Below are 57,671 nucleotides of genomic sequence, written 5' to 3' on the forward strand. Positions count from 1 at the left end.
ATTGTTGTTGATATTAAATTTAAGCAAGTGCTGCAACAACTCAAGAAACAACTACCAAAAATAGATAGTAATCCAGAGCAGTTTAGGGACTGGTGGAAATCTAAAAGCAAAATTTGGGGTGAAAAATTAAGAGATATGCTAATTAAGCATCGCCATATTGGTTATGATTGGCAGTTTACTGAAGAGCAAAAAGAATTGCTCCAAAAATATTATAATGGTAATAAATTACTAGTTGATTGCATCAATATTGCGGCTGATGTAACTCCAATAGTGCGGCAAGAGATTGAAGAAACATTATTATTAGCGATCGCAGATATTGAAAAGCTACGTAATTCCTCTAATATTCGCTGAATACTTTTAATTTTTAGACGATTTTGGATAGGATATAGCGGTTATCAGTTGAGTGCAATACAGACCTAACCCACCACCCCCTTCTCTATAAGGGAAGGGGAGTAAGATTCAAAGCCTCTCTCCTTTTAGGAGAGAGGTTTGGAGAGAGGTCAAACTGTATTGCTTCCATTCGAGAACCTCTGTATTTAATAAAATAGAATAAAGTCTATTATTTAAAATTTATTGTAAATAAGTAAATATCCAAAATATAAATTTTAAACATTTTATTAAAATTACTATAAATAAAAATCTCTTTTAATAGTTCAATTTGACTATATTTGCAATGGGTTAAATGGTAGAAAATATTTTAATTAGCTACTCTATCTCAAGAGAGATTTTGAATAGATTCAGCCTAGAGAAAGAGTAATTAAATATATTGACTCCGTTAAATTGCTATTAATATCGTCAGCAAGGAATACCTATGGTTAACAATTTAGTAGGCGGCATCATTCCCCCACAACCACCAATACAAGGACAATCTGATGCTCATGTCCTAAAGTCTCGTTTAGAATGGGGCGAACCAGCTTTTACAATACTGGATGTGCGCGATCGCAACACCTTCAATCAAGGTCACATTATGGGAGCAATGCCCATGCCCATAAATGAATTGGTAGAGCGTGCAGTACCTTCTTTGGATAAGAGTCGTGATATTTACGTTTACGGTGCTAATGAAGAAGAAACTGCCCAAGCCGCGCAACAACTGCGTTCTAATGGATTTGAGCATGTCTCTCAACTGATAGGTGGTCTTGCTGGATGGAAGGCTATTGGTGGCCCAACAGAAGGGATTGTTGAATCAAAAACTCCCGCAGGTGCAGACGACTACAATATCGTAGATCGGCTAAAGAATCACGAACAAAATCAGCCAAAGGGAGGTACTAGCGCGACGGAAGCCATCAAGAAAGGCGCTAGTAACCTCAAAGACAGCATTCAAGAAGGAGCTAGCAATCTCAAAGAAGGTATTCAAGAGGGAGCTAGCAATATTAAAGAAGGCATTAGTGAATCTAAAGACAGAGATGATTCCAATGTCGGCTCTTAGGCAAAAATAACTGAGAAAATTAGCGATAGACCTCTTGCAGAAATCAAGAATAAAACCCCACTATACCTTTGAGTTACATCAAAGTCTCCCCTGTCTGGTTGCAGGGAGAGGTTACTGGTGGGGTGTTAGAGAATTTTCCAAGAGGTCTAATCTTGATTTTCTATGAGCAGAGAAGTCACAATTCACAAATCGAAAGACAGAATATTTTGACTTTTAATGCTGAAGGACAGGATCAACAAATGTTGTAAAAGACTCCATGAATTACACTGTACAAGAAAAGATGAAAATCTCTCTTGCAATACCCAATACACTATTTTGAAATAGATTTAGTGTTGACTCTAATGTTCAAATAAATCTTTAAATTGCAATAAATCTAAAGAAACTATCGTTGGCAAAAATTCAAAACATTCTTGAGCAATTTCCCAGCGTTCTTCTCGTTTGAGCATTTCTGTTAACTTTTGCTGCACACTAAGTAAGTAACGCACATCATTGGCAGCATAACTAAGTTGAGCTTCAGATAAGCTAATGGCATTACCCCAATCAGAACTTTGAGAGCTTTTATCTAGTTCTACTTTTTCTAACTCTTGCACCACATCTTTGAGTCCGTGGCGATTTGTGTAAGTACGGGCTAACTTACTAGCAATTTTGGTGCAAAAAACAGGGCTAACCTGAATCCCCAGATTGGCCCGCAAAGTGGCAATGTCAAAGCGAGCAAAGTGAAACACCTTTACAACATTGGCCGCTTCGAAGAGTTTTTTTAAATTTGGGGCCTCAATTTGTCCTTTGGCTATGCGAATTACAGTGACTTTCCCTTCTAGGTTGCACAGCTGGACAAGACACAAGCGATCGCGCTGTGGCAATAATCCCATCGTTTCTGTGTCAACTGCGATCGCTGTCGATTCTAAATACTGTCCAAGAGCTGCGTCACTGAGATCGCGATCGCTTACCTGAAAATCTTGTAATGTCATGAATTGTTCAAAAATAATAGCAGTGTCCAACAGATACAAGTCTTGTCAGACACTACATTATTATTGTGCAAAAAATCATAAATTAAATCTACCTAGTGCGAAAAAAGATTTGTGTCAGGTAGACTTCGCCTTGATTATTAGTAGCAACGCCAATTCCAGTCAGGTTGTAATTTCCTTTCAGATTCTTTAGATGTCCGGGACTGTTAATCCAACCAGTAACAGCTTCCTCTACAGGGTTGCTATATCCCCGGTTAAAAGCAACATTTTCCGCCGCACTGTTGTAGCGAATAGGGATAGCTTTGACTCGCCCTTCAAATCCTTGATGGCTAAATGGGGTTTTACCCTTAGCCATATTCTGACTATGAATTCTTGCCTGTCGAGTAATATTTGCATTCAGGGTCAACTTTGGCAGTCCTTTAGCAGCTCGATATCGATTAATTTGCTCAAAAACTGATTTTTCTAGCTCAGTAGTTTTAAAAGTAGGAGTCGATATTGCAACCTGACTGGAAAAAAGCGACAACAGCTTATTACGGGTGGATGTATTCGTAGAAGGATGATTTGGTATCGGAACAGTCGTTAATCCACTAGCAAGGACAAGCGCACTTAAAGCGATGCCAAAAGCAGTTTGTCGGAACATGGAGAATTGCGTGATGTGTAGAGATATAAGACTTCTACTCTACCTTATTGTTCCAATGATATATACCACGATACTATTAAGGATTGATGAATTTCGGCAATCTGGCTACATCCTTTATAAGAAATAGAAAAAATCATTTCCAATTGTCAATATTTCAATAGTTCATCTTTATCAAATAACGGTTATTTTTGCTGAGAATTTAAGATTTTCATGAATTACTAAAAAATAATGTAGTTTCAATTACATTTGTCTATTAAATACTACATAATTCAACATTTAATTTATAGCGGTTCTTAGTTGAGTGCAATATAGACCTAACCCCCAACCCCTTCCCTATAAGGAAAGGGGAGTAAGACTCAAAGCCTCTCTCCTAAAAGTAGAGAGGTTAAACTGTATTGCATTCAAACGATAACTGCTATATAAGACTTACAGATTAGGTATGAAATGTCGGGGCATTCATATAGATACAAAGCGGTTTCCCACAAAGTATTGCCCCTAGGTAAATCAAGGCTTTCACTGCCTTTTTGCGTAATACCATTTCTTTGTGAGGCTGCGCCAAACCCTTTTAACTTCTTTCTTTCTTTGTGTCCTTCTCTGACGAGACGCTGCGCGAATGCGTCCTTTGCGGTAGCCTGCGGCAAGCCGCTGACGCTCTTTCTCTGCGAGACGCTACGCGAACGTCGCTACCACTTTGCTAATGCGTCTACGTTTCTCTTTCTTCTGTCTTGTACTTAAATATGGTTTAGCGTATCTTCATACAAAATTGGTATAAGTCCTAATTTAGAACAAGCTTGTTCCCCAGACTTCAGTCTGGGGAATTTGAGAAAACTTTTATGAGAGAGGTTTTGAATCTTACTCCCCAACGCTAGTAGGTAAGGGGTTGCTCTTGTTAAGTCTGTATTCTATGCAATTGAGAACCGCTATATCAGCGAAGGAAAATTTGTGTGAAGTAGACTTTGCCTGCACTATTGCTGGCGACACCAATCCCCGTCTTATTAAAATTGCCTCTGATGTTGGCTAGATGCCCTGGACTTTTGAGCCAGCCTTGAACGGCTGTCGTCGCAGGGTCAGTAGATCCCTGGTTGTAAGCAACATTTTCACCAGCAGATGTGTAAGAAATACCGATTGCTTGAATACGCTGTGAAAATCCTGTATGTCCAAAGGGAACTTTCCCACTAGCCATATTCTGACTATGAATCCTAGCTTGATTATCAATGGCAGAATTACGAGTTAGTGCTGGTAGCCTTTGGGAAGTTCTGTAGCTATTAATTTGGTTGAAAACCGATTGCTCTACAACAGTAGTGTTGATACTAAATGCTGCAATTTTGAAAGCATCACTTGATATAGATGAAGACACTGGTGTAAAAGTTGAATTTGTTATAGGAGTAGCGATCGCTCCGCTACTGAGGACAATAGTGCCTAAAGCAACGCCGTAGATTGTTCTTTTAATCATGTGCTGAAAGTAAAGTTCCAGACAATCTAATCAAACTAATCTAAATGTGACAAATTGCTTATAGGTCTATATATTTCTGTTTATGCTCTTTTTTGTTCAAACGCTACTACAAAACTTTAAAATTCACAATCTTACGAAAAAAGTGCTGTTTATGAAAAAATTCCCTCTACCATTAGGATTATTTTCGCTATTTAAATAGCATAATTTTATCCACTAAAGCCTCTGTGCGACTAGCTTTGGTTGAGGGTTTATAACTCTTCTTGCACCACACGTAACACTCGTGCAATATATTCTGCACGCCACTGTTCTCGCTCTTTTGTTACTTTTGCATCTGGTTCGTAAGCTTCGATCTCAGTAGCCGATAAAATACCTTTAACCTCTAGTAACCTTTCAATGGTATCCAGACGCTCATGCAGCACAGACACCTCGCCAGTCAAAGCCATGACGATCGCTAACAATTTATCGATTTGTGGATTGTCTAAGTAAACAGGTCGTTTGCCCTTAGCTATTTTTGTCATCCTAATACCAATTCTCTCAAAGTAAGACTACATACACAAAACAAAGAAATCCAGATAAAATCTGGCTTTCTCAATTACGAATTACGAATTGGTATTTACTTTGTTGCAGCAACAACAAACCAAGTGTTTAGGCTGCCTGAGTTACCATTTTGAAAAAGGCCATTAGTTACTTTTGCTTTCCATGCCCCATTAGGGACAAACTTCTCGAATGTCTTATCTGCTGCAAAACCAGCCTCAGTAGCTAACGTCACCAAATCCAGATCGCGTACTGCACTCCAGAAGGGTTCGTTGTTGTTAGCGGTTTCCCAATCAAAAATGAACTGTGTATAAACATCTAGATGATGATACAAGGGTGCTTCCAGATGGAGCATGATTCCACCGGGAGCCAGTAGACGATAAGACTCTTGCATGACTTTACGGACGGCTGGCGGGGGAATTTCATGCAGCAAAATATGAGAAACCACTAAGTCAAATGATTCATCTGGAAAGTTAGTATGTTCGGCATTTTGCTGCCAGAAGTGTACCCGTTTGCCTAATGCTTCGGCTCTTGCATGAGCGTAACGCAACATGGGTGCGCCGACATCGATGGCATGGACTTCTGCATCTGGGTAAGCATCTACGTAGGGTAATGTGCTATTACCAATAGAACATCCCATATCAAGAATTTTTCTGGGTCGAAAGTCTGGATACTCTGGCAGAAGGTAGTTTTGGACTATAGATAGCCCCATATCATTATTCAGCGGCCCCAACCAACCAAGACCATAAAGGTAAGCGCCGCGATCATAGGTTGCGCCAGCAGCTACATCATCAGTAGTGAATTCGCTGTGATATCCTCCAGGCATACAGTGAATGTCTACAGCTTTTTGATAATTAGGTATTTGAAAATTTGGGTCGAGGGTTAAAGTACCCAGTTCACTACCACGATCTTTGGCACGCTCAATCAATTCTGGCAGTTGTCTTTCAACACTGGTATTTACAGCATTCCATAATATTTCCTGGTTGATGCGCTTGAGGGCACTAGTCCATCGGTAGTAGGGTTCATGCTGCATTACTTCCCGAATTTCATGGCGATTTTGGGGAGGACGCTGATGTTCTTGTTCAAACTTCGGCTTGGCTAGTTTTTCATAAACTACTTTATTGCCAGGAGAAATATTCCTGAAAATATGCTTTTTCAGACTTTGCACAAAGTTTTGACGTGCCAACTCATCATGAGTGGGTTGTGGTAGCATAGCGTGTTGGAATTGTTGATCCATCATTAGCTTCTTCCCAAATATTTTAAGTAGATTTACCCTGGATCTAATAACTTAGCTACCGTTTGTACATCTTTATCACCGCGTCCAGAACAGTTAATTACAATCCGAGGACTGCCGCTTAGTTGGGGACATAAGGTTTCAAGATATGCGATCGCATGGGCTGTTTCTAATGCTGGGATAATCCCTTCCAATTTCGATAATTGCTGGAATGCAGCCATTGCCTCTGCATCTGTCACACTATAATATTCAGCGCGACCAGTGTCTTTCAAATAGCTATGTTCTGGCCCCACACCGGGATAATCTAACCCTGCACTAATTGAGTGCGCCTCAATGATTTGCCCATCCTCATCTTGTAATAGATAGCTCATTGCTCCGTGCAACACACCAACTCGTCCTTTTGTCAAGGTTGCTGCGTGTTTTTCAGTATTAACACCTTCTCCGGCTGCCTCAACCCCAATGAACCGTATAGAAGGCTCATTAATAAACTCATAGAATAGTCCCATTGCATTGGAACCACCACCCACACAAGCCAAGAGAATATCAGGCAATGTGCCCCACTTTTCCATTGCTTGGGCGCGAGTTTCTTGGCCGATTACTGCATGGAAATCACGTACCATCATCGGGTAAGGATGGGGCCCTGCTACTGAACCCAAGATGTAGTGAGTTGTTTCCACATTTGTTACCCAATCGCGGATTGCTTCCGAAGTGGCATCTTTCAGGGTTCCAGTTCCCGCTTCCACCGGACGCACTTCTGCCCCCATCAACCGCATTCTGAAAACATTTAAAGATTGGCGTTCCATATCATGAACGCCCATGTAAATTACGCATTCCAGCCCAAAACGAGCGCAAACTGTGGCTGTAGCAACTCCATGTTGTCCAGCACCAGTTTCGGCAATAATCCGTTGCTTACCCATGCGTTTCGCTAACAAAACCTGACCAAGGGCATTATTGATTTTGTGAGCGCCTGTATGATTTAAATCTTCGCGCTTTAGATAAATTTGTGGACCAGTGCGATCGGGTCGCGCATAATGAGCAGTCAGGCGTTCCGCGAAATACAATGGTGTGGCGCGTCCCACATAGTCTCGTAACAACTGCTGTAATTCTGCTTGAAAACCAGGGTCATTGCGGTATTGCTGATAAGCTGTTTCTAATTCAGCAAGGGCAGGCATCAGCGTTTCAGGTACATACTTACCGCCGAAGCGTCCAAAGCGACCTAACGCATCGGGAACCTGAGCAGTTGAACTTGGAGATAGGGGAGTGGTAGTCACAGGCTGTTTTCGATGACGAAAATGACTTAATTATTATAGAAAAGTCTGGGACATATCTGGGTATATCTAGGGAAAGGGGAATGGGGAATGGGGAATGGGGAAGGAGGAAGAAGCAAGGGGGCAGAGGGGAAAGAGGAAATGTTATTCTCCCCAATGCCCAATGCCCAATTCCTGGCAATGGATTTGTAATGTTAGCCTAGAAATTGATATCCCAGCAGAATGGTTGCGTAGAAGTTTCCACTGCCTTTGAAATTTTTCTTAAACATTTATTTTATGTCTTCTTCCAATTCTAAATCTTCTGACAAAAGCTTCGTCTACCGCGAATTTGGTAACGACAACTCCGCCGCCACAGAAAGACCAATTCCAGAACTGCCCCCACAACAACAAAATCTAAAAGTACAAGCTTCTCGCAAAGGACGCAAAGGCAAAACTGTTACAGTGATTAGCGGTTTTCAAGCTAAACCAGAAACCTTGGCAGACTTAGTAAAGCAGTTGAAGACCCAGTGTGGGACAGGTGGGACACTTAAAGATAACGAAATTGAAATTCAGGGCGAACACAAACAGAAAATTGTCGAGATTTTGACCAAGCTAGGTTATAAAGCCAAAATTAGCGGTGGCTAATTTTGAGTGCGGTTTACCGCATCTTAACCGCGACCTCAAGTGAAAAAGGGAATGTTATCTTTGAGAGGTACAAATATGCTTGAACAGTAGTGAATCACTTCACTAACAAGCTATTTTTAGTAAGAGGAATTAGGAGGTTTACATGGATTTAGTTCGGCTTCTGTGTGCCATTTTTGTACCGCCTTTGGGAGTTTTTTTACAAGTAGGTTTTGGTATAGATTTTTGGATTAATATAGTTCTGACGCTTTTCGGTTACATTCCTGGAATTATTCATGCAGTATGGATAATTGCTAAGAAATAATTCTTTGTACGAGTAGATTGGGTGTAAATATATCTACAGAGGCAATTAATCAATTGCCTCTACAAAAAGATTTTTGAGTTGGATGTCTGCACGGATATATGACAATACCATGTTTCTTTTACTTAAAAAACTCTAAAGACATGATTTATCATGTCGATAAAGTATTAATCTCTGTGGTAGGCAATCCCGAATTAGCTCTCATTTTTTAACATCGCATAGAGTCTAAACTCTAGAAGCAAAGGGCAGATGTGTAACTGCCATTGCACAGTTGAGACATTCAAATCTTTGATTAAGCCAGTGCGTATATCTAGTACCCAACCATGAACCATAGGCGCTTTTCGCTCATAAAGTGCCTGACGCATGATAGAAGTTTGGTAAAGATTTTTCACTTGCGCCACTACATTTATTTCTGCCAAACGATTCAGACGTTCTTCTCTGGTTGGTAAGGCATCAATTTCTTCTTGTTTGTGTAAATACAGTTCCCGAATAGGATTTACCCAATTATCAAGAATGCCGATGGTTCTTCCTTCTAAAGCCGCTTTAATTCCTCCGCAGTCGTAGTGACCACAAACGATAATATGTTCCACCTTTAGATGTAAAATTGCGTATTCTAAAACGGCTAAAAAGTTAATATCCGTTAGAGAAACTTGATTAGCAATATTACGATGAACAAATAATTCTCCTGGTTCTGTACGAGTAAGGTTTGTTAAGGGTAAACGACTATCAGAACACCCAATGTATAGAAAAGGTGGTGTTTGTCCCTTAGATAATTCTTGAAAGTAAGTTGGATCTATAGCTAATTTCTCCGCAACCCAAGCCTGATTATTTCTGAAGAGTTCATCAATGCTGTTATATTTCATCTTTCGTCAAATTCGGGAGATAATCTCATAAATATTTTAGCTGAATTACAGTTTCCGCTAAATCAGTATGAACTTGTTGCAATCTAAAATTTGAGAAAGATGACAGTCTTTTTCTACATAAGTAAGTGAGCGTAAATAATTGTCGTTGGCATAAGGCAATAGGTATAAGGGTTTTAGCCTAGTTCATTAATATTACATAGTTTTGATTTATTGTGCAAAATTACTTACAGCATTAATATAATTATTGGATAAATTGTAAACAAGCGATTTAGAATTTAGAGAGAAAATAACTATGTATAACTTTAGGTAAATAGCTAAATAAAGTAAAATTTATATCACCAAAAATCTGATTATTAAGACTGTCAATTTCTAACCTTCATCTAACATCTGTAGATACTTTTACAAAGTAAAAAAAAATCTCTAAACAAAATCATTTTAAATCACACCCCAAACCGTGCATTTGAGTCAAGGAAGTGCGGCGTAACTTTTTAATGCTATCTCTTTAAATACACAGAGATATTTTTTCCTGATAACAGTAAACTATCTTAATAAAGATGCCAAATTTGAGGTTGAGATATTCAGTTATCAGCTTCAATCGGGGGTAACAACTTTGCTATCGTTATGATGGTTGATTGACCAACGGTGATCGACAGTTACAGAGGAAAACTCGCAAATTTCTTCTAGTCGTTTTTGTTGTACCGCAGCTTTACGGAGAGTAATAATTAGTTGATTTACCTGATGGCGTAAATCTGGATTATCATTTACTGCTAACATAGTTTGTCTTTCTAAAAGTTGAAGTATAAGTTCGTAGTGAATAGGTGAAGGTAGAGGAATTTGCTCCATGAAGTTTAATTTTGATTTCATATTTGGAATTTTGTCTTAGTCAAATTTCATCTCTCGTATATAAATTGTTACATAAGAAATAACTAGTTGCTTATGGCTTTGATTTGATTAGCGATGAAGATTTGGCAAAGATATTGATAATAGTTGACAGCAAAGTGCTGCGTGTCTACGCATAGTATGCCCCATTAGTTGCCCTGCACTAAGAGGTACAGGGGAAGTTTTTATTTCAGAAATTTTTCGGTAATATACTGGCGATCGCAGCGCCGGGATCTGGTTGTTTTACCAAAGACTCTCCAATCAGTACAGCAGATGCACCTGCTGTAAGCACTAAACTCAAATCATCTGGGTTGTGTAGTCCTGACTCGCTGACAACAAGGATGTTTTTCTCCTGCAATTGGCTACCCCTTGCAGCTAAAAGTTGGCAAGTAGTTTGCAAGTCAACGGAGAAATCTTCCAAGTTGCGATTATTGATTCCTACTAAAGAGACCCCATCCAAGGCTAACACACGGTCAAGTTCTGCCAAGCTATGGACTTCAATCAGGGCTGCCATTTTCAAGTTGTTAGCAATTTTGAGGAAGTATTTCAAATCTTGATCGCCCAGGATAGCCGCAATCAACAAAATAGCATCTGCACCGTGAATCCGTGCCAAGTATATTTGGTAAGCATAAATGATAAACTCTTTGCATAATAGGGGCAAATCTACGGCAGCCCGAATCTTGGCTAAGTTTTCAAAACTACCTTGAAAGAACTTGACATCGGTTAGCACCGAAAGACAACTAGCACCACCTTGCTGATAAGATTGGGCGATCGCTACTGGGTCAAAATCTTCTCGGAAAACGCCTTTACTTGGTGAAGCTTTTTTAACTTCGGTAATCAATGCTGGCTTCGTCTTACCTTGGCGCAAAGCCGCAACAAAATCACGGGTTGGCGGCGCAGTCAGTACCTGCTTTCGCAATTCTTGCAAAGGAACCTTTTCCCGCATCAGGTCATATTCTACTTCTTTCTGCCAGACAATTTCTTCCAAGATATTGTTTGGCGCTGAATCAGGTACGGCAGCCTGGTAACGTAACATGGATACAGCAATAGCTGGATTAGGGGAACGACGACGGATTTGCATAATTGGGGAATGGGAAATGGGAAATGGGGAATGGGGAATGGAGAATGGGGATTGGGGACTGGGGAAGAATTCTTCTCAATTCCCAGTACCTAATCCCTAATCCCTAAATTGCGATCGCTCGTTTATAAGCTTCGTCCAGCACTTCCGAAAGTGTCGGGTGGGCGTGAACTAGATGTGCGAGACTTTGGACGGATTGACGGTTTGCGATCGCGGCTGACGCTTCATGAATTAAGTCTGAGGCGTGCAGTCCGAAAATGTGAACGCCTAAGACTTCTCCTGTGTCTTTGCGATATATCACTTTGGCAATACCGTCGGCTTCATTTTCTGCCAACGCTTTGGAATTCCCTTTGAAGTAACTCCGACTTGTGGCGATTTCAAACCCTTCGGTTTGTCCCAATTCCTTCGCTGCGGTTTCTGTTAAACCTACATAGCTAACTTCTGGGTGGGTAAAAGCTGCTGCGGGGATGCTGCGATAGTCTACTATTCTTTCCCTCCCAACTATATTTTCTACTGCGATGATGCCCTGAGCAGAAGCCGCATGTGCTAACATCATCTTCCCATTAGCATCGCCAATTGCCCAGACATTTGGTACTACTTCACCGCCTGATAGTACTGCCATGCGATCATCAACTGGGATAAAATTCCGCCGATCGAGTTCTATACCCACAGACTCCAAACCAAGATTTTTGGTCGCCGGGATGCGTCCTGTAGCCACCAAGCAAGCATCTACTTCGATGACATCTACATCTTCTTTGGTTTTGAAATCTGCTAACTCAATTACCACTGGTGAACCAGGGGTGACTTTTTTGGCGTATATCCCCACTTTGGTTTCAATATCGCGGGGAGTAATCAGCACGCGTTCGGCAAGTTTGGCAATATCGCGGTCAAATCCTGGCATTAACTGATCTAGGGCTTCAATCAAGGTGATTTCACAACCCAAAGCTGAGTAAATATCAGAAAATTCTAAGCCGATGTAACCACTACCAATAATCGCCACCCAGTCTGGTAGAGACTCTAACTTCACACCTTGGTCGCTAGTAAAGACAGTTTTGCCATCTACTTCAATCCCTGGAGGTACAAAAGGAATTGAACCAGGGGAAAGGATGATGTCTTTGGCTGTGATGATTTTTTCACCACCGTCTCCGGTGATAGAAACTTTTTGTGCCCCAGCGATTTTTCCCCAACCCCTGAGAATATCGACTCCTAGACGTTTGAGACTGTTGGTTAAGTCCCCTTGAATTTTTGAGACGAGATTATTAGCATGATTAGCGATCGCTTGACGATCGAATTCCACGCTACCAATTTGAATTCCCAGCGATTTGAGGTGGTGGGCATTGCGTAACTCCCGCACACGTCCAGATGCCGCCAGCAGCGCTTTAGAAGGAATACAACCCCGATTAACACAGGTTCCTCCCATATCACCAGCTTCAATAATCGCTGTTTTTAAACCACAACTTACGGCGTGTAAGGCTGCACCATGCCCGCCTACACCAGCGCCGATAATAACTAAATCGTAATCAAATCCTTGACTCACGTTAGGTTCCCCGTCTGCTTCGCCTATTTATTCTCAACTTGACCGACAATCAGCGCAACCCCTTTAACAGTTATCAGTTATCAGTTGTCAGTTTTGTTGCTGGGTTTAAGCCCCCAGCACACAGTTATTCAGTGAACACTGGAAACTGCTAACTGATTTAAATCCCCTACCATCCGCCTGATAACTATTTACTGATTTAACGTTCAGGTGTTGCTAACTTCAGTTATGATTCACTGACTTCGGGCGAAAAGATGGATGTTTTCAGTAATTATAGTCAAATCTAGATACTTATTTTAAAGGGAATGGGGAATGGGGGGACAAGGGGTGAGAACTTGAGACAAGTCTTTCCCATTGTCCCCAATTCTCCTTGTCCCCTTGTCCTCTTCCCAATTCCCAATAACTTTACAGCGCCATCGTCTAACACCTAAGCTGGATTTAGGATTCATCCAGAGGATTTACACAGGCGATCGCTCGATGTCTATTCCCCAAATTACTGAATTTACTATCCGCCGTCATGCCAACACCAAATCTTTCCAACGCGGCGAGGCGTACTATGAGGCTGGTGCTGTTCATACTGTTACCCAACGTGGTCATCTGCTTCAAGCGGAAGTTGCAGGTACTGAAGCAAGACCTTATCATGTCAATTTGAGTTTCGATAGCAGTGGGTTAACCTCAGCAAACTGCACCTGTGCCTACAACTTTGACGGGTGGTGCAAACACATTATCGCCACGATGCTTGTCTGTGTGCGTGATTCAGAAAGTATTGAACAGCGCCCCACCCTAGAACAACTACTCAATCGCCTGGATAATATCCAAACTCAAAGGCTGCTGCAAGAGTTGGTAAATGAATACCCACCACTAATTGATGCGATTGACCGTCATGTAGGTTGGATGACGAATCCTATTGTTGAGCAAACAAGCATAAGACCTGTCCGCCGTCTGACTATTGATCCGGCTCCCTTTCGGCGGCAAGTCCGGCAAATTATTCGGGATGCTGTGCGCTTCTTTGAGGAAGGGTGTGAAGAAGATCCAATTGCCGAAGAATTGGTGAGTGTGGTACAAACTGCGGTAGCTTTTAGCGAACGGGGAGAGGGTGAAAATGCGATCGCTATTTTAGAAGCGATTACCTTTACTTGTGTGGAAAATTGGGACGATATTGCAGATTACGGTGCCGAAAATGATGAAATTGTTGGGGAATTAAATGAGGCTTGGTGTGAAGCAATTCTGACTGCTGAACTTACCCCAGAAGAAAAAGTTGATATTCAAATAAATTTGGAAGCTTGGCAAGATGAGTGGAATGCTGATTTTGGCCTAGTGATGGAAGCTTTGCGCCAAGGTTGGGATTATCCGCCCCTAGTGCAAGTTCTTCAAGGTAATATTACCGAAAGGGGAGCTTGGGAAGAAGACGTGCCAGACTATGCAGATGATTTGGCACTAATTCGGCTAAAAATTCTCGAACGTCAAGAACGTTACCAAGAATATCTCTATTTAGCAGAAGCAGAAGGACAAACCCAGCAGTATCTCACAATGTTAGGGCATTTGGGCAGAGTAGAAGAAGCAGTTGATGCTGCTCAAACCCAGATGAACTCAATGGAAGAGGCGTTTGCCTTAGCGAAAGCCCTAAGCGAACAGGGGGCGTTACAGCAATCACTAGATATAGCCCAGAGTGGGTTAAATTTACCAGGGAATTGTCAGTACGAATTAGGAATTTGGACAAGTGATTTAGCTGTTGAATTGGGTAATAGCGAAGCTGCTTTATTAGCAATAAAAGCGGCTTTTCAAGTCAAGCCCTCCTTTGTTGACTACGAAAAGATGGCAGAATTAGCTGGGGAAAACTGGGAACCTGTCAAAACAGACTTGCTGAGAATTATTCGTACTTATAGTGGTTGGGGAACAGAATCAGCCAAGGTAGATATATTCTTGCATGAGGGGCTAATTGATGATGCAATTGCGATCGCTAGTGAACTCAGTTCTTATTATTCAGAATTGATTCATCGCGTCATGAATGCCGCTATCCCTCACAATCCTGCTTGGGTGATTGCTAATGCGCGTCGCCGTGCCGAAAAGATTATGGATGGAGGTAAGGCAGAATATTACTACTATGCGGTTGAATGGTTAAAAAAAGTCCGTGCCGCCTACTTGGAATCTGGGAAGAAAGCTGACTGGTTAAGTTATCGGGAAAACTTGATACAAACCCACGCTCGTAAACGTAAATTGATGGGAATGTTGCAGCAAAGGGATATGGAGTAAAAAATATTATTTTTAAGCTTTTATTTAATAGACATCTCCAGAAATTAAATATGCGTTAACCAGAACCCTTGTAGAGACGTAGCACTGCTACGTCTCTACATTCTTTTTCGGAGATGTCTAATGGGTTGTAGAGACGCAAATTTTTACGTCTCTAGAAAGTTTTAATGAAAAACCACTGATCAAATTGAATGGCATTTTTAAATTGAGATTTGCCCAAGATATTAACCTTAACGGCAAAAGATGAAGTAAGATTCACATCTGAGACAGTTTCCGTATAATTCCATAGTTACGGACAAAAAATAGTGCAGTGCGATGATTAATAAATATCCTCAGAATCTTATTGCGTCCCATTTACCACTGAGTATGCTTGTATTACTCAGCAGCATATCTTCTAATCCACTGAAAGCTCAGGCTGTTGATACTACACAATTACCAACTAGTACTTTCATCCTTTCACAACAACAACTCCCACCACCACAAGATTTACAACCACCCGTACCTTCGCCAGTTCCTTCACCTAAATTGCCTCAGCCACTTCCCCCACCAGCAAAACTATTTCCCTCCTCTGTTCCAACTCCCACACCTGATGAACCACTACCTGGTAAGTTTCCTCAAACTATTGTTGTTGAACGGTTTGAAGTTATTGGTAGCACAGTTTTCAGTCCCGAAGAGTTAGCCCTCGCCACTGCTGAATTTACCAAACGACCGATCTCGCTGACTGAAGTGTATCAAGCACGTTCTAAAATTACCGAGCTATACGTCAGAAATGGTTATATTACCTCTGGTGCATACATCCCACCCCAAACAATCCAATCCGGTGTTGTAAAAATTCAGGTCGTTGAAGGTAAATTAGAAGATATTCAAGTAACTGGAACTCGGCGGTTGAATCCGAATTATGTCCGCAGCCGCCTAGCGATCGCTACATCACCGCCTCTAAATCGGCAGCGTCTACTAGAAGCACTACAACTCTTGCAACTGAATCCTTTGATTCAAAACGTTTCTGCTGAACTCTCCGCAGGATCGCGGACTGGTTCGAGTCTTTTAGAAGTCAAGGTTAGTGAGGCAAAAACCTTTAGTAGCCAGATAGTTCTTGATAATGGGCGATCGCCTAGTGTTGGCAGTTTTCGCCGCCGCTTACAATTGAATGAAGCTAACTTATTGGGATTGGGAGACGCTCTAGGTGTCGCTTACACTAATACCGATGGTAGCAACTCCCTTGACGCGAACTATACATTACCACTCAATCCCCGCAATGGCACACTGACTTTCAACTATGGCATCACATCAAGCAATGTCATTGAACCTCCTTTCGACGTTTTAGATATCCACTCAGATTCTCGCTATTACGAACTGACATTCCGCCAGCCAATAGTTCAAACTCCGACACAAGAATTCGCCCTTGGGTTGACAGCTTCCCGACGCGAAAGTGATATTTCGTCTTTGCTACAGAGAGTAGGCCTTCCCGGCTCTGAACTTTCGCCTGGAGCTGATGAACAAGGACGCACCAGGGTATCTGCATTCCGATTTTTTCAAGAATGGACGAGTCGTAACAGCCGTGAAGTCATCGCCCTCCGCTCTCAATTTAGTTTGGGTATAGATATCTTGAGTCCGACGATTAATCAAAATGCTCCCGATAGCCGTTTTTTTGCTTGGCAAGGGCAAGCGCAATGGGTACGCCTCTTAGCTCCTGAAACCTTAATGTTATTTCGTTTAAATACGCAACTTGCATCTAGAACACTTCTGCCTTTAGAGCAATTTGGCTTAGGTGGACAAGATAGTATTCGGGGCTATCGTCAAGATTACCTGCTGACGGATAATGGCACTTTTGTCTCTGCGGAAGTTCAAGTACCAATTCTGCGCTTACCCAAGATAGATAGCACGTTACAGGTTGTTCCCTTTGTAGATTTTGGTGTTGGCTGGAATAGTTCAGATAGAGAGAATCCCAACCCTAATACTTTAGCCTCTGTTGGTCTGGGGTTGCGTTGGTCACAGGGCGATCGCTTCACTGTTCGTCTTGATTGGGGCGTTCCTTTAATATCAGTTGAATCAAATGAGAGAACATTACAAGAAAACGGTCTGTACTTTAGTTTACTGTATAATCCTTTTTAAAATTTAGGTGTTAGAAACAGTTTATTCTTGTACCTCATCTACAATAGATTTCTCTAACGAGACGCTACTTCGACCTAGGAGTACATTAACGAGGGTTTCTTGCCATTCAAAACTAAAAATCAGACGGTTATTTATATAATTACGAGTTTCTGCACTACTCAGAATAAAAATCCGTAAATATACTATATATTCTATTCAGTGTTTGATTTTATTCTGGGTATCCTAAGAAAGACAAGATTGGGCTGAATAGACGAAGGGACAAAGCTGATAACTTATCTCTGGGACTTCCAGTTAAAAAATTTTCCAACCAAAGAGCGTGTGTGTTATTGCGACAAGGTAACGCAACTGTTATCTGTAGGTGGTACGTTACTGGCTATAACATACCTACTGGATAATTTATTTTTTTGAAGTCCAAATGAGTCTAGAGAAAAGCTAGAACTTCTACCGCAAAACTGATTGAACAATTAGCCATATTATTCAAGATGTTAATCATAAATGAAATGGTTGGTTTGCAACTCACACCAATTTTGTGATCGTAGGTGGTGACAAATTTTATGAAGCAGGTTTTGCTAGAAGTTAAGACTTTCAGACCGCACTTCTGGGAGTTTTATTTTTCAGACTAAGACAAAAATATATGAGAATTTGAGGAACAGCCATGCTAGGAAATGAGCGGGAAAAAATACGCCATCTGTTGGTCATCAAAGACCTGCAAGGGCGGAGAACTGTCCCCCTACGAGAGACTACTTATTCTCTGGGGCGGCATCCTGCAAACACCATTGTCTTGGTTTCTCGGTCAGTATCAATGCAACACGCAATTTTGTTGCGAGTAACTGTTCCAGAGACTGACCAATATGGCTTCCAGATTATTGATGGTAACTTCAAGGGGAAAGGAAGTACTAATGGCTTATTTATAAATGGTACTAAATCCATTTCTCATAATCTTAGAAATGGAGATAATATTGCCTTTGGCAGTAATCAAGCTCAGGCTAAGTATTATGCTATTTCCAACATTTCAGAAGAAGCATTTTCTGAATCTTTTGATGTTGAAGACTTATCTGGTTTTCTATCAGAGCAAGCCAGTCCTGCCAATCCTTTTCAAACCTTAGCTATCGATCCCAGCTTGGAAGCAGCAAGTGAGTCTGCCTTAGCTCGCCTAGCATCTTTCCCTGAACTCATCCCCAATCCAATTGTTGAAATGGATTTCGAGGGAATAGTGACTTACATCAATCCTGCTGCTACTCTCAAGTTTCCCAAACTCAGGGAAGTTGGGACAGAACACCCAATATTAGCAGGACTCCTGAGTACAGTTAAGAATTTAGAAAAAAATTCTTTTGTGCGGGAGGTGGAAGTAGATACAGAAGTTTTTGAACAATCCGTTCTTTACCTTCCTCAAAGTGATTTAATTAGAACTTTTATTATTAGGGATATTACAGAGCAAAAACAAGCTACAGCCGAATTGCGTCAGCGCGATCGCTTGCTCCAAGCAGTTGCAGAAGCCGCTAATTATTTGCTGGGGGAAATGAATTACGAAACTGGTATTGAGCGGGCTTTGGCTATACTGGGCGAAGCTGCCAAAGCAGATCGTGCTTATCTTTTTCAGAACCATCCCCATCCTGCTACAGGGGAAAGAGCAGTCAGTTTGCGGTTTGAATGGACGCAATCTTTAATTGAATCTACCCACCACCATTGGCAGAATCAGGTTTATCAAGGTTCTGGATTAGGCCGTTGGTATACTGTTCTTTGTAGCGGCCAGTCAATTAGCGGACTCACCCAAAAATTTCCGATCGCAGAACAAGAATTCCTCATTAGAGATGGCATTCAATCCCTTCTTTTGGTGCCTCTTCGCTTGGAAAATGAGTGCTGGGGCTATCTTGGCTTGGCAGACTGTACTTTTGAACGTCATTGGTCAAAGCACGAAGAATCTACACTTTTGACAATGGCTGCTAGTATTATTGGTGCTAGGCAACGTCAGCAAGTAGAAGAAAAGATCCGCTATCAAGCCCTCCATGACATGCTGACAGGGTTGCCCAATCGCCTACTATTTAACGAACTGCTGAGTAAAACTCTGCCCAATGCCACTCGGAATGACGAAAGTTTAGCTGTGATCTTCCTCGACCTGGATCGCTTCAAGGTAATTAATGACACTCTGGGGCATACTTTGGGAGACCAATTGTTAAAAAACGTCGCTCAAAGATTACAAAATTTACTCAGAGGGGGAGACACTATAGCCCGTTGGGGAGGCGATGAGTTTACTATCTTACTCCCACGAGTCACTGATATTGAAGAAGTAACGCAAGTGGCGTACAGAATTTTACAAACCTTAGAAGATCCTTTTTATCTCCAAGGGCATGAACTTTATGTGACTGCCAGCCTCGGTATTGCGTTGCTTGATAACAACAGTCCTGATGCCGAAACACTAATCCAGCACGCAGATGCCGCTTTATACTACGCCAAAGACAAAGGACGGAATAACTATCAATATTATAGTGTTTCTCTGAGCGCCAAGAATCCTGAACTTCTGACTTTAGAAAAGAGTTTGCGCTATGCCCTAGAACGTGAAGAATTTACGGTGTTCTATCAACCTCGTGTGAACATCGGCACAGGAGAAATTACTGGTATGGAGGCTCTGTTGCGTTGGCAGCACCCAGAAATGGGATTGGTTGCACCCAGTGTCTTTATTCCCCTCGCCGAAGAAAGCGGATTAATTATCGCCATCGGCGAATGGGTGCTACGGACAGCCTGTATGCAAAATAAAATCTGGCAAGATTCAGGATTGCCACCTATAACTATGGCTGTCAATCTTTCTCTGAAGCAATTCCGCCAACCCAAATTGGTGGAGATTATAACCAGAGTTTTAGAGCAAACGGGTCTAGATGCCCACTTTTTAGAATTAGAAATTATGGAAACCACAGCTATTGAGGACTTGGGTTTTACCAGAACGGTGTTAGAGGAGCTAAAGCAGATGGGTGTTAACATCTCTATTGATGACTTTGGTACGGGTCACTCCTCACTCTCGCGCCTACAGCTTTTGCCACTCCACAATCTCAAAATAGATCAGTCTTTCATGAGAGATTTGCAGCCGGATTCAAAAGTATCTCATATTATCCAGGCCATAGTTACCTTGGGACACAGCTTGGGATTGAAGTTGACAGCCGAAGGGGTGGAAACAGCAGAACAATTGGAGTTCTTGAAATCTATCAACTGTGAGGAGGTACAGGGCTATTTCTTCTACCGCCCACTTCCTGAACAGAAAGCAACAGAAATCCTCGAAAGTAAACGACTAATCATCTAGTACAAGAAAAAACTGTTTGTACCAGTAACGATACAATAGCACTCATCATAATTCGTAATTTCTAATTGAATAGGGGTTGATATTCCCGTTCCCATAAACAAGTTGTTTTGTGTTGGGGGTAAAATTCAGTCATAAAACATAATTACGAATTACGAATTGTTTATTGTCCTACTGCCGACTTTTTTCGTCCTATGCTACCAGTCATCTATTCCGACGAATTTTTAGATCACAAGACTGGAAAATACCATCCCGAAAAACCAGAACGTTTAACTGCGATCGCTAATGCCCTAAAAGCAGCTACATTCGCAGATAAAATTGACTGGCGATCGCCCACACCAGTATCAGAACAGCCATCACTGATGTCTATGTTGGTTAAAGCTCATAGCCCAGCCTACATCAAAAAACTTTGGCAAATCGCTTCTAGTGGCGGCGGCCCTTTGGATGGAGATACACCAGTTTCCCCACGCAGTTATGATGTGGCATTGTTGGCAGTCAGTGCATGGCTAGATGGTGTTGAAGCTGTGTTAAAGTCGGCTAATCCAGCTTTTGTATTAGCACGTCCCCCAGGACATCATGCAGAAAGCGATGCTGGGATGGGCTTTTGCCTATTTTCTAATGCTGCGATCGCCGCTTTCTTTGCCCTTGAACAACCCGGAATTAACCGCGTCGCCATTCTCGATTGGGATGTACATCACGGTAATGGTACTCAGGCGATCGTCGAAACTGAAGCACGTATCGCCTACTGTTCCCTACATCAATATCCATGTTATCCCGGTACTGGGAGAGCCACAGAAAGCGGCTTTCATAATAATGTATTAAATTTACCAGTACCTCCTGGTAGTGATATTGCAGTGTATCAGCCACTATTTGAAAGGCAAGTCATACCGTTTTTAGAGAATTTTCAAGCGGATTTACTGATTGTGAGTGCTGGTTATGATGGCAATGCCGCCGATCCTCTAGCAAGTATCAATTTACAGCCAGAAGACTATGCTTTATTTACTAATTATTGTCTAGGGCTAACTCGTAAAATTCTGTTTGGTTTAGAAGGTGGTTACGATTTTGATACTCTTTCTCAATCAGTTGTAGCGACAATTGAACCCTGTTTACTTTAACTTTCCTTGTTCCCCTCATTACCGAACAAAAGTTCGCAAAAGTCAAGCAGGCAAAGGTTGCTTGAACTGAAGAGTTGAAGACAAGTCTCTCCCCCTTTTCTTCCTTTCAAGGATAGGTTTTTTAGTATGTCGAAAATAATTGAGAAAATTCTCAACTATTTAACGTAGTTTGGTCGTTTCAAAATTTAAACATCGGTTGAAATAGTTAAAAAATGACCAAATACAAAATACTTACCCTTTTAAGCCCTTTTCTTCCTTGTTTCTTCTTCATGCCCCATACTTAATGCACTTTTTTGTCAAGTTCATCAAATCTTCAGAAATAAAAATTTTGAATGGGGTTCTGAAAGAGCTAAAGTTTTGTTAAGATGCAATTGCTAGCAGTTTCTCAGCGAAATTCACCTATCAGGGTGTGGAGAAATAAAAAGTACTAGCAGCACAAATTTTAAAAGGTGAAGCAATGACCACCTACATTTTTTTCGGTGAAGCCCTACGGATGTTGACTAATGCCTATTTGATATCAGCAGTACTGTTAATAGCAGCTTCTGGTATAGGTTTAGCGGTAATTGAAACAATAGAAAAGGCAGGAGAACGCTAATTTACAGATGGCAATTGTAGTTCTTGCCAAAAACCATTGGGTGCAAGTGTTCGCCGTGGATAAATCTTGGGAATACTAAAGCATGAAAGTCTTACAGCGCTACAGTCTTACCTGTAAATCTACCAAACATACAGGTAACTGTGGCGCTATTGAGACTCTAGCCAAGGAGTTACTACAGATGAGTCTATTCAACGCTGTGTTGGGTACAGAAAACCAAACCCAAGCAGCACTCAATTCAGCGGAAGCTTTTGCTGTTATTGTCTTGGCGGCAACAGCTTCAGACGGTTACCTTTCTGTTGAGCAAGCAAATTCTATCACTTTTGTGCTGTCTCGGATGAAACTTTTTACAGGTTATCCTCATGAGATGATGAATAGGCTGTTTGACCAAATATTAGGCATTCTCAAGGGGGATGGTTTTAACGCTTTATTTGATGCAGCAAAGGATTCTCTATCTCAAGACTTGCGGGAAGTAGCCTTTGCAGTAGCCACTGATTTAGTCTTAGCTGAAGGTGTTGTAGCTGAAGAAGAAAAAAGCTTCTTAAACGATCTATATCAAGCTTTAGGCGTTTCTCGTGAGATAGCCCTACAAATCATGCAAGTAATCTTAATTAAAAACCGGGGATAGAAAAATAAAGCATCTGCTTAATTAAACTATATAAATAGCTTCTAAAAAAGGCGCGCCAAAGGACTTAAGGTTCTTTGGCACTATTTTTGGTGTTATTGTAAATAGACTTAAATTTGGGACTTTTTCGAGAAGTCGTAAATCTTGTTGTTCAATGTAGTATTGTGTCATAATTCGATTTTATAATTTTGAACTTTAAATTGTAAATTACTTATGCGTTGTTCTGCCACCCTATCCCAACTGGTTGAAGTTCTTTTGGCCAGTCCGATAAACTTATCTGAAACTGCTTTAACACAAGTAAGTTGCGGTATACAAACAGATAGCCGTACCCTAAAGCTGGGTGAAGTATTTGTCGCTTTGCGAGGCGATAAATTTGATGGACATAAATTTGTGCCAACTGCGATCACAAAGGGTGCAATAGCTGCAATTGTAGATTTTGAATATGAAAATCCCGGTTTTCCTGTGTTACGGGTAAAAGATACCTTAAAGGCATATCAACAAATTGGCAGATGGTGGCGCGATCGCTTTAATATTCCTGTAATTGGCGTAACAGGTTCTGTGGGTAAAACAACAACCAAAGAATTGATCGCCGCAGTTTTAGGAACAAAGGGGCGAGTTCACAAAACTTATGGAAATTACAACAACGAAATTGGTGTCCCAAAAACTCTCCTAGAACTTGGCGCAGAAAATGACTACGCTGTGATTGAAATGGCGATGCGGGGTAGGGGACAAATTGCCGAACTCACACAAATAGCGCGTCCAACAATTGGAGTAATTACCAATGTGGGGACGGCACATATTGAATTACTGGGTTCCGAAGAAGCGATCGCTGAGGCAAAATGTGAGTTATTAGCTGAAATGGCTGCTGATAGTGTGGCAATTCTCAACCACGACAATCCTTTATTAATGGCTACTGCGGCGAAAATTTGGCAAGGAGAAGTTTTGACTTACGGCTTCTCTGGTGGGGATATCCAAGGGCAGTTAATTGATAACGAAACTGTGGAAGTTGCAGGAATCCAACTACCTCTACCGCTACCTGGTCGTCACAATGCGACTAATTTCTTAGCAGCTTTAGCGGTAGCAAAAGTGTTGGGGATTGATTGGGCAAGCCTTAAAGCAGGTATAGAAGTGGATATGCCCACGGGACGATCGCAGCGATTTACCTTGCCCAATGATGTGATAATCTTAGATGAAACTTATAATGCTGCACCAGAAGCCATGATTGCAGCGTTGCAATTATTGGCAGACACACCCGGAAAGCGGAAGATTGCTGTATTGGGTGCGATGAAAGAATTAGGAGAGCGATCGCAGCAGTTGCACCAGCGAGTGGGAGAAACAGTACGGAAGTTGAATTTAGATGGCTTGTTGGTTTTGGTAGATGGAGAAGATGCCGAAGCGATGGCTCTTAGTGCCGAAGGTATCCCATCGGAATGCTTTGCAACTCATGCCGAGTTAGTGACTAGGTTGAAGACATTTGTGCAAACAGGCGATCGTTTATTGTTCAAAGCCGCCCATTCCGTGGGATTAGATCGGGTTGTCAATCAGTTACGTGCAGAATTTACCCAATGAATCTACCGCTAGCAACCCAACGTCTCAAACTACGAGACTTTGTAGAATCAGATTGGCTAGCGGTTCATCAATACGCTAGCGATCATGAAGTTGTGCGTTATTTGACTTTTGGCCCTAATAGCGAAGAAGATACCAAAAACTTTTTGCAAACAGAGATTTCATTACAAGGAGAAGAACCCCGTCAACATTTTGCCTTGGCAGTGACTTTAAAAACCCAACAGCAATTAATTGGTATCTGTCGCATATCCATTAAGGATATTGATAATAAAACAGGCTCTATTGGATACTGTTTTACTAAGGAATTTTGGGGACAAGGATATGCAACAGAAGCTGTAAAAGCCGTTTTGTCATTTGGTTTTCAGGAGTTAGGCTTACATCGCATATTTGCGACTTATCATCCAGAAAACATTGCTTCAGCACGAGTTATGCAAAAAATTGGAATGCAGCAAGAAGGATATTTGCGAGAACACCATTGGATTAAGGGAGAATGGCGAGACTCTTGGCTATATGCCATCCTTGAGCATGAATGGAGAAGTCTAGATTTCAGACGTTGTTGGAAAGGCTAGGGCTATTACTGTAACGTCTTTGATAAAGAATTGCTCCCAAATTAGTCACCAAACACGTGATTGCTAGCCACAACAAGATATAAGTAGGAGCCATCACCACGCCAATCATGAACCAAGTATATACGTGCAGGATCATTACAGAAGCGAAAAAGCTAGCAATTGCAGCAGATTGCCATACTTGATGTGATGGGCGACGTAAGGCTACCAGACCCATTGTTAAAATTGTGACAAGCAAGTTCGCTGGAACGAGAAACGCACAAATACTTATGCAGTTACCACGAGAGAACTCTACTAAGGTGTTAAAATCGAGCATTAATGTTGTTGGGATAGATGTTAGCTTTTTAAGAACTTAATTTATTTTAAAATAACTAAATTTACATTAACAGGTGAGTGAGTAATCACATTGCAAACATAACATAAATTAAAATATTGAGTTGCGTTTTGATACTACTCAATAGTTAGTTAATTATAAAGATTTTGGATAAGTAGGGTGGAAAACACCCACCCTAGCTGAATTAACCCGGTAAAATCACGGTATCGATAACGTGTACTACACCATTATCAGCTTCGATATCTGCTGCTAAAACTGTGGCATTTTTAACTTCAAAACCATCTAAAGAATGAATTTTAATAGGTGAACCTTCCACAGAATTAACCGTGCCGAGTTCTGCCAAATCAGCCTTTAGCAGCTTTCCTGGAACGACATGATACTTTAAAATTCGCGTTAGCTGGGGAATATTCTGTAACAGAGTTTGGATAGTTCCCGGCGGTAATTTGGCAAAAGCATCGTCATTTGGTGCAAAGACAGTGAACGGGCCAGGACTTTTTAATGTTTCTACTAAACCAGCAGCTTGTACAGCCGCCACTAGGGTTTTGAAAGACTCAGCCGTAACAGCAATATCAACAATATCAGCCATATACCTACCTAAATTTTTGCAAAAGATTTTAAAGGATAATAAACCTATTTGAAGTTTTATTAAATAGGGGTGGGGGAGAAGAAGTAAGGGAGCAGGGGAGCAGGGAGCAGAGGGGACAGGGAGGATAAGGGGAGAATTATTCAAGTTTCTCCCTTGTCTCCCCCCTCTTCCTTGTCTCCTATGTCTCTTCTCAATGCCCAATTCCCAATTCCCAATTCCCAATGCCCAATCCCTATTAATTCTGATTAGCTTTCCAGGTTGCTAGATCGGTTAAAGAGCGATCGCGGTAACGTCCGTAACGCTCTTGTTTACTTTTGATTTTCGCACCCAATTCGGGAAAAATCCCAAAGTTGGGCGGCATTGGTTGAAAATGCTTCGGCGAAGCGGAACTAATAAATTCCAATAACGCACCCATCATTGTTGTTGGGGGCAAAACTAAGGCTTCTTTACCCAAAGCTAGCCGTGCTGCATTAATTCCCGCCAAACAGCCACCCGCAGCCGCAGCAGTGTAGCCTTCAGTACCAATCAACTGTCCAGCAGCTAACAACGTTGGACGTTGTTTAAATTGCAGAGTTGGATGCATTAGCTGAGGAGCATTAATAAAAGTGTTGCGGTGCATCACTCCCAACCGCACAAACTCCGCCTTTTCTAAACTGGGAATTAGCTGAAATATCCGCTTTTGCTCACCCCAACGCAGATTAGTTTGGAATCCTACCATATTCCACAGTTGACCGGCTTTGTCTTCTTGTCGCAACTGCACCACAGCATAAGGACGTTCCCCGGTGCGAGTATCTGACAATCCTACTGGCTTTAACGGGCCGTAGCGCATGGTATCTTCCCCACGCTGTGCTAGTTCTTCAATGGGTAAACACGCTTCAAAAAATTTTGCCGTTTCCCGTTCAAAACCTTTGAGTTCTGTTTGTTCAGCTTTACAAAGTTCTTCTCGAAAGTGCAAATACTGCTCTTTATTCATTGGGCAGTTGAGATAAGCAGCTTCACCTTTGTCATAACGTGATGCCATAAAAGCAACGTCACGGTTAATCGATTCTCCCACAATTATCGGACTAGCCGCATCGAAAAAGCTGAGGTATTCCATCCCCGTAAAGCGCTGCAAATCCTCGGCTAATTCGGGACTGGTTAAAGGCCCAGTTGCCAAAACCACAATTCCTTCAGGAATCGCAGATACTTCACCCCGGCGAAATTCAATTAAAGGATGGCTGGCTAAAGTTTGAGTCAAGTCTTGGCCAAATTGTCCCCTGTCTACCGCTAGCGCCCCTCCCGCAGGTACGGCGTGTTCATCAGCTTTCGAGATGACAATAGAACCAAGTTGACGTAATTCTTCGTGCAATAATCCCGCTGCGCGATCGCTTGCCATTGCCCCAAAGGAATTACTACAGACTAATTCTGCCAAATGTTCTGTATGATGAGCAGGACTAAAGCGTTTTGGACGCATTTCATGGAGAATTACCGGCACTCCAGCTTGGGCTATTTGCCACGCTGCTTCAGTTCCAGCTAGTCCACCTCCAATTACTTGTATCGGTTGTTGTTCCATAGTTAAATTTTTAGTTCCTATATCATAAGTATCCATCAGCATCACAGAAGTAAAATTAAATAAAAACAGGCTAACTTATCACTACTTCTGTAAATAGAACAACAGCAATTACGCTAACCGTAAGATGCGTAGACAAAAAGCGGATTCTTGCCAGACATCGCTTGTCTGAACTTATTCATTGAGAGGCTTTTGCTGTACTGCTTGCTGGACTTGTGCAACATCCAAATCTAACGCCTGTGATATTTGTTCCACACTTAAACCTAGTGCTAGCAGTTTAGGTACAGCTTCTAATTTTGCCTCAAAACGACCTTTTTGTTTACCTTCTTCTTCAGCTTCTTGATAAACCCGTGTTTGCTTCAACTCACTTAACCCAAACATCGCTTCTATCTCCTCTCGACTTATGTTAGGCAATTTATAAACCAGGATTGTCTCTATTAATTCTAGTAATTCTTTTTGTGGCAGTTGCAAATTTACCGCTTGTTTAGTACGGTTAATTAGTTCTCTGGCGGTAGTAATAGTTGTATCTTCATTTTCAATTACTAACTTGATGGTAGCAATACCTATTGGTAGCGATGCAGTTTCACCTAGTTCATCCAAGTAAATTATACTAATACGATCGCTATTGAAGAATTCGTGGCAATCTTGTTGTTCACCAGTATCTATATTCCTCCTGGGATAAATCACCACTCCTCGCCAAGAATTTTGAGATTTCTTTTGCCGCAAATAGAGAAATACTTCTGAAACTAGGCGCAAATAAATATCTGAGTCTGGTTGAAATTGAACTTCAACGAAATAAATTGGATTTTCTTTGTCTTGTGTGGGAAGAAAAACACCATCTATCCTAAAGGCAGTTTGTTTGATTTCAACTGAAGAAAATTGATAGGTATTCGCAGTCTCAGGAGGATTGCCAATCAATTCAAAGAAGATACTGGGAAATTCTTGAAATAAGCGATAAAATATGCTGTCAGTTTTCACTCTGGATGTTGTAGCACAATTTTTAACTTCAGTAATTTTATAATGTGCTGCTCTCTGATTGCATAAATTATTCTAGGTGGAAAACTAACTATTCGGCGATACGCTTGGGTTAAAAGTTGTTGGTGTAGATAATTGATCTTTGAAGACGCGATAAATCGCGTCTCTACATGAGGGTTTTGTTGCTCTATCTGAACTGTATTGAATTATTCGGTAGCTTCTTGTATTTTTTAATGACAAATATCTGGAATTAGCTTGTAGTTGCGTTTTAGCAAAGACAGCACAACTCCAAACCATAGTGATTTATTTATGCCAACTTAGTTAAGGCTGAATTTCGCTCATGAAGTTGATCGCTTTTTGGTGAAATATTGTATTTTGATGCTTTAAAGCAATTTGGGCTGACTCTTGGAGATCAGTGATCGCTTCCTCTCGATTTCCTAAGCGATGGCGAGCCAAACCCCTAGCGTAGAAAGCAAATTCATCCTCAGAATATATTTCACCTCCACCCACTGCTTCAATGTGCTTTGCTTCATTAAAATCTGCAAATGCACCTTGCTCATCTCCTAACTCATAACACGCATTACCCCGCACATAGTAAGCAGCTATTAAATTGGGATCTACATAAAGAGCCTTAGTTAAATGCTTAATGGCTTGGCTATTAATACCCTGAGAATATTGCAGAATACCCAAATTGTAGTAAGAAATAGCAGAACGTTCCATACTAGCTATCAGACTGAAGTCTTCTAGCGCACCTTGATAGTTACCAGAGTAAAAACAAGCTGCACCTCGCCCAAAATAGGCTCGTACATATTGCGGATCTAATTGAATTGCACGATGACAATCTTCAATTGCACTTTGATTATCGCCTATTGCTGCACGAGCAACACCACGTTCAGCATAAGCCTGAGCATATTGAGGACTCAGCCGGATTGTTTCATTAAAATCTTCAATTGCATTTTGATAATCCTTTGTCAGTGAACGAGCCACACCACGACTTAGATATGATGTCAAATCCTCTGAATTTTGTAAAATTGCCTGAGTATAATTTTCAATGGTTCCTTGATAGTCGCCAGAATTATAAAGTATATAACCAAGGCTAGAGTATCCAAAAGCAAACATTAAATTGAGCATTGGTTTATAAAAGCTTGTGACACTAGTATTATTCCCAAGTCTAGGAATTCAACATCACAACCTTTGCTCTACTGTTTTGCGACTGCACACAATTTGCAACAAACTATGGAAATTTCCGATCGCGCACTTCCACAGCATAATCTTGCACAGCCTTGGTAATCGTCTCTCGCAAGTTGCTATAAACCTTGGCGAATGGTGGATGTTTTTCAGCCAGTCCGATTACATCCGAGGTAACTAAAACTTGTCCATCGCAGTGAGTTCCCGCACCGATACCAATTGTCGGAATGCTTAATTTTTGTGTAATCTGCATTGCCAAATCTGCGGGGATATGTTCTAAAACTATAGAAAATACACCTGCTTGTTCGAGAGCGATCGCTTCTCGTAAAATCCTTTCACTCGCTTCTTGGGTTTTCCCTTGTTGTCGCAAACCGAGTTGATGTACCGATTGCGGTGTCAAACCTACATGACCCATTACCGGAATTCCAGCTTCTACCAAACGAGCAATAGTTTCTGCGATCGCTGGATAGCCACCCTCCAATTTTACCGCTTGAGCGCCCGTTTCCTTCAGTATTCGCCCAGCTGAGTGCATTGCTTGTTGGAGACTTTCTTGATACGTCAAAAATGGTAAATCTACAACGACTAATGCCCGTTTAACCCCACGACGCACAGATTTGGCATGGTATATCATCTCATCCAAAGTTATCGGCAGTGTTGTTTCATACCCTAAAACTACTGCCATAGAGTCACCCACGAGGATTAAGTCTACACCAGCGGCATCGATGAGTTGAGCGATCGCATAATCCCAGGCGGTCAACGCGACAATTGAACGTCCCTGTTGTTTCCATTGAATTAATTGCTGGGTAGTGATTGCCATTTTGAATTAGGGGATAGGGGATAGGTGATAGGGGATAGGGGATAAGTAATAGGTGATGGGCTATTAGAAAGAATTCAGTCCCCTTTACCCTGTAACCTGTCCCCTAATCCCTACTTAACGGCGCGACTGAAAGCAATATGGGTTTTTGCACTGTCCGTTTTGGGCATTAACCAAGCCAGACCTTCACTAGTGCCGATCCATAGTTTATTGCTGATGTCAGGTATAAGGGCTAGAACCCGACTAGAAGGAAGTCCAGCAACTTCTGCATCTAACACTGCTCCTGTATTTGGATTTAATCGTAACAAACCATTGCTAGTTCCAACCCAGACACTACCATCTTTAGCAAAACGTACCGCCGTTACATCACGCCCACGCAGGCGAGTCACAGACCGCAAAACTGCACCAGTTTTTGGGTTAATGACTAGTAAATTATTCGGCATTCCCGCCCAAATTAAGCCTTCTGGACTGATAGCTAAAGCTTGAACATTCGTCCCTGGTAAATCGGCAATCCGCTTCATAATCGAAGCACTAGCAGTATTTACCCGCACCAATCCATCAAGAGTGCCAACCCACAGTTGACCTTCAGCATCTAAAGTTAAAGTGTTGGCGCTGACACCAGGCAGATTTTTTACTGTTGTCATAATCAAACCTTGGTCAGGACTAATTAGGGCTAAACCACTATCAGTTCCAGTCCACAAATAACCCCGTTTGTCAAGTAACAGTGACAAAACCCGTTTAGAAGGCAAAAATAAATTCTGTGCGGTGATTTCATTCGTCCGAGGGTCTACTCGAACTAGTCCACCATAACTTCCCACCCACAAGCGTCCTACTTTGTCTTGAGCTAAAGCACCAATGGCAACATTCGGTAAGCTAACACGAGAAATAATCTTGCCAGTTTTAGGATCAATCCGCGATAATCCCCGCCAAGAACCTACCCAAAGATTGCCTGTAACATCTGCCAGTAAGTTACCAACACGATAATCAGTTTCTGGCGAATTTTCTTGCACTCCGCGCTCATCGGGCAAAGATTCTACTCGCGGTGGCGGCGCAGAAGGTGGGTAAGCGGGGGTTAAATCAGATGATTTGATGTCAGGAGTTTTTTGTGCCCATCCCATACCTGGCACAGCTATCAACCCAAACAAGATAGAAGTAATCAATAAACTAGTACGCTTGCAAAATAATACCACGGTGACATTTCCTTTGGAGACAGTACCCATAGTCGTTACCTAAACTGGCTTTGGGTTAATTTCAGTGTTCCCCTAGTTGGGATTTTTTAAACATTGGGGATTGGGGACTGGAGAATAAATATTTAGGAATACTTTCTTATTACCCAGTTCCAAAACACTATTGATGACACCTTGTAAAGCGTTTGTAATAAAATGTTAAATCATTATGTAATAACAAAACTAAATATATAAGTTCAAAACTTTGAAAGAATAACTTATCGAATTATTGATATATTGTGGAATAAGTTACAAATTACGTGGTGTGCAATTTTTTATCTTTGGCTCACCACTCTGCTAAATCTCTGTCAAGTAAATTCTTTTCTGGTATCTTTTCCATCAACGGGGAAGATAGAAGGAGTGTAGAGGTGGGAATGTCTGCCAGCCAGCCCAATCCCCTGAATACCCCGATTTGTAGGGGAATTATCTAAAATAAAGCCGCAAAAAGCGGGAGTTTTGGTGAAATTGAGAAGGTTTAGTCGGGTGCGAAAAAGAGGTAAAAAAGAATTTTGATTCGTATAAAGAGGAAACAGTAGAAGCGCTAGGTCGTGTACCCCTAGAAGGGGATAACACTGGTGAGGAGGGCTACCACCGCTACCAAAGTGTCCGCCGCAAAAAAACTGCAACCCTTGGGCAAAAACAACCCCTAACAAAAATTTTTCCCGAATCTTCTCCTCGATGAAGGGGGGAAAAAAGGGGTGAGGGGAAGTTGCACAAAACGTGATTTGATAATTAATTAAGAGTGATTTCAGGGAAGGATAAAATATGTCTTACGCTCAAACGAAGACTCAGAGCAAGTCTGGGTATCAAGCCGGGGTTAAAGATTACAGACTAACTTATTACACACCCGATTACACACCAAAAGATACCGATCTTCTAGCTGCGTTCCGCATGACACCCCAGCCTGGTGTTCCTCCCGAAGAAGCAGGTGCGGCTGTAGCGGCTGAGTCTTCCACAGGTACTTGGACAACTGTGTGGACAGACTTGCTCACCGACCTCGATCGCTACAAAGGTCGTTGTTATGACATCGAACCAGTTCCCGGCGAAGACAACCAGTACATCTGCTACGTTGCCTATCCTTTGGACTTGTTTGAAGAAGGTTCTGTAACCAACGTATTAACCTCAATTGTAGGTAACGTATTTGGTTTCAAAGCTCTGCGGGCACTACGTCTAGAAGATATTCGCTTTCCAGTAGCTTACATCAAGACCTTCCAAGGGCCTCCTCACGGTATCCAAGTTGAGCGCGACAAGTTAAACAAATACGGTCGTCCTTTGCTGGGTTGTACCATTAAGCCCAAATTGGGTCTTTCCGCTAAGAACTACGGACGCGCTGTATACGAGTGCTTACGCGGTGGTTTGGACTTCACCAAAGACGACGAAAACATCAACTCCGCACCATTTCAAAGATGGCGCGATCGCTTCTTGTTCGTAGCTGAAGCTATCAACAAAGCTCAAGCAGAAACCGGTGAAATTAAAGGTCACTACCTAAACGTCACCGCTCCTACTTGCGAACAAATGTTGCAACGGGCTGAGTACGCTAAAGAACTCAAAATGCCCATCATCATGCATGACTACCTCACCGCAGGTTTCACCGCCAACACCACATTGGCTCGTTGGTGCCGCGATAACGGTATCTTGCTACACATTCACCGTGCTATGCACGCTGTAATCGACCGTCAAAAGAACCACGGTATTCACTTCCGTGTATTGGCTAAAGCTCTACGTTTGTCTGGTGGTGATCACATCCACACCGGCACCGTAGTTGGTAAATTGGAAGGTGAGCGCGGCATCACAATGGGCTTCGTTGACCTGTTGCGTGAAAACTACATTGAGCAAGACAAGTCTCGTGGTATTTACTTTACCCAAGACTGGGCTTCTCTACCTGGTGTAATGGCAGTTGCTTCTGGTGGTATCCACGTATGGCACATGCCCGCGCTAGTAGAAATCTTTGGTGATGACTCCGTACTACAATTCGGTGGTGGTACTTTGGGACACCCTTGGGGTAACGCTCCTGGTGCAACCGCTAACCGCGTTGCCTTGGAAGCTGTTGTTCAAGCTCGTAACGAAGGCCGTAACTTGGCTCGTGAAGGTAACGATATTATCCGCGAAGCTGCCAAGTGGTCTCCTGAACTAGCTGTTGCTTGCGAACTGTGGAAAGAAATCAAGTTCGAGTTTGAAGCAATGGATACCGTCTGATCTGAGTTAACAGTTAAGAGTTAAGAGTTAGAAGTAGAGACGTGATTAGTCGCGTCTGTACAAGAGTTAGGATTTGCATTAATTCATAACTCATAACTCATAACTCATAACTCTTTAGGGCTGGGGTCAAGCATGAATCTTAAGCAAATTGCGAAGGACACAGCCAAAACTCTCCAAAGCTATCTGACTTATCAGGCTCTAAGGACAGTATTGGCACAGCTAGGCGAAACGAATCCTCCATTAGAACTTTGGTTGCATAACTTTTCGTCTGGCAAAATTCAAAATGGTGAGTCATACATTGAGCAACTGCTGAGAGAAAAACCAGATTTGGCTTTGCGAATCATGACTGTCAGAGAACACATTGCGGAAGAAATTGTAGAATTTTTACCGGAAATGGTTCGTACTGGCATTCAGCAAGCCAACATGGAGCAGCGTCGCCAGCATTTAGAACGCATCACACGAATAGACACATCTAACCCCAGTCTGCAACCAGAACAGCAAACAACTTCAGATCAGAATTTGGATAACTTATCCAATTAGTTCGGTCAACCTAGTAGTAAAAAATCGCAACCCATTATCAAAAGCTATGCAAACTTTACCAAAAGAGCGTCGTTACGAAACCCTTTCTTATCTGCCACCCCTGTCTGACGCTCAAATTGCCAAGCAGATTCAGTACATTTTGAATCAAGGTTATATTCCAGCGATCGAGTTCAACGAAACTTCTGAGCCAACAGAATTATATTGGACAATGTGGAAGTTGCCTTTGTTCGGTGCTAAATCCACTCAAGAAGTATTGAGCGAAGTTCAAGGATGCCGTTCTCAATTCAACAGCAGCTATATCCGTGTTGTGGGTTTTGACAACATCAAGCAGTGCCAAGTTCTCAGCTTTCTTGTTCACAAGCCCAACAGATACTAAAGCAAGCGTTGCTCTAAGTAATTAGTTTATCCCCATAGGAGAGGTAGAATTATCTGCCTCTCTTATTTATTAGATTTTTTGGCATTGCATAATAGAGAGATGAATTGAGGTCATCTACTGTGCAATGTCCATACTGCAACTCTACTGAAATTAGAAAAAATGGTAAACGAAGAGGTAAACAAAATCACATTTGTGTCAATTGTGGTCGTCAATTTATCGATGTTTATAGCCCACCAAAAGGGTACTCAGATGAAATCAAGCAAGAATGTTTAAGGTCATACGTCAATGGCATGGGATTTCGAGCAATTGAGCGTGATAAAGGAGTTCATCATACAACCGTAATTTATTGGTTAAAACAAATGGGCGAAAAACTGCCCGACGTACCGCCTAGTGACGACATACCAGAAGTTGGAGAATTAGATGAACTAGAAACCTTTATCGGTTCAAAAAAACAAAGTTTGGTTGTGGACGGCAGTAAATCACTTTCATGAGGGTATCTTAGCTTGGGTAATCGGCGATAAGCCTACGGCATGGCTTCTCTACGAGACGCTCCGCGAACGTTTACCGCAGTTCAGCAACATTTAAATTCTTGTGGGACATTGTTTCCTGTTGGCAATGTTACTTCTACGTCACAGACGGTTGGAAAGTTTATCCTTGCTTTATTGACCCAGGAGACCATATCGTGAGCAAAACCTATATGACTAGTATTGAGGGCGAAAATACCCGCTTGCGCCATTACCTAGCAAGACTACACCGAAAAACACTCTGCTATTCTAAATCAGTGGATATGCTTAAACACTCAATTCGCTTGTTAACCCTCTTCAATTACTCTAGACAGAGGAAAAATATAAATCCTCAAACTGTGCATCAGAAAAAACAAAACCAATGAACTCATTCATAATCTGAATTAACCATTGAAAACCAAGTTGTAAATACCGATTGTTAAATAGTTGTATCCAAGGTTTAAGCAAGCAATAATAAATGTATGGTTGGAGCATTAAGCGTAAATTATTCAGTCGATGATTCCAACCAGTAATTTTATTCCACCAAGGATGTTGACACAACTTTGACAAGAAATCTTTATCTGGAGAATCATCTTCAATATCTTTTGTTTGATTCCGCCCAGAAAATTGTCAGATGACCATCAAAAAGGCACTAGAGACAATTTCCCACCAGCGCTCAATTTGATGGCAATCAGTAAATCGAAAATCTGCCCAACCTAGCTGATTTTTACACTGTTTAAAGCCATATTCTATCCACGTTCTCAAACCATAATTATTTCCAATCACAGCCGGAGGTGCATCTGATAAGTTAGTCATTACATACCAAGTAGAATTATCGAGCAACTTTGTTATATCTGCCGTAATTTGCCAATATATCCAATTTCTTCGCCTACCAAATATGATTTCTCTCATGTAGCGTTCTTCATGAGTACCGTTGGTAAAAATTCGCTCAAATTCTTTCCATTTATTGAATCTAACCCTTTGTTTGGAAGCCATCCAGACAGCGTGATTACTTCTAATCCCACGATAAATCGCATTTTATATTGATTCAATACACTCAGGAATCTGTCACTCTCTCCATAGAGACTATCTGCTAACACTAACTCAAATTTAAATCCAATCTCTTGGAGTTCCGTAATTATTTCTGCTGCTAATTGAGTCTTTGTTTTGTATGTATCATCGGGTTTGAGCCGTTTTTTAGGTTTGTAGATTCTGAACAGTAACGGAAACGTTATTCCTTGCCATATACCATAAGCATTTACGGATACTATTCCGTTTTCCTATTTTCCCAAATTACCTATATATTGCCTCTCTACATAATCTATTATCTTTCCCTTCTTTTTATCTCCTGTTTCATCAATTACTAAGATAATTTCTTCCCCTTTTATTATTTGTAGAATTATCTTTAGTCTCTGTTTTCTTATTTCCTCTACATCCCAAGGTGATTCGGTCAAGAAATGAAGCAGCGATTGTTCATTCTTTAATCCTACTGCTTTGGCAATTGCTAGTAACGTCTTTCTCTTAATTTCTGCTGCCATTCCCAAGTGTAATTGCTTAAATGCTTCGTAACTTCTCACTTCCAGGAACAGTTTAGTGACTTTGAAAGACCGTCCTCGCAGTGGAAAGCCACCAAAAATAACTGACACGGCAGAAGCATATTTAATTGCAACAACTTGCTCAGATGCTCCGGACGGTAGCGCTCGTTGGACATTAAAAATGTTGGCGGATAAACTTGTGAGTCTTGAAATAATAGATAGTGTCAGTACAAATACAATTGGACGTACATTAAAAAAAACGAGTTAAAACCTTGGCTAAAAGAGCAATGGTGCATCCCAAAAATCAGTTCAGAATTTGTAGCTTCTATGGAAGATGTACTTGATTTATACGCTCAACCAATAGACCCAGAGCGTCCATTGGTTTGTTCTGATCTCTGATGTTCATGAACCAATACCAGCAACACCGAAAAACGAAGAAAAACGAGGCAAAGTTGAAAAAGAAGACTTGCGTTTATGAGCGAGAAGGTAGTTCTAATTTATTCGCCTTTTTTGCTCCATATCTAGGTTGGAGACATATTAAAGATTACAGAGCGGCGTACCAAAGTTGATTTTGCTCATTGTATGAAAGAGTTAGTTGATGTTCACTTTCCAGAGGCTGTTGTAATTAAATTAGTAATGGATAATTTAAATACTCATACTATTGGTGCTTTATATGAAATATTTGAGCCATCTGAAGCTAGACGAATTGCGAAGAAATTAGAGATTCACCATACACCAAAACATGGTAGTTGGCTAAATATGGTTGAATGTGAGTTATCCGTACTTGCACGCCAATGTCTTAGACGAAGAATTCCAAGTATTGAGACATTAGAAAAAGAGGTTTCAATTTGGGAGAATAATCGCAATTCTGAGCGAATTTGTGTTAATTGGCGCTTTCGTATAAATGATGCGAGAATTAAGCTTTTACGAATCTACCCAACCCATCAAAACTAATGACATGAACTACTAGATTGCTTTTAGTGATAGCTTTTGAAAATGCGTAAGTAGCTCTTAAAGTGTGTCTATAAACCTTGTTTACATGAGGTTTATAGACCTTACTCCCTTCAGTCGTTGCAGAGGGCAGGAATCAGAACTCCCTTCTGCCTCCTGCCTCCTGCCCTCTGCCTTTATTGCTAACGGTAACGCCAAGGGCGAAAGTTTGTGTAGCCGCGATATTCCATTCGCTGGGCTATTTTTTTACTTTGCAGTCATTATTACCGCATTCTAATTTATGTTTTTCAAACCCCAAATAGTTTTTTCATGGCTTGTATTATTACTAAGTTTTACAAATCTATTTCTTAGTTCTTGGATTGTTCTTCCGGCTCCAAATATGTCTTTACTCACGCTAGCGGTGGGAGCGCCAGAAGTCAGCCCTTGGTTATTGTTATTAAATTTGCTCTCTTTATTACTTTCTTTTTTCTACATCCGTCGCTATAAAATACGGCGTTTAGCTTCCATTTTCAGTTCAATAGGATTGCTAATTTGTGCATGGGTGCTAGCTAATATCCCTTTGACTCAAATGCAGATGGATAAAGCAATTAAACAAGGATTAGGAGAAAATTATCTAGAGCAAATTCCAATCCAAGTAAAGGCCAAAATGCAAACCCATCCCTTTGATTTAGTTAATTGTTTTCGGGGTATTGCATTAGGTAAAATTCGTTATCAAAAAGATATTCTTTTTGCTTCTCCTGCGGGAGTGCCTTTAAAAATGGAAGTTTACCAACCCCCACAGGTAGGGAAATATCCAGCAGTGGTAGTAATTTATGGTGGAGCTTGGCAATATGGAAACCCTCATGCCAATTCTGAGTTTAATCAATATATCGCTCATCAGGGATATACAGTATTTGCGATCGACTATCGACACGCACCTAAATATCGGTTTCCATCTCAGTTAGATGATGTGCGTACAGCCTTAAATTTTATTCGCAAAAATGCAGCAACTTATGAAGCCGATCCAGAACGTATGGTACTTATAGGACGTTCTGCGGGAGCGCACCTAGCAATGCTAGCAGCTTATCAACCAGATGCACCACCTATTCGGGCTGTAATTAACTATTACGGGCCTGTTAACTTGCCTGAAGGATACAAAACGCCACCAGTTCCCGATCCTATCAACACCCGCGCTGTTCTAAAGGCATTTCTAGGTGGTTCATTAGAAGAATTGCCTAATCAGTATAAAATTGCTTCACCCATAAATTACTTGACACACCCTTTACCACCAACTTTATTAATTTACGGCAGTCGTGACCATTTGGTGGAAGCGCGATTTGGCAGGCAGATGTACGAAAGTTTACATAACTCTGGTAATACTGCGGTTTTTCTACAAATTCCTTGGGCAGAACACGCTTTTGATGCAGTTTTCAACGGTGTGAGCAATCAATTAGCGTTGTATCATACCGAGAGGTTTTTGGCTTGGGCGTTGTTTAAGCAATAATTTTATTAACATAGAGCAGCAGTCAGAGCATAAAGACTTATTCACGAGTATCAAAGACTCATCAACGGAGTTCTGAGGTGGATGAATCCAGTTCAAAAGTGGATGAACGAGTATTAAAGGTGGATGAATCCAGTTCAAAGGTGGATGAACGAGTATCAAAGGTGGATGAATCCAGTTCAGAGGCTCAATTAAATTTAATCAGTACTCAGCACCCTACTATTTTTGAGGCCAACGCCAATTATAGCGATTCCATTCGTAGATTCCTTGAATTTCATACTCAGCGCCGTTGAAGAAGCGGACGACGCAGTTAGTAGAGGAATCATCGCCATCGCTAATTTCCTCGACCTTAATCACCATACAAGGAAACCATTCGCGCTTACAAGGCCCATCTTTTTGCACCCATTCCCATAGTGCATTGGAAACTTCAATGCGATCGCCTACTCTTAGCTTTAGTGCATCCTCAAAATAAGAATACTTATCAAAATGGCATGACTCAACACGATTGAGCCACTGTAAACCATAGCGTTCCCGGATAAATTGTACTGTTCCAGAGTCATTTTCTAACAGCCAGTCATTAAGTAATTGCACTTTCCAAGTGCGGTTGCGCTGTTCTTCATCTTTAACAAACTGTAAAAATGCTTCTAACTCCTCTGGCGTAAGTTCGTCTAAAGGATTAGCAATATCTGATGCCCTAGAGATAGAATTTCCCTGAATTTGCTCGACTACTTGCAGTAAAATCTGTTTCTGCGTGTCAGTGAGAGGACAGCTTGCTGCATCACAATCATTAAAGGCTGCGAGCATAGATGCTTCAATCTCATCTGGTGTCATAAGTTAATCGCAATTGAGGGCTTATTTCCCTAATTATTACTTTTTCTAGAGTGTGTAGGGGAGTTTTGATAACTCCTATGCGGATATCACAAGAATCCTACCTCTGATAACAGTGGGTACAAAAGGTTAAATTAAAGTCTTCAATCCTGTTGTAGTTAAATTCAGGTAAGCTGAGGTTATAAGTTACATATTTTTGGATTAAGTAACGGGGTCTTGTATGCGGTTGCGGTCACTCACGGTCGTTTTTATTTCCTGTCTCATCGCCTTGCTATCGTGGGTGATTACTCCCCCTGCTATAGCTTTGACACAGATTAAATTATTTGATGTTTCTTATAAAGATTGTCCGCCAGAACTGGCACAAGGGGCTGTTATCAGTAGTGGTAGCGCGGCCGCCAATTGTTTTATTGTCATTGGCAAAGCAGAAAATGGCACTAATAAAACAGTCTACGACGCAGATATTTTTGGACGCATCTATGATGCCAACAATGACTCAGTGATGCAAAACCGCACTCGATTAGGTTCTATTACTGAAGTGCCGCCAGGGATTAGCTATTTTCAACTGAGAATTACTGTACCGGCAAATCAACCTACTCCGTTGAAGCTAAAGCAGTTTAAGGCTGCTGGATTTAGTGGTCAAGTGCGTAGGTAACGCATTTAATTTGCATAACTAATGCCCACCCCACAAGAAATTTATTTTTGGCGGATACAAATTAAAAGATTTTTAGCTTACCAATTTTAGATTTGAGATTTAGGAATCGGTGCGTTATTCCGCACAAGAAGAGGTTTTCCAGTAAATATTTTAGACGCAATAAAAATTGTAGAGGCGCAAATTTTAATTCACGCCTCTACAAAAGTTTTTATTTGGGTAGCAATCAAAATCCTTGCGCGAATGGCAAACGAGCTAAGGTTCTCAGAAGATCGCCAGCTAAGTTGAGTGCTAAGAAAGCTAAGATCGGAGAAAAATCCATGCCGCCCAATGGGGGAATAATTGAGCGGAATAGATTCAAATAAGGATCGCTGATCTGGGCTAAAGCGGCAAATGGCTGGTTATACCAGTTGATTGTCGGGAACCAGGTCAACAAAACCCGGATAATTAGCAAATAGCTATAAAAGGTGACAAAGGTAACTAGTGTCGTAATCAGTAAACTCATAGATGGCTTGGTTTCCTACTAAGTGTCAAACGCGGTCTTGTCTTTCTAATTTTAATTTAGTCTATGTCATGGAGTTTGCAGATTTGCTACTAGCCACACAACACATTTTCACCACGCCTGAACTAATTTCAGGAGTCTTTAGTGAGGGTGCGATCCTTGCTGGCTTGGGGTGAATCACCATTTACATTTCCTAGCTGCTTTCGCACATCATCAATTGTGGCATTTAGCTGGGCAATTTTATCTTCTAGCGATCGCCTAGCCGTTTCTATGCCGATGCTCTCACTTTCTGAGGCTTTCATCTGACGGCGCTTTGCTGCTATTTTTTTCGCTTCGACTTGGTTATCCGTCAGTTCTACCTCGTCGTCTGCTACCAATTCTGGATTGCGTCGAGAAGCAATCAGTGCGCCGATAACACCGCCAAATACGCCACCTACAAAGGCCCCTGCTAAAAAACCACTGCCAAAACCATCTCGTTGACTCATATCTTTACCGCCTTCAACAAACCTTGCAACTTTTACAGTAGTTATGCTATCTTTATCTGCCCTAGCTGCATACTAGCTTAAGTCCCAAATGTGCGATCGCCTGCATCTCCTAATCCCGGGACAATAAACCCCTTACTGTCCAGTTTTTCGTCAATAGTAGCGGTGTAAACTATTAAACCTGGATAAGCTTCACTCAGTTTTTGCAAAGCTGGTGGAGCCGCCACTACGCAAACAATCCGGGTCAGGGAAGGATCGGCACCCCGTTGTGTTAATTCTGCCATTGTAGCCATGATCGACCCTCCTGTTGCCAACATGGGATCGGTAATTAACACTCGTGTTTGGGGGTAAAATTTTTCTGGCAACTTGTTCAGATAACAATGAGGTTGGAGTGTTTCTTCATCTCGCGCCAAGCCAAGATGGTAAACCGATGCTAAAGGTAATAAAGTCTGCGCTCCTTCGAGTAATCCTAGTCCAGCTCGCAGAATCGGTACTACTGCTACTGGTATTTGCGGATCGATCACAGTTGCTGGACAGGTATCCAAAGGAGTCTGCACTGCTGTTTCTTGGGTCGGCAACCAGTCTCGCGCAGCTTCATAAGTCAGCCATCTTCCCAACTCAGTCATGGCGCTGCGAAATAATACTGAAGGCGTGCCTGCATCACGGGCGACTGCCAGCCAGTGTTTGATCAGGGGATGGGGTGGAACATAAACGCGCAATTGTAGCGTCATAGCCAGAAATAGGCGACTTTTTATTGTACAAGAACTGAAACACCATAATACTCTTTCCTGCATCCGGCTGACAGCTAAAATTAATACTCTCTAATTTATTGACAAGCTTTTTCATTAATAGTTGACATCTATTCTCAATCAAAGCTATATTATTATCCAGTGTTCTCCTCTCTTTTAAGGATCGGCAGACGGGATTAGCCAGCAGTAGCAGGCTCGTCCCTCTTTTTTTTGATTTGTCATTGGTCATTGGTCATTTGTCCTTGGTCATTTGTCATTAGTTAAATTAAATATTGATTGACTCTAGACAAAGGACAAATACTTCTCTAAGTTCGCGCAGCGTGTCGCAGACAGACGCTACGCGTTAGCGGGGCTTTGGCTTTAGCGATACGCTCAGTACAAATGACAAATGACAAATGACAAAGGACAAATGACAAATGACAAATGACGCAATCGTGATTGGGTCTGGTATTGGCGGATTAGTAACAGCGACCCAACTAGCCGCTAAGGGGGCGAAAGTGCTGGTGCTGGAACGTTATTTGATTCCAGGCGGTAGCGCAGGTTATTTTGAACGCCAAGGCTATCGATTTGATGTTGGCGCATCGATGATTTTTGGGCTGGGACAAAACGGCACTACAAACTTACTCACCCGCGCTTTGGCAGCGGTGAATGTTAGCCAAGATGCGATCGCAGATCCGGTACAGATTCACTATCACTTACCTCAAGGCTTAGACCTGAAGGTTGACCGGGTTTATGAAAAATTTTTGCAAAATCTTATTGCTCATTTTCCCCATGAAGAAAAAGGGATTCGTCGCTTTTATGACGAATGCCAAAAAGTATTCAAGTGTCTTAACAGCATGGATTTACTGTCGTTGGAAGAACCCCGGTATTTACTGCGGGTATTTTTCCAGCATCCTTTGGCGTGTCTCGGTTTAGTTAAGTATCTGCCCCAAAATGCTGGGGATTTTGCCAGACGCTACATCAAAGATCCCGAACTATTAAAATTTATCGATATGGAATGTTATTCCTGGTCGGTGGTTCCGTCAGACATGACACCCATGATTAATGCTGGGATGGTCTTTTCTGACAGGCATTATGGTGGAGTTAACTATCCCAAAGGCGGAGTAGGACAAATTGCTCAAAAACTGGTGAAAGGTCTAGAGAAAGCTGGGGGTAAGATTCAGTACCAAGCTAGAGTCACGAAAATCCTCACAGAAAAGGGAAAAGCGGTAGGTGTGCAACTAGCGAATGGTAAAGTATATCGGGGTAAACGCATAGTTTCTAACGCCACACGCTGGGATACGTTTGAGCAACTAGTACCAGCAGAAGAAATGCCACTTAATGAGAAAAGATGGCAACAGAATTATCAAAAATCTCCCAGCTTCTTGAGTTTACATATAGGGGTAAAAGAGTCAGTTTTACCTGTGGGGACAGAGTGCCACCATATTTTGCTGGAAGGTTGGGAAAAGATGACAGCAGTGGAAGGGACAATTTTTGTTTCGATTCCCACATTACTTGACCCAGATTTAGCGCCAAGTGGATATCACATCATTCATGCCTTCACGCCTCATTGGATTGATGATTGGCAAGAACTTTCTCCAAGCGAGTACGAAGCGAAGAAAGAAGAGGCGGCTGAGCGAATTATTGACCGCCTAGAGAAGATTTTTCCTGGCTTAGATGCTGGATTGGATTATCTAGAGGTAGGCACACCCCGCACCCATCGCCGCTTTTTGGGTCGTCAGGATGGCACTTATGGGCCAATTCCCAGGCGTAAGTTGCGGGGGTTATTAAAGATGCCCTTTAATCGCACAGCCATTCCAGGACTTTATTGTGTCGGGGATAGTACTTTTCCTGGTCAGGGATTGAATGCAGTAGCTTTTTCTGGGTTTGCTTGCGCTCACCGGATTGCTGTAGATTTAGGATTTTAATGCGATCGCAGCGCTTGGCTGCTAATCTGAGAAAATTAAATATTAACCCAGATCAGTTAGTTTAATTATTTTGGTACCTACCTTTAGATAGATAGGGTAAACCCCATACAGATGCTCGTCAAAAATCGCTTGCTAGTAATGAAAAATAAAACTTTATATACGAAAAATCTAAAATGCATATTTAATTTATTTTGTCAATGTGTAATCTCTAGTATCAGCGAATAAATTAGCAAGGACTTCTCAGGGCTTAATATATATTCATGCTTTCAGTAGATGCCGTTATGACTTGATAAATGCGACTATGTATGTGTTCTCGAACAATAAATAGTTGCTTTGTTGTTCAGATAAAAAATCAAATTTTATCTGACTATAGTAACTTTGGTTTTTAGCCAATTGTTTGATGTTTTGAGAAGGTAACATAATGAATAAAATCATAAAACGCACACTTCTACCCAGCCTCATGGCTGCAAGTTTAGCTGGTGTAACTTTGGTTCCCGCTAAACCGGCTGCTGCTGATGACCAAGTACTACGAGATGCAGGTATTGGGGCTGTTACCAATGTCGTCACCGGAGCCGTTAGGGGAAATGGTAGTGTATTAGGCAATGCTGTCAAAGGTGGTGTCACTGGTGCAGCTGTCAATGGTGCAAATGGTCTGAGAAACACTCGCAATCGCCATCACCGGAACATTGGTCAAGATGTTGGAGTCGGTGCAGGTGCTAGCGCAGTGACCGGCGTAGTTACTGGCGATAGCAGAGATACACTTGGGAATGCTGTTGACGGTGCAGCTGTAGGCGCAGCAATCCATCTACTGACCAATGGCAAATAATTTGTAAATTCATCAGCGAAAATACTTTCCACTTGTAAACACTACGAATTGATTCCTTCCCTAATTCCTCTGCTTCGAAGATGATCAAAGACAACCCCCTTTCCCTAGTAGGGAAAGGGGGTTGATGGGTTAGATTGATATTGTGATATACGCCACCGTCACATTTAGATGACGTTAGACTTAATACTAAACTCTAGCCCTTCAACGCTTTTCTAAAGTTTCGACGATAGGATTGATTCGTAATAAACAAAGCTGGCCATAGCAAGGATAAACCAATGCGATTGGTCAAAGTTGGATTAAAATTAGTCCTTCCAAATCCATTCCAAAATTTCCAAACGCCACCTCCGTAAACCCCTATCAAGCCAATAACAATTAAAGTACCCATTCCTATCAACTCCGCTAGTAACTGACAGAATTTAAGTTAAGTTTTACCACACTAGGTAAGCACTTCATAAGCAACGCCGAGAAGGTATGACAAAACTCCCCAGTTTTTTACATCTAAGTCAGTTAAACACACATTCTCTGATTCCAGTGTAGAATAGCCCCATGCTTTGCAGCTAGCTAGAAGCTCATGTATTGCATTCCCTTAGAACCTTTGAACTAAATGCACAAAGTCGTATTTGTGGCTAAAAGGTTGCTGTAGTGATAAAAAAGTATAAATTATGATGCTAGAAATTAAGCTTAGACAACACAAAAACCTCATCTAATTTTAGATGTTGTGGGAGCGAACGCTGGCATAAACCCATACATTGCTACAAATTGCCAACAGAGACATTTATTCTACTTATCATAACTTTCTGGCATACCCACTGGTGATAAGCCTGCGATCGCTCTGAGATTTTGGCAACGAATCAACTCAGTAAAATTTAAACCAGAACGCCCTTCAATTTTTGCTACCGCTTCAATTGCCAACAATAGGTGCTGCGCTGCTTCAGCTTCTGAATAACCGCGCCGTTGTGCGATGCGAATTGCTGCTGCATCGGCATTTAACTCTGACTCTTGAGATTTATTAGTGCGCCAGATCCGAAAAGCAGCGATCGCACTTAATCCTCCAGCTATGGCTACACCCACCACATCTGACTGTGATGCTTCTAATAAGCCACCTAACATCCCCACTAGCACGACACCTTGATAAATGTTGGGTTTAAACCACTTCACCCCCGTCAACCAGCTAACCATCTGCAACAATAGCAAATCTCGTTGCGCTTTTGCTAGGTAACGCCATAAATCGAAATTAATATATATTGGTCGCGTCTGATTCCAGGGTTGGGGAAAGGACGCATCAATCACTTTTGCCTGTTCCGGCTTACTAACAATTTTTGTCGTCATCCGGCCAGAAGCAGGCATTACATCTAATAAACGGCGAATTTCAACATTTGGCTCCATAAATTTAATTATTAGCCATAATGTGCATAGTAATTATTTTAGTTACCATTTGTGTTAACCTTTGATTTGTGAGATGCTATCGCAATCTTTCTAAATAGTTATTCTATTAGTGAAAACCTCTGTAAATGGCGATTTGTAAATAGCTTAGACAAAGCCATAAGAATATTGATAAAGCAGTTTGATAGTGTGGCGGGATTTTATAGTATCCGTTTGCCCCAAGTTCAAAACCTTAAGTTTTGGATAACCATTGATATTACTGTAACGATATGGACGCTTTTGCTACCCTCCCACCTGAATGGACGAATCAGGCAATGCACGCTTATGAATTTTGCTGTCCTAATTGCCACTCAACTAGCCGAGAAGCTGAAAAAGTTTGGCTAAATCGGCGATCGCCTGTACTTACAGAAGACCGTCGTCGCAAATGGCAAGAGTTCTATTATTGCCACTGTGCTACTGTGTGGTGGGCTTGGAGTAACGATCGCCCCCCTAAAGATATATCCAATCAGCCAGATTATAATCCTACATAGCTAATTTTTTCCCTGAACAAAAGCCCACCTCAAGGCGGGCTTTTGTTTATCTAATTCTGAGCTTTATTTGCCATCACCAATTTTAGAAGGTGAAGGTAGTACGCAGAGTACCTACATAGATGGTATCGTTAGCGTCGTTGTGTTCAGGATTGAAGATTACCAACAAGCCAGGCGTGACCTGGATATTATCAGAAACCTTGAACTTGTAAAGACCCTCTAAGTGATAAGAGGTATCGGTGTCTAAGTTATTAACTGTTTTGATGCTGCCACCAGTAACTTTGGGTGGTTGACCAAAGATAACACCTAAAACGTTGCCTTCTCCACCGAAGTCTTTTAAAGCAAGCGATCCAGCCCAGTACCAAAGGTCTGCATCTCTACCAACGTTAACACCACTCCTAGCATCAGCAGTTGTATAACCTCCCCAACCACTAATAGCCAAGTTAGAGCCAAGTTGGAATGTCGCTTCTACACCATAGTTGTTAGATTCAGTACGAGCACCAGTTCCAAAGGGGTTATTGGCAAAGGTGCTACCTGTACCTTGGAAAAGGCTGTTGGCAGCATTGCCAGCGAAGTAACTACGGGCGTAGGTCAAACCAATATTGAAGGCTTTGGTGGGTTTGAAAGTTAATTGACCAAAGATAGTGTTATCGCCATCAAACAGACCGTTACTAAGTCCGGGATTATTAGCACCAAAAACACCATTACCAGTTGAAGGTGCTAAATAAGCACCAGTCAAGCTGATAGCTTCGTTAGGATTGAAAGTAACAGTCAAACCAGCACCATTTTGACCTTGACGGTAGATGGGGCTGAAACGTCCATATCGAGAGAGCGCGCCTCTACCAGAGCTTGTAAAGTCAGGGTTAAAGGTGTTTACGTTTTCATACAATTCACCGCCACTAGCGTCAATCTTGACACGCACTGCATCAGTGAAGTTGAAAGCATAGTTGATTTTATCAATCGCAACAGAGTTGTTGGTATCACCGTCATAACCCAATCGGGTCATGTTGGTACCACTACCGCTTGCAACACCACCAACAACACTACCAACGTTGGAAACGATATTGCCAGCATTTAAACGGATTTGCAACTGGTCTTTACCAGTGAAACTGCTGTACAAGTTCAAACGCACCCGATCAGAGAAAACAGTGTTGCTGTTTAAGTCTGGATTATTGTTAGGGTTGGCATCTGTATCAGCCCTATTTTCACCAAAAACATCAGACACGTTGAAAATTGCTTCCCCAACCAACTTGGTGGTAGTGGAGAACTGATTAGCTTCAAGTTCAGAAGTGCGGGCTTCTAGTCCATCCACACGACCGCGCAGAGTTGCTAATTCAGCAGAATATTCTTCTTGTAAGCGCTGTAAAGTAGCTAAATCTTGTTTGCTAACTAAATCAGCAGTAGCTGTAGCAATCAGTTCGTTAACCCTATCTAAACAGGCATTCAAACCTGCGGCAAATTCATAACGGGTCAAAGCACGGTTCCCACGATAGGTACTGTTGGGATAACCTGCAATACAGCCGTAGCGCTCAACTAGAGATTGTAAAGCTTGGAATGCCCAATCCGTGGGTTGCACATCTGAAAATTGCGAAACTGATGTTACCTGACTCATATCATTAGAGTCTTGAGCTTCAGATAACTGGGCAGCATTTGTTACTTGTTCGTTGACTTCAGCAGCTAAAGCGCTATTAGCAACAAAAAATGTCGCAGCTACAATAACTGGACTAACCTTAAAAAGATTCCAGAATCGTTTTGTCATGTTTATACTCTCACTCACACCTAAATAACCCGACCACTGCAAAACGCTTATAGCACTTTACTTTCGGGAATTCCACACACAATCACAGACACGATTATACATTACACTCTGTGAATTTTACAAGCAATTCAGCTAACATACTGCTGAACCATAATTTTTAATTAGTTTATTTGGTAAACGCAAAATAATGCGGCGTTTATGACGTAGAACTGTTCCTTCTTCCTCCAATTGCTGTAAGAGGCGGGTAACTGTTACTCGCGTGGTATTTAATACTTCAGCAATATCTTGATGGGTAACATTTAAATCAATTAGTTTCCCCTTATCTACATCACGTCCAAATTTTTCACTTAACCACACCAAAAATTGCCATAAGCGTAGCGAAATTGGTTTTCGATGCACAATACTTAGTAGATCCTCTGCCTGTTGAATATGGGACAACAAAGCATTAATATCTTGATGCCATAAATGAGGCGGTACAATGCTTACTTCCACGCCTGTGAGACATTCAATTTGGTAGGGCTTGACCCTAGATAAAGGATAGCCAATCAGATCCCCTAATCCCCAATAACCGAGAGTGATGAATGTTCCATCTTCACTCCACGTTAAGGTACGAACTGCACCGTATTCAATACGCCAAAGTACGTCATTTTGAAGTGGAATTACTTCCCTACGGGTAAATATCTGCTGGGGTAATTGTCCGCCAAAAGCAGAGCTATTTGACACGGCAGAAGAGTTTGAAGTAGGAGTTGTAGAATATATCATTAACAGTAACTACATAATTATCAGGGAATCTCGATATTTAAAATGATTAAGAAACTCTAATAATTTGTATAAAACAAAATCCACCTGTGTATCTAATTATGTGTATTTTTACTCATGAGAGCTAGAGACTAACTCAAAATCTTTTCATTGAAACAACTTCTTGTTTTAGGTATCTATGAGTTAGATAGATACTAATTTTTTTCAGTTGTTTATCTGTTACTTTAGTTGTGCAAGTTTAAGAATAGGTAAGCTTTTAGTAAAATATTTAGTTAAATTATTTTGATTGAGCAAGTTTTCAACCGAAAAAGGTGGGTTTCGCTCGTTCCCATACGGAATATGGGAACGAGCGAAACCGCATTAAGCTAAGTCTTTAAAACTTATGTATACACCGTAGGTATGTATTGGGGAGGGAAAAAGATTTCTAATTTCCCGTTTTCATAAGCCAATACGCTTGGGTTTAGGCTATGCAGTGCGAAGAATAGTAAGAAACTCCCTCATCAAGTTTCTTAGAACCAGCGTAAATTCGGTCTACTACACTCTTTCAATATACAAGCGTGCAATTTTCCCCTTTTGACAAGCCAAAAAGGGATGACTTTAGCTACTAGGTATCTTTTGTTACTATATTTATTTACCTCTATCCTGAAATTTAAGTTCGTTCTAAAGGTAAAAATTAAAATCTCGTTGTGATTATTTTACTTCGGTGACACGCCAGCTAAGTTTCAAATTAATCCAGAAATTCCAGATAGTAGCAACTGCGATCGCAATAAAGTTGGCAATATAACGGTTAGGAATAAGAAAATTGAATACCAAATTTAATACCAGTACATTCAATACCAATCCAGCAAGGCAAATGGCATTGAACTTCAAAAACCGCTTCAGGCGTTGATGCCATTCTTGCTGTCTGGCGCTGACATCAGCAAATGTCCAAGCGTCATTCCACAAAAAATTATTTAAAATCGCAATTTCACCAGCGATAATTTTGCTGCGTGTCAGGGGCCAAGCCAAGGTAGTGGGATCACTGAGTAAATAAAGAATTGTCATATCCACAAATACCCCACTCAGTCCTACTAAGCCAAAGCGGATAAATCGGCCAATGGGGAAACCTGTTTGTTGAGTAAGTTTTTGTTTTTTATTACCTCCGGTTAACCGTAACCTTACTAAATGGTGAATGTAATCTATGTATTGTTTCCATGTAACTTTGCTTTCACCCTCTTTGCGTTCACAAAATACATATCCAACTTCGGCAACTTCATCTACCTTTCCGCGTCCGATTACTTCTAAGAGAATTTTGTATCCCACTGGATTGAGTGTTGCATTAGCGATCGCACTTCGACGCACCATAAAATAACCACTCATCGGGTCAGAAACTCTGCCCAGTACTCCCGGTAAAATAACCAAGCCTAATAATTGAGCGCCACGAGACAATAAACGTCTGACAACACTCCAGCTACTAACACCGCCTCCTTCAACATGACGACTAGCTACTGCCAAATCCGCTCCCTGCTCAACACTACGCAACAGTTGCATTAGCACCTCTGGTGGATGCTGCAAATCTCCATCAATTACCCCTAACACACTTCCCGTAGCTGCTTGCCACCCACGAATCACTGCCGAAGATAGCCCCCGTTCTTGTTCTCGTCGCATCACCCGCAATTGAGGGTATTCTGTTGTCAGGGATTGTGCTATCTCCCAAGTTCGGTCTGGGCTATCATCGTCTACCACAATTAGTTCATAGTTTCTTGGAATTGATTCATCAAGTAACTGACTCAATATACTAACCACATTTTGGATGTTGTCACGCTCTTTATAAGTGGGAATTACTAGAGATAAATGAATAGATTCACCAGTTATACCCACATTATTAGGGGGCAACTCTGAAATCTTTAGTGGGCCCGTTGGTACTGCTAACAGAGAGTTGGATGAGTTTGTCTTCATAATTTCACATTTATCTGTAAAGACTAAAGGAAATAGAGTCGAACATCTGCGCGCTTTATTGACTGAACCTGGTTAGCCAAAGTTTTTTGTTACATTTAGATGTTCTGAAAAGTTTGACATCTGCCTCCTGCCTTCTGAACGGAGGTTGGGTTTAAAACCCTTGTCTATTATCTCTGCACGTTTTATATATTCAGAAGTCCATAACTTCCTTTATGTGTAAGCTTTAAACCTTAAGTTACCCTTTGAAAAAATGATTTTTTTCATTGACTGATGAAACAACTCGAAACACCTATGTATTGGCATTATTACTTCATGACTGTATCCACATGGCATATTAACTGCATTTGCTCGTTTAATGTCACCATTATCTTGGCTGTTTTCAATTAAGCTTTGTTATTGATTCTATCCACATGACACACCCTATACTTAGTCGCAAACATGACTTTAGTTACTTTTTCAGTATTGAATTTTATCAGAAATGGTTTAAAATTGCTATACATCTCACGAATGATTTAGGATTGCTGTATTAATTGCTATATTGTTTTTTGAGTTTTGCGAGCGAGTAATGATTGAAGATGTTCAGTTTTCCTAATTAACTTTATAGTACTCTTGCGTAAGATGCATTCAATTGTATAAAATTGTTCAATTTCAAATAAATTATTATTATAAATAATCATAATACAATTGGAAATTGGATTGGAACTTGAAGTGTTTAAGACTAGCAAGGTCAACACCTAGCTTCATTTTAATTTTGGATTTAAAGACCTGTATTAAACTCAGGGTAAACGCATCTCAAATTTTATTGACAAAATTAAAACTATAGAATAAGGATTTATGGTTTGGTTGAGTTCTACAGACTAAATAGCGAAGGCTTAAGTTATTAGCAATAAGCGGTACTGAATGGGATTACTTAGGTCTTTATTTAGATGAGGGATTTCTCATTCAAAATATGTAGTTGCCTTGGTATTAAACCATTTTATATTGTTAATGAATGATTAATTCTTTATTGTATTTATGCTTATGCTAAACGCAAACATTTTATCTAATAGTAAGAAAAACCAAATATTATTAGGTTTCGCCATGATTTTGTCATTAATATTATTTGGAGAATTAGCAATTAGAGCTTATTCTTTTTATATTGATGCTTTAGGTAATGCTACAGGTCGATATTTACCTGATTTCCACAACAATTTTGACCAAATAAGAACAGGCATAGAATACCTTTTTTTAAATATTATATATGTTGTGTGGCTAATAATAAACAAGAATAAGCAAAAAGATATAACCTTTATAAAAATTTTAAAAAACAGTTCATTTTTTCTGTTAATTGCCTTTGCAGGTTATCCTATAACTACTGATATTAATTTATACATACATTATGGTTTGATGTATCTAAATGGAATTAACCCTTTTCTGAATCCTGCAAGCACATTTACCTCAGAATTGTCTCCATTTCTTGTTTGGAAACAGACTTCTACTTATGGACCTATATCTCAACTATTTTTTATGTTTTCTGCCTTTTTCGTTGCAATTACTCCTAGTTTAGGAATTTATGTATTTAAATTAATCTGTCTTTTATTCCATATATTAAATAGTTACTTAATTTGGGGGCATTTAAAAAACTCTCCTCATAAACTTAATGTAACAACTGCATATTTAGTTAGCCCATTACTTCTGTATGAGCAGGTTACAAATGCCCATATAGATGTCTTAATTTCTACCATTTTAATTATTTTAATAATATGTCTTAAAAACTATAATTATCTAGCTGCGATTGTTACAGCTTGGATTGGTTTTCTAATTAAAACATTACCAATTGTTTGGTTGCCTCTAATTTTTGTTTATTTGATTAAGCAACAGCGTTGGAAAATTTTATTTAGTGCCATTTTTATCTCTGTAGCTATAATTTTTGCAACTTCTTTGATAGCCTTACCTTCAGTCGATGCTTGGACAAGCCTTTTTAATCCTGGCGTTAAAGACAGAGTAGGCGGTTCTTTATATTCTTTGATTAAGAATGTACTAAGTTATAAATTTCTAAACCTTCCTGTAACTTTTCAAGCAACTGTATTCTCAAAATTTAAACCTATAATCTTTTCTATATTTGTAATTTCTTATTTAATTATTCTGGTAAAACCATATTTGAAAAAAACATATTCTACAACTAGTTTTAGTACAAATATAGGATGGATTACCTTAATACTATTTTTGTTTGCTGCTCCTTGGTATTGCTCTTGGTATTCCTCTGTGCTGCTGGCAATTGTAGCTTTAAACATAGATTCCAATTCAAAAAGATTCGTGATTACTAGCATCCTCTTTTGTAGTAGCAGTACTGTTTTTTACTATCTACTACGAGGTATCCGACTGTATGATTTTTTAACGGTTTTACCAACTATAGCAGTAATTATATTTTGGCTTGTACGTGATATCCAAACTCTAAAAAAGCCTCTAAAAAACTGAATTAAAAGTTACCATTTTTATAATTATTGTCGATAATTTTGTGGTAATAATTAAAATTTAATGCCTATAATTTGCCAACTATCAAAGCCCAACATTTTCTCGTTCTTCAGTACTTTTTATGCAAAATTGTTGTAGGCTAAAACAGCCATGTACTTAAAAAGCTATACGTTAATCACACCTTTTTTACAATCTTTTAGTCCTTCTTTTATAAGCATCTGAGAGACTTAGGGATTAGGCATACTTGATAAATTCTCGCTTAATATTCTTGCTAATACTGCATTTTTATTGAGAATTAACGACTAACTAATCAGGGTTAGAAAAACAAAAGCGATCGCTATCGCAAATGTTAAGACAGATCCGGGTAATGGATAGTCTTAAAAAGAGGGGGAAGCTAGAGGTAGTGACTTTAGGCAGTTGACCTTTTTTTAATTAAAAATTAAAAAGGATAATAACTTTTAATTAATTAATTTGGGGTATAAGCCCCCACTAATAGCATCGGCGGCAAGCTCATCCTCGATCGTCTTGCAATTTTTAATTAATAATTTTTAATTTTTAATTGGAGCGAAGCGACCTGACTCATGAACCGTCAATTAAGAGCGTTGACCGGTGACTATATATGCTACCCTCTGACCGATATTAGTTGCATGATCTGCCATCCGTTCCAGACAACGAATTGCCAGTGCTAGCAGCAAAATTGGCTCGACTACACCAGGTACATCCCGTTGTTGGGCTAAAGTTTGATAAACGCGATCGTAAGCATCGTCTACAGTGTCATCTAGGTGCTTTAAACGGCGACCACCGCCTTCATCGAAATCTCCTAAAGCCTTCAAGCTAGTTGCTAGCATCGCCTGTGCGTGAAGGGACATGGCTTCAATTTCAGATAAACACGTATGAGGCGCATAAGGAAAAATTTTAATCGCAATTTCAGCTAAATCTTCAGCATAATCGCCAATGCGCTCTAAGTCTCGCACCAGTTGCATAAAGGCACTCAAGCAGCGCAAATCTTGAGCCGTAGGCGCTTTCAGCGTCATAATCGCCGTACAATCTGATTCGATTTGACGATAAAAGCGATCAATCTTTTTATCTAATAGAGGAAGTTCCTCTGCTGCTGTTAAGTTACGAGCAAATAACGCTTGGTGGCTGAGGCGAAATGATTGTTCTACCAAAGCACCCATGCGTAATACGTCCCGTTCTAAGCGCCTAATGGCGCGTGCTAGTTCGGGTCTTTGAGGATTGGAACCATAATGGACAGCTTTCACACTTGTTGTCTTAAAGGTGAAGATATTACTAACTATAGTCTTGGCTTAAGGAGTTTGCCATAACTTCAGGAAATTGAAGTTGCATCCACGCACCACCAGTTTCTGGATGGTTCATAGCTTTGATTGAGCCACCGTGGGCGATCAGAATTTGCTCAACGATCGCTAATCCTAATCCATTACCAACGATCGCCCCGATGGAGTTACTATCTTGTGGGGAATGGCTTCGCGCCTTATCTCCTCGATAAAATCGCTCAAAAACATGGGGTAAATCTGCCTCAGAAAACCCGACTCCAGAATCAATAAGATTTATTTCTAGAATTGGAGAAGTAGCATCATTATCTTTTGTTGATAAAATTTTCGCTTCAACACGAATACTTGTAGAAGGAGGACTGTATTTAATACTGTTGTCTAGCAAGTTGAGAAAAACTTGGAAAATCCGGGCTTGATCTGCTTTAATCCAAAGATTTTCTGGGCCAGAATAAGAAAGAGATAGATGTTGGCGCTGTGCTAGAGGTTCTAGTGTTTCCCAAACAGATGTAATTAGCGATCGCAATTCTACAGCTTTGGCTTGCAATTGCATGGTTGGGTTTGCTTCCATTTGGGTCAAGTCTAACCAGCTTTGCACTAAGTTAATCAGCCGATCAACTTCCTGCATCAAACGGTTAACCCAGCGATTTAGAGGTGGTTCCAAGCGGATTTGTAAAGTTTCCACCACCAAGCGAATCGAAGTCAAGGGCGTTCTAAGTTCGTGGGCTAAATCAGAAAAAGAGCGATCGCGTACTTGATTTATGTCTAATAGGGGTTGACGATTTTCTAAAAATACTCCTACTTGTCCATTAGGTAAAGGCAAACTAGATGCCCGCAAAGCCAGAGATTTGATTGTTGACATTTCTGCCGCATCATCAAAAGATGGATGAAAAATCCATTCTCCCGTCTGTGGTTTTTGGCGATCGCGAGTTTGCTCAATTAAATGGTCAAGTTCGTAAGACCGTACTAACTCTAGTAGTAAGCGTACTTCTTCTGGTTGCCACCTTTGCAGATACAAAATTTCCTGCGCCTGCCGATTACACCACAGCAGCTGATTTTCCTCATCTACCTGCAAATATCCCACTGGTGCAAAATCTAGCAAGTCTTGGTAAGTTTGCAATGATTGCTGCAAATCTTGCCGTTGCTGTTTCACCATCGCTATTTCCTGCCATAACCCAGGAATCAGCAGCAGTCCCTTCTTGTCAGAATGCGAGGTTAACGGTCGGAATAAGCGCCCCAGGTAGCGGTTAAGTTGAACCTGTTGCCAAATCCAAAACCCAATGCCTACTGCTAAACCCAGAAAAAATCCCAATAAAAGCATTTGAGTTGTTAGTTTGTTGGTGACTACTAAAAACTAACAACTATCTAAACTAATTATCCAAACCTATAGCCAAAACCTCGTACAGTCACAATATATTCGGGATGACTGGGGTCTTGCTCTAATTTTTCGCGCAACCAGCGAATATGAACGTCTACGGTTTTACTATCACCAACGAAATCTGGCCCCCAAACCTGATCTAGTAATTGTTCACGCGACCATACCCTCCGGGCGTAACTCATAAACAATTCCAGCAAGCGGAACTCTTTAGGTGAAAGACTCACCTCTTGACCACGAACCAGCACCCGACATTCTTGAGGATTTAAGGTAACATCTTTGAATTTTAATACTGGTAGTTGTGGTAAATTACTTAGGCGTTGGCGGCGGAGTAAAGCGCGGCAACGAGCAACTAACTCACGCATACTAAAAGGTTTGGTCAGGTAGTCATCTGCTCCCACCTCCAACCCCAGAACGCGGTCAGTTTCACTACCCTTAGCACTGAGCATTAAAATCGGTACTGGGTTTCCTTGATGACGCAGCAAACGGCATATATCTAGCCCATTGATTTGCGGCAGCATCAAATCAAGAATGATCAAATCAAAGGGAACTTCCCCTGAGTTGCTTTCAAAACTTTTGAGATACTCTATAGCAGATCGCCCATCGGGTGCAGTTATCACCCCGTAACCTTCTTCTTCCAGGGCTACAGCTAGCATTTCCTGGATTAATTCTTCATCTTCTACTACTAGAATACGGCTGGTTTGTCCAATTTCCGTTCTGGCAGAGTATTTGGTCGATTCAGTGGTATACATTGATATCACAAAAGTCTGGGACTGTGCTTGTATCAATTAGCATGATTAAACTTATTATCTCGCCTTAGTGCGACGGCGCTTCTACTAGGGTTAATTCTTTTAGATTTTCTTTACAAAAAGTAACACATTCAACATCATTCTCCTAAATCACCATGATTGCCAGCTTTTAATACTTTGTTGGGTGGCGCAATTATATAAAGCATTGTCTTGACAAGAAGAGATGAGGTTAGGTATATTTATCTTAGTACAAAAGTACTATTAAATCTCAAAGGGAAAACTATACCTAAAAAATAGCAGGACATAACTGTGGAAAATTCGTACCACCTAA

54 protein-coding genes and 3 pseudogenes (1 of these 57 cut by a window edge) are annotated in these 57,671 nt (G+C 41.0%); 24 read left to right on the forward strand and 33 right to left on the reverse strand.

The features are described 5' to 3' along the window. Both H6G86_RS09245 and H6G86_RS09250 read left to right on the forward strand, forming a co-directional pair. Positions 1-351: the 3' portion of an NACHT domain-containing protein gene (locus H6G86_RS09245; protein ID WP_190934058.1), read on the forward strand. It extends 2,028 nt beyond the left edge of the window; the window shows 351 of its 2,379 coding nt (coding positions 2,029-2,379); the start codon falls outside the window, past its left edge; the stop codon is at positions 349-351. Between the two features lie 460 nt (positions 352-811). Next, positions 812-1,258: pseudogene (locus tag H6G86_RS09250) on the forward strand (rhodanese-like domain-containing protein); the annotation flags it as partial. Between the two features lie 506 nt (positions 1,259-1,764). Here the strand turns inward: H6G86_RS09250 and H6G86_RS09255 are convergent. The 6 genes from H6G86_RS09255 to trpB all read right to left on the reverse strand — a co-directional run bounded on the left by H6G86_RS09255 (position 1,765) and on the right by trpB (position 7,523). Continuing rightward, on the reverse strand, positions 1,765-2,394 hold the full coding sequence (locus tag H6G86_RS09255; RefSeq protein WP_190934060.1) for a ribonuclease H-like domain-containing protein: 630 nt from the start codon (positions 2,392-2,394) through the stop codon (positions 1,765-1,767). An 88-nt stretch (positions 2,395-2,482) separates the two neighbouring features. After that, a complete protein-coding gene (locus tag H6G86_RS09260) occupies positions 2,483-3,031 on the reverse strand; it encodes a CAP domain-containing protein (RefSeq protein WP_174712648.1) in 549 nt (182 codons plus the stop codon). Between the two features lie 925 nt (positions 3,032-3,956). Next, positions 3,957-4,484, reverse strand: a complete 528-nt coding sequence (locus H6G86_RS09265; RefSeq protein WP_190934061.1) for a CAP domain-containing protein — start codon at positions 4,482-4,484, stop codon at positions 3,957-3,959. 248 nt (positions 4,485-4,732) lie between these two features. Further along, entirely contained in the window at positions 4,733-5,002 is a 270-nt protein-coding gene (locus tag H6G86_RS09270; protein WP_190934062.1) for a hypothetical protein, read from the reverse strand. A gap of 95 nt (positions 5,003-5,097) precedes the next feature. After that, entirely contained in the window at positions 5,098-6,258 is a 1,161-nt protein-coding gene (locus H6G86_RS09275) for a class I SAM-dependent methyltransferase (protein ID WP_199338217.1), read from the reverse strand. 29 nt (positions 6,259-6,287) lie between these two features. Further along, positions 6,288-7,523 (reverse strand): tryptophan synthase subunit beta, encoded by a 1,236-nt coding sequence (trpB, locus tag H6G86_RS09280; RefSeq protein ID WP_190934063.1) that lies wholly within the window; start codon positions 7,521-7,523, stop codon positions 6,288-6,290. 273 nt (positions 7,524-7,796) lie between these two features. Between trpB and H6G86_RS09285 the strand changes: the two genes are divergently transcribed. Then, the gene (locus H6G86_RS09285; protein ID WP_012410518.1) at positions 7,797-8,144 is read left to right on the forward strand and encodes a translation initiation factor; all 348 of its coding nucleotides are present in this window, start codon (positions 7,797-7,799) and stop codon (positions 8,142-8,144) included. Between the two features lie 142 nt (positions 8,145-8,286). Continuing rightward, positions 8,287-8,445, forward strand: coding sequence for a YqaE/Pmp3 family membrane protein (locus tag H6G86_RS09290; protein WP_114082940.1), 159 nt, complete (start codon positions 8,287-8,289; stop codon positions 8,443-8,445). A 191-nt stretch (positions 8,446-8,636) separates the two neighbouring features. On the opposite strand, the gene H6G86_RS09295 is transcribed toward H6G86_RS09290, so the two are convergent. The 4 genes from H6G86_RS09295 to lpdA form a co-directional block, all read right to left on the reverse strand. Then, positions 8,637-9,305 carry a carbonic anhydrase gene (locus H6G86_RS09295; protein ID WP_012410520.1) on the reverse strand — a complete coding sequence of 223 codons (669 nt, stop codon included), beginning with the start codon at positions 9,303-9,305 and terminating at the stop codon, positions 8,637-8,639. Between the two features lie 591 nt (positions 9,306-9,896). Continuing rightward, on the reverse strand, positions 9,897-10,148 hold the full coding sequence (locus tag H6G86_RS09300; RefSeq protein WP_190934140.1) for a DUF5340 domain-containing protein: 252 nt from the start codon (positions 10,146-10,148) through the stop codon (positions 9,897-9,899). Positions 10,149-10,374: 226 nt separating this feature from the next. Next, complete coding sequence (gene trpC / locus H6G86_RS09305) at positions 10,375-11,265, reverse strand: indole-3-glycerol phosphate synthase TrpC (protein WP_190934064.1); 891 nt, start codon at positions 11,263-11,265, stop codon at positions 10,375-10,377. Positions 11,266-11,368: 103 nt separating this feature from the next. Then, complete coding sequence (gene lpdA / locus H6G86_RS09310; protein ID WP_190934065.1) at positions 11,369-12,799, reverse strand: dihydrolipoyl dehydrogenase; 1,431 nt, start codon at positions 12,797-12,799, stop codon at positions 11,369-11,371. 474 nt (positions 12,800-13,273) lie between these two features. Between lpdA and H6G86_RS09315 the strand changes: the two genes are divergently transcribed. The 8 genes from H6G86_RS09315 (at position 13,274) to H6G86_RS09350 (ending at position 24,914) form a co-directional block, all read left to right on the forward strand. Further along, the gene (locus H6G86_RS09315; RefSeq protein ID WP_190934141.1) at positions 13,274-15,049 is read left to right on the forward strand and encodes an SWIM zinc finger family protein; all 1,776 of its coding nucleotides are present in this window, start codon (positions 13,274-13,276) and stop codon (positions 15,047-15,049) included. A 312-nt stretch (positions 15,050-15,361) separates the two neighbouring features. Then, the gene (locus H6G86_RS09320) at positions 15,362-17,158 is read left to right on the forward strand and encodes a ShlB/FhaC/HecB family hemolysin secretion/activation protein (RefSeq protein WP_190934066.1); all 1,797 of its coding nucleotides are present in this window, start codon (positions 15,362-15,364) and stop codon (positions 17,156-17,158) included. 655 nt (positions 17,159-17,813) lie between these two features. Further along, positions 17,814-20,450 (forward strand): EAL domain-containing protein, encoded by a 2,637-nt coding sequence (locus H6G86_RS09325; RefSeq protein WP_190934067.1) that lies wholly within the window; start codon positions 17,814-17,816, stop codon positions 20,448-20,450. Between the two features lie 191 nt (positions 20,451-20,641). Then, positions 20,642-21,562, forward strand: a complete 921-nt coding sequence (locus H6G86_RS09330) for a histone deacetylase family protein (protein ID WP_190934068.1) — start codon at positions 20,642-20,644, stop codon at positions 21,560-21,562. 457 nt (positions 21,563-22,019) lie between these two features. Further along, complete coding sequence (locus H6G86_RS09335) at positions 22,020-22,157, forward strand: hypothetical protein (RefSeq protein ID WP_041566338.1); 138 nt, start codon at positions 22,020-22,022, stop codon at positions 22,155-22,157. Between the two features lie 178 nt (positions 22,158-22,335). Next, positions 22,336-22,782, forward strand: coding sequence for a tellurite resistance TerB family protein (locus tag H6G86_RS09340; RefSeq protein ID WP_190934142.1), 447 nt, complete (start codon positions 22,336-22,338; stop codon positions 22,780-22,782). Between the two features lie 210 nt (positions 22,783-22,992). Next, the gene (locus H6G86_RS09345; protein WP_190934069.1) at positions 22,993-24,348 is read left to right on the forward strand and encodes a UDP-N-acetylmuramoyl-tripeptide--D-alanyl-D-alanine ligase; all 1,356 of its coding nucleotides are present in this window, start codon (positions 22,993-22,995) and stop codon (positions 24,346-24,348) included. Beyond that, a complete protein-coding gene (locus H6G86_RS09350) occupies positions 24,345-24,914 on the forward strand; it encodes a GNAT family N-acetyltransferase (protein ID WP_190934070.1) in 570 nt (189 codons plus the stop codon). The genes H6G86_RS09345 and H6G86_RS09350 overlap by 4 nt, the downstream gene beginning before the upstream one ends. Here H6G86_RS09350 and H6G86_RS09355 read toward each other — a convergent pair. The 8 genes from H6G86_RS09355 to H6G86_RS09390 form a co-directional block, all read right to left on the reverse strand. Next, positions 24,892-25,227 (reverse strand): hypothetical protein, encoded by a 336-nt coding sequence (locus tag H6G86_RS09355; protein ID WP_190934071.1) that lies wholly within the window; start codon positions 25,225-25,227, stop codon positions 24,892-24,894. The genes H6G86_RS09350 and H6G86_RS09355 overlap by 23 nt on opposite strands. 202 nt (positions 25,228-25,429) lie before the next feature. Beyond that, positions 25,430-25,831 carry a CO2 hydration-associated protein CupS gene (gene cupS / locus H6G86_RS09360; protein WP_012410532.1) on the reverse strand — a complete coding sequence of 134 codons (402 nt, stop codon included), beginning with the start codon at positions 25,829-25,831 and terminating at the stop codon, positions 25,430-25,432. A gap of 235 nt (positions 25,832-26,066) precedes the next feature. Then, positions 26,067-27,383 carry an FADH(2)-oxidizing methylenetetrahydrofolate--tRNA-(uracil(54)-C(5))-methyltransferase TrmFO gene (gene trmFO, locus H6G86_RS09365; RefSeq protein ID WP_190934072.1) on the reverse strand — a complete coding sequence of 439 codons (1,317 nt, stop codon included), beginning with the start codon at positions 27,381-27,383 and terminating at the stop codon, positions 26,067-26,069. A gap of 171 nt (positions 27,384-27,554) precedes the next feature. After that, positions 27,555-28,358, reverse strand: coding sequence for an Rpn family recombination-promoting nuclease/putative transposase (locus H6G86_RS09370; protein ID WP_190934073.1), 804 nt, complete (start codon positions 28,356-28,358; stop codon positions 27,555-27,557). A 318-nt stretch (positions 28,359-28,676) separates the two neighbouring features. Then, a complete protein-coding gene (locus tag H6G86_RS09375) occupies positions 28,677-29,486 on the reverse strand; it encodes a tetratricopeptide repeat protein (protein ID WP_190934074.1) in 810 nt (269 codons plus the stop codon). Between the two features lie 103 nt (positions 29,487-29,589). Continuing rightward, entirely contained in the window at positions 29,590-30,360 is a 771-nt protein-coding gene (panB, locus tag H6G86_RS09380; RefSeq protein WP_190934075.1) for a 3-methyl-2-oxobutanoate hydroxymethyltransferase, read from the reverse strand. A 110-nt stretch (positions 30,361-30,470) separates the two neighbouring features. After that, a complete protein-coding gene (locus tag H6G86_RS09385) occupies positions 30,471-31,577 on the reverse strand; it encodes a ligand-binding sensor domain-containing protein (protein ID WP_190934076.1) in 1,107 nt (368 codons plus the stop codon). Positions 31,578-31,891: 314 nt separating this feature from the next. Then, positions 31,892-32,236: a hypothetical protein gene (locus H6G86_RS09390; protein ID WP_190934077.1), complete on the reverse strand. Its 345-nt coding sequence runs from the start codon at positions 32,234-32,236 to the stop codon at positions 31,892-31,894. Positions 32,237-32,348: 112 nt separating this feature from the next. Here H6G86_RS09390 and H6G86_RS09395 point away from each other — a divergent pair, with 112 nt between their 5' ends. The 4 genes and pseudogenes from H6G86_RS09395 to H6G86_RS09410 all read left to right on the forward strand — a co-directional run bounded on the left by H6G86_RS09395 (position 32,349) and on the right by H6G86_RS09410 (position 35,584). Next, entirely contained in the window at positions 32,349-33,779 is a 1,431-nt protein-coding gene (locus H6G86_RS09395; protein WP_163930558.1) for a form I ribulose bisphosphate carboxylase large subunit, read from the forward strand. Between the two features lie 132 nt (positions 33,780-33,911). After that, complete coding sequence (gene rcbX, locus H6G86_RS09400) at positions 33,912-34,319, forward strand: RuBisCO chaperone RbcX (protein ID WP_190934078.1); 408 nt, start codon at positions 33,912-33,914, stop codon at positions 34,317-34,319. 46 nt (positions 34,320-34,365) lie between these two features. After that, positions 34,366-34,695 (forward strand): ribulose bisphosphate carboxylase small subunit, encoded by a 330-nt coding sequence (locus H6G86_RS09405; protein ID WP_190889837.1) that lies wholly within the window; start codon positions 34,366-34,368, stop codon positions 34,693-34,695. A 119-nt stretch (positions 34,696-34,814) separates the two neighbouring features. Then, a pseudogene (locus H6G86_RS09410) lies at positions 34,815-35,584 on the forward strand (IS1 family transposase). A 244-nt stretch (positions 35,585-35,828) separates the two neighbouring features. On the opposite strand, the gene H6G86_RS09415 reads toward H6G86_RS09410, so the two are convergent. Both H6G86_RS09415 and H6G86_RS38600 read right to left on the reverse strand, forming a co-directional pair. Further along, a complete protein-coding gene (locus H6G86_RS09415) occupies positions 35,829-36,194 on the reverse strand; it encodes a hypothetical protein (protein WP_190934079.1) in 366 nt (121 codons plus the stop codon). Then, positions 36,107-36,844: pseudogene (locus tag H6G86_RS38600) on the reverse strand (IS701 family transposase). Before H6G86_RS38600 ends, H6G86_RS09415 begins: the two are co-directional and overlap by 88 nt. Between H6G86_RS38600 and H6G86_RS09430 the strand changes: the two are divergent. The 3 genes from H6G86_RS09430 (at position 36,792) to H6G86_RS09440 (ending at position 39,167) form a co-directional block, all read left to right on the forward strand. Next, on the forward strand, positions 36,792-37,001 hold the full coding sequence (locus H6G86_RS09430) for a helix-turn-helix domain-containing protein (protein ID WP_190934081.1): 210 nt from the start codon (positions 36,792-36,794) through the stop codon (positions 36,999-37,001). The pseudogene H6G86_RS38600 and the gene H6G86_RS09430 overlap by 53 nt on opposite strands. Positions 37,002-37,276: 275 nt before the next feature. After that, entirely contained in the window at positions 37,277-37,687 is a 411-nt protein-coding gene (locus H6G86_RS09435) for a transposase (protein WP_313930789.1), read from the forward strand. 277 nt (positions 37,688-37,964) lie between these two features. Continuing rightward, the gene (locus tag H6G86_RS09440) at positions 37,965-39,167 is read left to right on the forward strand and encodes an alpha/beta hydrolase (protein WP_190934083.1); all 1,203 of its coding nucleotides are present in this window, start codon (positions 37,965-37,967) and stop codon (positions 39,165-39,167) included. A 216-nt stretch (positions 39,168-39,383) separates the two neighbouring features. Here H6G86_RS09440 and H6G86_RS09445 read toward each other — a convergent pair whose 3' ends face one another. Continuing rightward, positions 39,384-39,995 (reverse strand): hypothetical protein, encoded by a 612-nt coding sequence (locus H6G86_RS09445; protein WP_190934084.1) that lies wholly within the window; start codon positions 39,993-39,995, stop codon positions 39,384-39,386. Between the two features lie 217 nt (positions 39,996-40,212). Between H6G86_RS09445 and H6G86_RS09450 the strand changes: the two genes are divergently transcribed. After that, positions 40,213-40,644, forward strand: a complete 432-nt coding sequence (locus H6G86_RS09450) for a biotin carboxylase (RefSeq protein ID WP_190934085.1) — start codon at positions 40,213-40,215, stop codon at positions 40,642-40,644. A gap of 223 nt (positions 40,645-40,867) precedes the next feature. On the opposite strand, the gene H6G86_RS09455 is transcribed toward H6G86_RS09450, so the two are convergent. The 4 genes from H6G86_RS09455 to H6G86_RS09470 form a co-directional block, all read right to left on the reverse strand. After that, positions 40,868-41,146, reverse strand: a complete 279-nt coding sequence (locus H6G86_RS09455; protein ID WP_012410570.1) for a YggT family protein — start codon at positions 41,144-41,146, stop codon at positions 40,868-40,870. A gap of 128 nt (positions 41,147-41,274) precedes the next feature. Next, the gene (locus tag H6G86_RS09460) at positions 41,275-41,628 is read right to left on the reverse strand and encodes a ssl2009 family thylakoid membrane protein (protein WP_190934086.1); all 354 of its coding nucleotides are present in this window, start codon (positions 41,626-41,628) and stop codon (positions 41,275-41,277) included. 77 nt (positions 41,629-41,705) lie between these two features. Further along, on the reverse strand, positions 41,706-42,356 hold the full coding sequence (gene upp, locus H6G86_RS09465; protein ID WP_190934087.1) for a uracil phosphoribosyltransferase: 651 nt from the start codon (positions 42,354-42,356) through the stop codon (positions 41,706-41,708). Continuing rightward, positions 42,286-42,603 (reverse strand): hypothetical protein, encoded by a 318-nt coding sequence (locus tag H6G86_RS09470; protein WP_190934088.1) that lies wholly within the window; start codon positions 42,601-42,603, stop codon positions 42,286-42,288. The genes upp and H6G86_RS09470 overlap by 71 nt, the downstream gene beginning before the upstream one ends. Positions 42,604-42,790: 187 nt before the next feature. On the opposite strand from H6G86_RS09470, the gene crtH reads away from it, so the two are divergent. Further along, the gene (crtH, locus tag H6G86_RS09475; RefSeq protein ID WP_190934089.1) at positions 42,791-44,281 is read left to right on the forward strand and encodes a carotenoid isomerase; all 1,491 of its coding nucleotides are present in this window, start codon (positions 42,791-42,793) and stop codon (positions 44,279-44,281) included. Between the two features lie 421 nt (positions 44,282-44,702). Next, positions 44,703-45,107 (forward strand): hypothetical protein, encoded by a 405-nt coding sequence (locus H6G86_RS09480; protein ID WP_190934090.1) that lies wholly within the window; start codon positions 44,703-44,705, stop codon positions 45,105-45,107. Between the two features lie 193 nt (positions 45,108-45,300). On the opposite strand, the gene H6G86_RS09485 is transcribed toward H6G86_RS09480, so the two are convergent. Both H6G86_RS09485 and H6G86_RS09490 read right to left on the reverse strand, forming a co-directional pair. Further along, positions 45,301-45,492, reverse strand: coding sequence for a hypothetical protein (locus H6G86_RS09485; protein ID WP_012410565.1), 192 nt, complete (start codon positions 45,490-45,492; stop codon positions 45,301-45,303). A 395-nt stretch (positions 45,493-45,887) separates the two neighbouring features. After that, positions 45,888-46,493, reverse strand: a complete 606-nt coding sequence (locus H6G86_RS09490; protein ID WP_190934091.1) for a DUF3318 domain-containing protein — start codon at positions 46,491-46,493, stop codon at positions 45,888-45,890. 266 nt (positions 46,494-46,759) lie between these two features. On the opposite strand from H6G86_RS09490, the gene H6G86_RS09495 reads away from it, so the two are divergent. Then, complete coding sequence (locus H6G86_RS09495; RefSeq protein WP_190934092.1) at positions 46,760-47,020, forward strand: hypothetical protein; 261 nt, start codon at positions 46,760-46,762, stop codon at positions 47,018-47,020. Positions 47,021-47,102: 82 nt separating this feature from the next. Here the strand turns inward: H6G86_RS09495 and H6G86_RS09500 are convergent, their stop codons facing one another. The 3 genes from H6G86_RS09500 to H6G86_RS09510 all read right to left on the reverse strand — a co-directional run bounded on the left by H6G86_RS09500 (position 47,103) and on the right by H6G86_RS09510 (position 51,473). Beyond that, on the reverse strand, positions 47,103-48,776 hold the full coding sequence (locus H6G86_RS09500) for an iron uptake porin (protein WP_190934093.1): 1,674 nt from the start codon (positions 48,774-48,776) through the stop codon (positions 47,103-47,105). A gap of 132 nt (positions 48,777-48,908) precedes the next feature. Then, positions 48,909-49,538 carry a Crp/Fnr family transcriptional regulator gene (locus H6G86_RS09505; RefSeq protein WP_190934094.1) on the reverse strand — a complete coding sequence of 210 codons (630 nt, stop codon included), beginning with the start codon at positions 49,536-49,538 and terminating at the stop codon, positions 48,909-48,911. Between the two features lie 687 nt (positions 49,539-50,225). Next, the gene (locus H6G86_RS09510; protein ID WP_190934095.1) at positions 50,226-51,473 is read right to left on the reverse strand and encodes a glycosyltransferase; all 1,248 of its coding nucleotides are present in this window, start codon (positions 51,471-51,473) and stop codon (positions 50,226-50,228) included. Positions 51,474-52,487: 1,014 nt separating this feature from the next. On the opposite strand from H6G86_RS09510, the gene H6G86_RS09515 reads away from it, so the two are divergent. Then, positions 52,488-53,930: an MptA/MptB family glycosyltransferase gene (locus tag H6G86_RS09515; protein ID WP_206758432.1), complete on the forward strand. Its 1,443-nt coding sequence runs from the start codon at positions 52,488-52,490 to the stop codon at positions 53,928-53,930. Positions 53,931-54,520: 590 nt separating this feature from the next. On the opposite strand, the gene phoU is transcribed toward H6G86_RS09515, so the two are convergent. The 3 genes from phoU to H6G86_RS09530 are packed head-to-tail and all read right to left on the reverse strand — an operon-like array spanning position 54,521 to position 57,343. After that, complete coding sequence (phoU, locus tag H6G86_RS09520) at positions 54,521-55,189, reverse strand: phosphate signaling complex protein PhoU (RefSeq protein ID WP_190934097.1); 669 nt, start codon at positions 55,187-55,189, stop codon at positions 54,521-54,523. Between the two features lie 28 nt (positions 55,190-55,217). After that, positions 55,218-56,537, reverse strand: coding sequence for a sensor histidine kinase (locus H6G86_RS09525; protein WP_190934098.1), 1,320 nt, complete (start codon positions 56,535-56,537; stop codon positions 55,218-55,220). Between the two features lie 53 nt (positions 56,538-56,590). Further along, positions 56,591-57,343, reverse strand: a complete 753-nt coding sequence (locus H6G86_RS09530) for a winged helix-turn-helix domain-containing protein (protein WP_190934099.1) — start codon at positions 57,341-57,343, stop codon at positions 56,591-56,593. Between the last annotated feature and the right edge of the window lie 328 nt (positions 57,344-57,671).

This window comes from Nostoc sp. FACHB-133 (assembly GCF_014698055.1).
In the GTDB taxonomy this organism is placed as follows: Bacteria; Cyanobacteriota; Cyanobacteriia; order Cyanobacteriales; family Nostocaceae; genus Nostoc.

What these genes read in the sequence shown, in the direction of transcription:
- H6G86_RS09460 (WP_190934086.1), bottom strand. Translation starts at nt 41,628, where the DNA reads ATGAGTCAACGAGATGGTTTTGGCAGTGGTTTTTTAGCAGGGGCCTTT.
- H6G86_RS09290 (WP_114082940.1), top strand. Translation starts at nt 8,287, where the DNA reads ATGGATTTAGTTCGGCTTCTGTGTGCCATTTTTGTACCGCCTTTGGGA.
- H6G86_RS09255 (WP_190934060.1), bottom strand. Translation starts at nt 2,394, where the DNA reads ATGACATTACAAGATTTTCAGGTAAGCGATCGCGATCTCAGTGACGCA.
- H6G86_RS09480 (WP_190934090.1), top strand. Translation starts at nt 44,703, where the DNA reads ATGAATAAAATCATAAAACGCACACTTCTACCCAGCCTCATGGCTGCA.
- H6G86_RS09395 (WP_163930558.1), top strand. Translation starts at nt 32,349, where the DNA reads ATGTCTTACGCTCAAACGAAGACTCAGAGCAAGTCTGGGTATCAAGCC.
- H6G86_RS09495 (WP_190934092.1), top strand. Translation starts at nt 46,760, where the DNA reads ATGGACGCTTTTGCTACCCTCCCACCTGAATGGACGAATCAGGCAATG.
- H6G86_RS09295 (WP_012410520.1), bottom strand. Translation starts at nt 9,305, where the DNA reads ATGAAATATAACAGCATTGATGAACTCTTCAGAAATAATCAGGCTTGG.
- H6G86_RS09500 (WP_190934093.1), bottom strand. Translation starts at nt 48,776, where the DNA reads ATGACAAAACGATTCTGGAATCTTTTTAAGGTTAGTCCAGTTATTGTA.
- H6G86_RS09340 (WP_190934142.1), top strand. Translation starts at nt 22,336, where the DNA reads ATGAGTCTATTCAACGCTGTGTTGGGTACAGAAAACCAAACCCAAGCA.
- rcbX (WP_190934078.1), top strand. Translation starts at nt 33,912, where the DNA reads ATGAATCTTAAGCAAATTGCGAAGGACACAGCCAAAACTCTCCAAAGC.
- H6G86_RS09405 (WP_190889837.1), top strand. Translation starts at nt 34,366, where the DNA reads ATGCAAACTTTACCAAAAGAGCGTCGTTACGAAACCCTTTCTTATCTG.
- H6G86_RS09490 (WP_190934091.1), bottom strand. Translation starts at nt 46,493, where the DNA reads ATGGAGCCAAATGTTGAAATTCGCCGTTTATTAGATGTAATGCCTGCT.
- H6G86_RS09320 (WP_190934066.1), top strand. Translation starts at nt 15,362, where the DNA reads ATGATTAATAAATATCCTCAGAATCTTATTGCGTCCCATTTACCACTG.
- H6G86_RS09525 (WP_190934098.1), bottom strand. Translation starts at nt 56,537, where the DNA reads ATGCTTTTATTGGGATTTTTTCTGGGTTTAGCAGTAGGCATTGGGTTT.
- H6G86_RS09440 (WP_190934083.1), top strand. Translation starts at nt 37,965, where the DNA reads ATGTTTTTCAAACCCCAAATAGTTTTTTCATGGCTTGTATTATTACTA.
- H6G86_RS09385 (WP_190934076.1), bottom strand. Translation starts at nt 31,577, where the DNA reads ATGGGTACTGTCTCCAAAGGAAATGTCACCGTGGTATTATTTTGCAAG.
- H6G86_RS09470 (WP_190934088.1), bottom strand. Translation starts at nt 42,603, where the DNA reads ATGACCAATGACAAATCAAAAAAAAGAGGGACGAGCCTGCTACTGCTG.
- H6G86_RS09275 (WP_199338217.1), bottom strand. Translation starts at nt 6,258, where the DNA reads ATGATGGATCAACAATTCCAACACGCTATGCTACCACAACCCACTCAT.
- trpC (WP_190934064.1), bottom strand. Translation starts at nt 11,265, where the DNA reads ATGCAAATCCGTCGTCGTTCCCCTAATCCAGCTATTGCTGTATCCATG.
- H6G86_RS09505 (WP_190934094.1), bottom strand. Translation starts at nt 49,538, where the DNA reads ATGATATATTCTACAACTCCTACTTCAAACTCTTCTGCCGTGTCAAAT.
- H6G86_RS09260 (WP_174712648.1), bottom strand. Translation starts at nt 3,031, where the DNA reads ATGTTCCGACAAACTGCTTTTGGCATCGCTTTAAGTGCGCTTGTCCTT.
- H6G86_RS09300 (WP_190934140.1), bottom strand. Translation starts at nt 10,148, where the DNA reads ATGGAGCAAATTCCTCTACCTTCACCTATTCACTACGAACTTATACTT.
- H6G86_RS09515 (WP_206758432.1), top strand. Translation starts at nt 52,488, where the DNA reads ATGCTTATGCTAAACGCAAACATTTTATCTAATAGTAAGAAAAACCAA.
- H6G86_RS09375 (WP_190934074.1), bottom strand. Translation starts at nt 29,486, where the DNA reads ATGCTCAATTTAATGTTTGCTTTTGGATACTCTAGCCTTGGTTATATA.
- H6G86_RS09330 (WP_190934068.1), top strand. Translation starts at nt 20,642, where the DNA reads ATGCTACCAGTCATCTATTCCGACGAATTTTTAGATCACAAGACTGGA.
- H6G86_RS09445 (WP_190934084.1), bottom strand. Translation starts at nt 39,995, where the DNA reads ATGACACCAGATGAGATTGAAGCATCTATGCTCGCAGCCTTTAATGAT.
- H6G86_RS09415 (WP_190934079.1), bottom strand. Translation starts at nt 36,194, where the DNA reads ATGGCTTCCAAACAAAGGGTTAGATTCAATAAATGGAAAGAATTTGAG.
- H6G86_RS09450 (WP_190934085.1), top strand. Translation starts at nt 40,213, where the DNA reads ATGCGGTTGCGGTCACTCACGGTCGTTTTTATTTCCTGTCTCATCGCC.
- cupS (WP_012410532.1), bottom strand. Translation starts at nt 25,831, where the DNA reads ATGGCTGATATTGTTGATATTGCTGTTACGGCTGAGTCTTTCAAAACC.
- H6G86_RS09510 (WP_190934095.1), bottom strand. Translation starts at nt 51,473, where the DNA reads ATGAAGACAAACTCATCCAACTCTCTGTTAGCAGTACCAACGGGCCCA.
- H6G86_RS09270 (WP_190934062.1), bottom strand. Translation starts at nt 5,002, where the DNA reads ATGACAAAAATAGCTAAGGGCAAACGACCTGTTTACTTAGACAATCCA.
- H6G86_RS09530 (WP_190934099.1), bottom strand. Translation starts at nt 57,343, where the DNA reads ATGTATACCACTGAATCGACCAAATACTCTGCCAGAACGGAAATTGGA.
- H6G86_RS09285 (WP_012410518.1), top strand. Translation starts at nt 7,797, where the DNA reads ATGTCTTCTTCCAATTCTAAATCTTCTGACAAAAGCTTCGTCTACCGC.
- H6G86_RS09345 (WP_190934069.1), top strand. Translation starts at nt 22,993, where the DNA reads ATGCGTTGTTCTGCCACCCTATCCCAACTGGTTGAAGTTCTTTTGGCC.
- H6G86_RS09325 (WP_190934067.1), top strand. Translation starts at nt 17,814, where the DNA reads ATGCTAGGAAATGAGCGGGAAAAAATACGCCATCTGTTGGTCATCAAA.
- upp (WP_190934087.1), bottom strand. Translation starts at nt 42,356, where the DNA reads ATGACGCTACAATTGCGCGTTTATGTTCCACCCCATCCCCTGATCAAA.
- trmFO (WP_190934072.1), bottom strand. Translation starts at nt 27,383, where the DNA reads ATGGAACAACAACCGATACAAGTAATTGGAGGTGGACTAGCTGGAACT.
- panB (WP_190934075.1), bottom strand. Translation starts at nt 30,360, where the DNA reads ATGGCAATCACTACCCAGCAATTAATTCAATGGAAACAACAGGGACGT.
- H6G86_RS09455 (WP_012410570.1), bottom strand. Translation starts at nt 41,146, where the DNA reads ATGAGTTTACTGATTACGACACTAGTTACCTTTGTCACCTTTTATAGC.
- H6G86_RS09350 (WP_190934070.1), top strand. Translation starts at nt 24,345, where the DNA reads ATGAATCTACCGCTAGCAACCCAACGTCTCAAACTACGAGACTTTGTA.
- crtH (WP_190934089.1), top strand. Translation starts at nt 42,791, where the DNA reads ATGACAAATGACGCAATCGTGATTGGGTCTGGTATTGGCGGATTAGTA.
- H6G86_RS09265 (WP_190934061.1), bottom strand. Translation starts at nt 4,484, where the DNA reads ATGATTAAAAGAACAATCTACGGCGTTGCTTTAGGCACTATTGTCCTC.
- H6G86_RS09355 (WP_190934071.1), bottom strand. Translation starts at nt 25,227, where the DNA reads ATGCTCGATTTTAACACCTTAGTAGAGTTCTCTCGTGGTAACTGCATA.
- H6G86_RS09335 (WP_041566338.1), top strand. Translation starts at nt 22,020, where the DNA reads ATGACCACCTACATTTTTTTCGGTGAAGCCCTACGGATGTTGACTAAT.
- H6G86_RS09485 (WP_012410565.1), bottom strand. Translation starts at nt 45,492, where the DNA reads ATGGGTACTTTAATTGTTATTGGCTTGATAGGGGTTTACGGAGGTGGC.
- H6G86_RS09315 (WP_190934141.1), top strand. Translation starts at nt 13,274, where the DNA reads ATGTCTATTCCCCAAATTACTGAATTTACTATCCGCCGTCATGCCAAC.